We start from the raw sequence: 43886 nt of genomic DNA, 5'->3' as shown, positions 1-43886 counted from the left end.
GGTCGTTTGACAGACCCCCCATGGCCGCGAGTCCCTCACGATCTCCGTCCGGCCCAACGCTCCGCACCGTACTCGGAGCCACTGACAACGCCGTTCCTCGTGGTGGCAGGGCGCTCCGTACCGCTCGCCGCCTGGCCAAGAGTTCTGCTCAACGGCGACCCCGAGCACTCACGAAGCTCAGCCGTCCGTCCACTTGAGAACAAGCAGGTCAGGGTTGAACGGGCGCCTTCCCCCTCCCCCAACCGGGAGGACGATCACCGCATGAAGCGCCTCCCGGATGAGTGCCCGTTTCTGAGCCATGTCGAGGTCACCTGAGGACCACCGCTCCCGGACATCCGCGGTCACCTTAGACGCACGCTGAACGCGCAGCGCGTGCTCTGTGCGCTCCTTGCGCAGCTCCTTGATCCGGACCTCCATCTTGTGGTTCTCAGGGAAGAAGAGCTCATCCGAGATGAGGTCCTCCTGCCACTTCTGGAGCATGGTCCGCTGCTTTTTGGTGAGACGCTCCAACTCTTCCGCCCCATCCCACTCGCGGTCGCCCTCCTGCTTGACGACGGCGCGCTCCTCCAGCTTCGCTAGGACGGCTTCAGTGACGTACTCGTCGACCTTCACGCCGTTTCTTCCGCTGCCGCCGCACCCGCCCATGGATCGAGTAGGGCACTGATAGACGAACCCACCTGACAGGTCCGGCCGCGTGCTCACTCGCATCGGCGCATTGCAGATCTCGCCGTCCGCCACGGGCTTCCCGCATCGGAGGATGCCAGTTAGCAGATGGGAGGGCGTGCGGTAGTCCGTCACGGTCCCGTCAGCTTTGACGTTGGGCTTGATCCTCGCCGAGAAGAGGGCGTCGATGGCCATCCATTCCTTTGGCGTGATGATGGGCTCCCACTGACCGACCACGGGGATGCCGTCGGCGTCCCTTACCAACTCCCCGTTGTGGCGCCGCCATCCGCACAGTCGAGGGTTCCAGAGCGCGAGCTTGAGCGAGCGCGCGGCCCAGGGATTCCCGTGAACCGTCCGAACTTCCTCCTCGCGCCACTTCAGGAGGATCGAGTGCAGCGACTTTCCTGCGATCACGTCGCGTGCCGCCTGGGCGAGCCGCTCTGCCTCCTCAGGGCAGAGGGTCCGCTTGTCGTCGTTCCAGCCGAAGGGGCGTGTGCCTCCAACGGGGATCCCCTGCTCTGCGCGACGGCGGTGCGAACGGCGCGTGCGTCGCCGGATCTTGCGTACCTCCGCCTTAGAGATAACGACGCCGAACAAACCCATGGACTCAACGTCTTCGTTGTAGAGATCCTTGATGCCTTTGGCGTCCGCGTACACCCGCCCGTCTTCGAACGTCAGGGCGTCCACAAATCGTTCGTAGTCGCCCACCCGCCTCACAAGGCGGTCGTCCGCCACGACGATCGCTCCCCGTACCGCCTGGCCGTCAGGCATGCGGCCGGCCTTGAGAACCTTCAGCATCGCTTCGAAGTCCGGCCGGACAAGGCCGACCTTCGCCGCAGAAAGGTCGTTGTCCGTGTAGTAGTGCACGATCCTGCACCCCACCGCGGCCGCCGTCTCGTCGTTGACCTTGTGCTGGTCGTCCACCCCGTGGGCGTCCCTGGCCAGGTCGGCCGAGATCCTCGCGTACGCCACCACCGGAACTAAGTGATCGTTGCTGCTCACGGTAACTCCCCCTAGCCATCGAGGAGTTCTAATGATGCACGAAGTGCAGAGCTATCGCCAGCAGTACCTGGACAAGAACCCGGCGGGCTACTGCGGCATCGGCGGCACCGGCGTGTCCTGCCCGATCGGCGTCGCGAAGTTCACCGGCGAGTGAGCGACCCGGTTCGGGAGATCGGCGACTGCGCCCCGGTCTCCCGGGCCGTCCGCGGACCCGGGTGACCCCGCGGAGCCGACGGATCCGGGGAGGGAAAACGAGGTGCGGGAAAGCGGCCTCGGTTGCCAAGCTGCGCCGGTGAATCGTGAACAGCTCTCCCGGCTCGCCCACACCGATCACCCGATCAAGGCTCCGCTCGACGACGAGGCGGTGCGCCGACTCCTGGGACACTCCCTTCCGCGTGGCGACGCGCGTGTGCTCGACCTCGGTTGCGGCGGCGCGGAGTGGCTGTTGCGCGCCCTGACCCTGTACCCGGAGCTGCACGCCGAGGGCGTCGACATCTCCGGGGACGACCTGGAACAGGCCCGCCGGACCGCTCTCGGCCTGGGCGTCCAGGACCGCCTCGTACTCCATCAGCAGGAGGCCGCGGGCTTCTCCTCCCCCCACCTGTTCGACCTGGTGCTCTGTGTCGGCGCCACCCACGCCTTCGGCGGCCTGCTGCCCACCCTGGCGGCCGCCCGCAAGCACCTGGCGCCCGACGGACGCGTCCTGATCGGCGAGGGCTTCTGGGCCGGGGAGCACTCCCGCGAGGCCGTCGAGATGCTCGGGGACCTCTCCGACCTGGCGACCACGGTGGACCGCGTCGTCGCCGAGGGATGGACTCCCGTCCACGGCCATGTCAGCACCCGTCGCGAGCTGGACGACTACGAGTGGGCCTGCTGGGGCTCGCTGGCCTCATGGGCTCTTGATCACCCTGCCCACCCGGACACCGCGCAGGTGCTCGGGACGGCCGACACACGGCGTTCCGAATGGCTGCACGTCTACCGGGACACCTTCGGCTTCGTCTGTCTGGTCCTGCGACAGACATCCGGCTGACGCGGGCCGCCCCCGCGCACGACCTCGGCGTGACTCGTCGGCCGACGCTCCGGCGGGGGACAATGGGGATACCCGGCGGGCGAGGTGGTGGCGATGCCCGCATGGCATCTGCGCGACTATCACGACGACGACGTCGACCAGGCGATCCAGATCTGGGACCAGAGCCGCCGGTCCGAGGAGGACCCGGTCTTCCCGGTCTCCGAGGTGATGGCGGCGGCAGAGGCCGGTCAGACGGCCGTGGTCGCGGTGGTCGGCGATGAACTGGTGGGTGTGGCGGTGGCCCAGGCGCACGGCAAGCGAGCCTGGGTGCTGCTCGTGGCGCTGGCCTCCCGCTGGCGCGATCGCGGGATCGGCAGCGCCCTCCTGGCCGAGCTGGAACGACGGCTGCGGGCGCTGGGCGTGCGCCGCATCAGCACCCTGCTGCCCGCCCACGCCGCCGGGACGAAGGCCCTGGAGCACTCCGGCTACCTGTCCCGTGCCGACCTGACCTACTACGAGAAGCTCGAACCGCGTGAGACCGCCAACAACGAGGTGCTCACCGCGCTGGGCGGCCGCATGCTGCCCGAGGGGCTCTGGGAGACCATGGCCGGCATGGAGCGGGAGAAGCAGGTCGTGGAGCGCCGTGTCGTGCTGCCGCTGACGGAGCCGGCGCTGGCCGAGCGCTACGGTGTGGTCCCGCCGAAGGCGGTGGTCCTGTTCGGGCCGCCCGGTACCGGCAAGACCAGCTTCGCCAAGGCGGTGGCCTCGCGGCTCGGCTGGCCGTTCGTGGAGCTCTTCCCGTCCCGGCTCGCGGCCGACACGAGTGAGGGTCTGGCCACGGCGCTGCGGGAGGCCTTCGCGGATCTGGCGGAGCTGGACTCGGTGCTGCTCTTCATCGACGAGGTGGAGGAGATCGCCGCTGTCCGGTCCGGGCAGGCGGTCGACCCCGGGCACGGGGTCACCAACGAGCTGCTCAAACTCATCCCCAGCTTCCGTGAGCACGACGCCCGGCTGCTGGTCTGCGCCACCAACTCGGTCCGCTCCCTGGATCCCGCCTTCCTGCGGCCGGGCCGGTTCGACTACGTCATCCCGATCGGCCCCCCGAATCGCACCGCCCGTGCCGCGATCTGGACCCGCTATCTGAGGGGAGCCGCCGACTCCGTGGACCTCGCCCAACTGGTCGACGCCACCGAGCTGTTCACCCCGGCGGACATCGAGTTCGCCGCCCGCAAGGGAGCCCAGGCGGCATTCGAACGCGAAGTCACGGCCCGGCAGGGCGGACCGGCCACCACCGAGGACTACATGACCGCCATCGCCGACACTCGTCCCACGCTCACCGCACGGGCCATCGGGGAGTTCACCGAGGACATCGAGAAGTACAGCCGGCTCTGAGACCGGCGCAGCGCCCCCAGACAAGGGCGGTCCCCGGAAAATCCCGATCAACACATCACATGTCTCACAGAAGTCACCGGGGACCTGGCCGGTGCCCGACAGGCGCTCAAAGAGCCCTGCCGTGGTTGACCGGTCCTATTTGCCAGGATTGCTCTGATTTGCTATGGGGTCAAGAGGGTCGGCCGACTACAAGGCCTGCGACCCTTGGGACCCTTAAGAGCCTTGGGACCCTTGGGGCCCTTAAGAGCCTTGAGAGCCTTCAGGCCCTTCAGCCCCCTGCGACCCTTGAGACCCCTGCGACTCTTGTGACCCCTGCGACCCCTCGGTCGGCTGCGGCGGGAGTGCGAACCGCAGCAGGGCGCCGACCTGGTGCGGACGCAGGTCCGTCTCCACCTCGATGTGCCGCACCTCGCCACCGTCGTCGATCACGGTCTCGGTCAGCTCGTCGACCACGTCGGGCACCTCCCGCAGCGGCTCCCCGCAGAGCGGACACGTCTTCCCGGAGCGCGCGAGCAGCCCGTCCCGGTCGCAGACGACCCCGGGAACGACGGCCTCGTCGTCGACCGTCAGCGTCTGGATCGCGGCCAGCGAGGCCGCCCACAGGGTCTCGTCGAGTCCGACGGCGGCGCGCTTGCGGGCCGCCTTGGCCTCCAGGATCTCGCCGACGAGCCGCCGCTGCTCCTGGTGGTCGTACTCGGAGACGACCTCCTGCACCTTCTGCCTGACGTCCGCGGGCGTCGCGGACTCGCGGTCGATGGCGAATGTGCCGACGAGCCGGTCCTTGAGATCACGCGTCAGGAAGTCGACGAAGACCGGTACCTCGTGGGCGACACCGCCGACGGCGAGGAGATCGTAGCCCCCGCCGGCGAACAGCTGCTTGAGCTCCGCGACCAGCCGCCTGTAGTGCCTCTTGCTCAGCTCGTCGGCCTTGTTGCGGACCCGGTACTCGGCGTACCCGTCGGCGTAGTCGTGCTTGCGCAGCACTCGGTCGCGGATGACCTCCAGCTCCCGCACCTGGTCGAGGTAGCACTCCCAGACCTGCCCGACGCCCTTGTGCACGACGACCGCGCAGGTGCGGTAGTACTCGTCGAGCACGCCCAGCAGCGGCCGGACGTAGGGATCGGCGTCCACCACGACCCGTTCGCGCGTACGCCGGGGCAGCCACACCTCTTCGTAGATGTCGCGGCCGCTGCAGCAGAAGACGGCGGCGGCGCCGGGCCGCTGGGGCTCCTCCTCCAGGAACTTCTCGATCCTGGCGATGTCCTCGCGCAGCGAGAGCCGTGCGGCACGGTCGAGCGAGCCGTTCTCGGCGAGCGGCCGGATACGGTCCAGCAGGCTGGCCACGCGGGTGCTGAACGCACGGCGTCCGGTTCCCTGCGGCGGGTCCGCCGGAACGTAGAGGGAGACGAGGGGGAGCCCGTTGCCGTTCAGCCGCAGGATTCGATCGACCTGCTCTTGCGTGATCATCGCCGCTCCTCGCCGCTCCATGAGCCTCGGCCCCCGTTCCAGCTAACGAGGTGGGGGAGGGAGCGGCAACCGCAGCGGAGCGCTCGTCCGGGCAGCCGGCGCGGCGCATGTTCGGATCAGGCGGCCCGCGCAGGCCTCAGAAACGGAAATGCTATTCACGGAAATACGGTTGCGCGCATCGTCTGAATTACATTCCGCTCGGTACTGTCATCACACAGCCGAAACGATTCTTCAGGGATTCATTCCCCCGAATGCCGGATACCTCGCGCCATGTGGCGCTCGTTAGGTGATCGTGACTTGGAACGAACCGGAAGATCAGATCCCCGTCGGGGGCGGCACCCTCTGGCACGAGTCGATCAGCGGCGACGCGCTTCTCAAGGGTTGTTCGGACCTTCTTGAAGACTTCCTCGAGAAGATCGGCGACATGCAAAGTGAATACTTGCGGGCTCTGGATGGAGCTTCCTGAGCCAGGGCGCGGAGGAGCTGAGAATGGACAGGCTTCACGGCGAGCCAAGCCTCTACGACATTCAGTTCGCCCTGAGAAGCGACTATGACGCGCTGGGGCAACATTCGTACGATATCGATCCCCTCATCGACCCCCTTGAGGCACACCACGTCTGGAACAACCCGGGTCCGGACATCGCACCGAGCGGCTGGGATCCGGACGAAGAGCTGGCCCAGATGCTGTCCACCGTGTCCAGCGTGGACCCCGCTCCGCCCGTCCTGGACGGGCAGCACCGCCACCGGAGCGAACGACGGCGTCCCCGGCCGGGGGCCCATACGCTCGACAATGGCCAGAGCATCACCCCTGTCACGGTCCTGGTCGCGACCATCGCCGCGTGCGCGGTGGCCATGCTGGGCTGGTCCGTCGCCTATTCGTACAGCCAACTGCGGTCCATCGCCTCGACGGTTCTGCCGGCACCGCTGGCGCTGTGGTGGCCGCTGACGGTGTACGGGCCGTGGTTCGTGGCCGCGCTGTCGATTCTGCGCGCGGCGGTTCAGCACCGGACCGCCCGGCGATCCTGGGGTGTCGTCCTGATCGCCTCCGCCACGGCGGTGGCCCTGTGCATCAGCCACTCGTCGCATTCCCTGCTCTCGATGGTGATCGTCGGAATCCCGCCGATCACCGCCCTGGTGTGCTTCCGCGAGCTCGTCGGTCAGGTCTCGTGCAAATACCGTCCCCGGCATGCCGCTCCGCACAGCAAGGAGCAGCCCGGCGACGACTGACGTCCGGCATCAGGACTTGGCAGGACTCCCCCGACCGGTCGACCCCGACCGGTCGACCCCGACCAGCTCACCGGCCCGCCCCGCACCGGGACGGGCCGGTCGCGTACGGGGCGGCGTCAGTCCCGGCCGCTCCCGTACGGCCTCGTCAGGATCTCCAGACGGTGGCCGTTCGGGTCGTCGAAGTACGCCCCGCGGCCCCCGTCGTTGTGGTTGATCTCTTGGGGGCGGTCGTGGTATGGGTCCGCCCAGTACGGCAGGCCCGCCGTGCGGATACGGCTGAAGATCGCGTCGAAGTCGTCCTCCGAGACCAGGAACGCGTAGTGCTGGGGAGTGATCGACTCCGTCGCCTCCATGTAGTCCAGCGTCACCCCGTTCGGGATCTGCACCGGGATGAACGGGCCGTACTGAGGCGCCACCTCCAGGCCCAGCAGATCCGCGAGGAAGCGCGCGGACGCTTCCTTGTCGCGGGCGGCCACGATCGTGTGGTTGAGCTCGACAGACATCGTTCGGCCTCCTGTCTTCCGGGTGCCGCAACCACTTCCCACGCTAGGCCCCTGTGCCGGATCTCCGCGGCGTCGCGGCGCAGGCAGCCACGACCGGCTCGCACCATCCCGCTCCCGCTGTGGCTGCCGGGCCGGGAACCCGCCAGGGCGGTCCGCGCGTCTGGGTGACCGTGATCGCGTACGGGGAGGGGGACGGAGATGGCCATGACCGGTACCGACGCCGGGGTCTCGGCGCCCGCGGGGCGTCCATGGGGGGCGCCCCTGCTCTCGGCCCTTCCGTTCGGGCTGGGACTGCTCGGTTCCTTCGGCTACGCCGCCGCCGAGCGCGCCCGTCGGGCCGCCGAGTCGGCCAGGTGCGGCCATGTCCTGCCGATCAGTTGGCAGATGTACGTGACCGTGTACGCGGGGCCGTTGTGCACCCTGGCCGCGGTCGTTCTCGCCGTCCGCGCCCTGCGCCGGTCCACCGGGGCCCGTCTGGCGGTGGCGGTCCTCGTCCTCGCCATCTCCGTCCTGCTGCTTCTCCTCCAGGGGCTCGTGCTGTGGGACCTGTACGACGACCCCGCCGTCACCGATCCGATCAGCTGCGCGTAGGACCCGTCCGGCGACGGCGTGAGGCGGCCGCGGGGCCGCCTCACGCCGTCTCACCGGACCCTCAGATGGTCGCCGTGTCGATCACGAACCGGTACCGCACATCACTGCTCAGCACCCGCTCGTACGCCTCGTTGATCTCGGAGGCGCTGATCAGCTCGATCTCGGCGCCGATGCCGTGTTCGGCGCAGAAGTCCAGCATCTCCTGGGTCTCGCGGATACCGCCGATGCCGGAGCCCGCGAGGGTCTTGCGACCGGCGATCACCGAGAACAGGTTGAGCGAGATGGGCTCCTCGGGCGCGCCCACGTTCACCAGCGCGCCGTCCGTCTTGAGCAGCGACAGGAACGCGCCGAAGTCCAGCGGCGCCGACACGGTCGACACGATCAGGTCGAAGGTGCCGCGCAGTTCCTCGAAGGTCTTCGGGTCGCTGGTGGCGTGGTAGTGGTCGGCGCCCAGCTTCAGCCCGTCCTCCTTCTTGCGCAGGGACTGCGAGAGCACGGTCACCTCGGCGCCCATCGCGTGCGCGATCTTGACGCCCATGTGGCCGAGGCCGCCCAGGCCGACGATCGCGACCTTCTTGCCGGGGCCCGCGTTCCAGTGCCTCAGCGGGGAGTAGGTGGTGATGCCGGCGCACAGCAGCGGGGCGGCCGCGTCGAGGGACAGGCCGTCCGGGATGCGCACGGTGAAGTTCTCGTCGACGACGATCTTCTGCGAGTAGCCGCCGTAGGTCGGCTCGCCGTTCTTGTCGAGCGCGTTGTACGTGCCGACGTTGCCCTTGAGGCAGTACTGCTCCAGCCCCGCCTGGCAGTTCTCGCACTCTCGGCAGGAGTCGACCATGCAGCCGACGCCCACGCGGTCGCCGACCTCGAACTTGGTGACACCGGCTCCGACCTCGGAGACGACGCCCGCGATCTCGTGGCCCGGAACCATCGGGAAGATCGCCTCGCCCCAGCCCTCACGGGCCTGGTGGATGTCCGAGTGGCAGATGCCGGCGAACCTGATGTCGATCAGAACGTCGAACTCGCCGACCTCACGGCGCTCGATCGTGGTGCGCTCCAGCGGAGCCTTCGCGGCGGGTGCGGCGTACGCAGCAACGGTGGTCATGCCGGGTATCTCCTAAGGGGTAGCGCGCCCGGCTGCCTTCCACCGGGCACGGCGTCCAGCCTGCCCGCTCCCGCGCTTCCCACCCAGGTCACGGCTCTGCCTACGTCCAGCGGTCCTACCACTGGCGGGGTCAGGTTCACAGTCCTACGACCAGGAATACTGGACGCATGGACGCACAGCCCGACTCCGTACAGGAACCCGAATCCGCAGGAGCCGGTCAGGCCCTGGACCGGCGCGCCGAGCTCAGCGAGTTCCTGCGCACCCGGCGGGCCCGCCTCAAGCCCGAGGACGTGGGCCTGCCCGAGTTCGGACGGCACCGCCGGGTGCCGGGCCTGCGGCGCGAGGAGCTGGCGCAGCTGGCCGGGGTGTCCGTGGCGTACTACACACGCCTGGAGCAGGGCAACGGACGGAACGTGTCCGCCGAGGTGCTCGACGCGATCGCCAGGGCGCTGCGGCTGAGCAACGCGGAGCACGCGCATCTGACGCACCTGGCCAAGCCGAAGGCCCACAAGAAGAAGCCGTCCACGCGGCCGCAGCAGGTGCGTTCCTCGCTGCGCCAGCTGCTCGACTCCTTCGACAGCGTCCCGGCGTACCTCGTGGGGCGGCGCGCGGAGATCCTGGCGTGGAACCGGATGGCCGCGGCCGTCTTCGGGGACTGGTCACAACTGCCGCAGCAGGAGCGGAACTGGGCACGGATGGTGTTCCTGCGGCCCGAGTACCACGACCTGTTCGTGGACTGGGAGCAGAAGGCGATCGACATCGTGTGCCAGCTGCGGTACGAGGCGGGGTGCCACCCCGACGATCAGCGGCTGTCGTCCCTGGTCGGTCAGCTGTCGGTGAAGAGCCAGGAGTTCCGGCGGCTGTGGGCGACGCACGACGTCAAGGAGAAGAGCCACGGGCTGAAGCAGCTGCGGCATGCGCTGGTGGGTGATCTCTCGCTGCAGTTCGAGTCGTTCCGGGTGCCGGACGACGGTGAGCAGGCGCTGGTGACGTACCACGCCGAGCCGGGGTCCCCGTCCGCGGAGGCGCTGCGGCTGCTGGCGAGCTGGGGCACGGACGCGATCCGCGCGGGGACGACGACGCCCCGGCCCTGACCGCTGCTCTCCGCGCCCGGCCGGGCCGCCACGGCCGCTACGGCATCTCCGTCCGGTAGGGCGGCGCCGCGCCCCATGTCCACTTCGGGACCGGCTGCTGGACCGGGGGCCTGGCGTCCGGGCCGGAGAAGTACAGCGCCAGCCGCGAGCCCCACTCCACGTACGCCAGGAACGCCGAGCGAAACTCCGCGTCCGTCGGCAGGCCCGCCTCGCCCGCCGCGTCCTGGATGAGGTCGACCCAGCGGCGGCGCTGGGCCATCTGGCCGACTGCTGCTCCGGAACGCGGTACCGGATGTACTCGACGGTTTGCGCGGCCATGGGCTCACGGAAACACGGACGGCCCGCCGGAAGGAGTACTTCCGGCGGGCCGTTCGCTATCGGCTCACTTCCCGTAGAACGCGTTGTAGATCGAGATCGTCGACTTGTTGCCCTGCTTGTCGGCGATCTTGGCGTGGAACGAGAGGCCCTGGCCCTTCGCCGGGTTCCGGTAGGTGATCGTGCCGTTCTTGACCGTCAGCCCGGTCCACGTCCTGCCGTAGTCGTACGACACCCACACGGACAGGGAGCCCAGGTTGCGGCCCGCGGCCGAACCCTGGACGGTGACCGGGATCGTGACCTTCCGGCCGGCCGCGACGCGGCTGTCCAGGCCGGTGGTCGCGCCGAAGCGGACCGTCGAGGCGGGCAGCTTGGCCCTGCTCACCTTCTTGGACGTGAAGGTCCAGCTCGCGTCGATCCGGGTGGAGGCCGCGGCGACGTTCACACTGCGGATGACGGAGGTCGTCAGCCGGTACGAGGCCTCGCCCGACGGGACCTTGAAGGGGCCGGCGCCGAACAGCGGGTCGTTGTTCGAGCCGACCTCGGTGCCGTTGCGGTACAGCGTCGTCCTGACCGACATGAAGTCCGAGGACCCGGCGTGCGTCTGGCCGTCGGCGAACAGCGGCAGATAGCCGTAGATCTGGTCGCCCTCACGGAAGATGCCGTAGTCGGAGTCGATCAGCGGACCGAACACGGCCGTGTTGAAGGTCTTCGAGTAGCTCTTGCCCGCATCGACGGCCTGCGCCGCGCCGAGCGTGTAGTACGCCTCCGGGACGGCGAAGCCCTGCGCGTCCCTCTTGCCGCCGTACTGCGAGAAGTCGAGCGACCACTGGACCCGGTCGCCGGTCGACACGTACAGCGTGCGCGTGCCGGGCAGCCTCTGCTCGACCGGGATGCCGGAGCCGAAGTCGGTCGGCAGGAGACCGTAGACGCCGACGGCGCCGGTCTTGCCGCCCGCCGGCGACCCCAGGTTCACCTTCAGCGTGGCCAGGTCGGCCGCCCTGTAGTGGTGGACGTGCGCGCCCTCCAGCTTCTTGACGGCGCCCCCGGTGAACACGTCGTACTCGGCCGAGCCGCCCTTGGTCCACTGCCCGAACCAGCTCTGGGAGAGGCCGGAGGGCACCGCCGGGCCGACGTGCGCCACCCTCAGGTCACGGAAGGACGGCGTGAAGATGCCGCCGCCGATGCCCGTCGGCCCGTACGCGAAGGAGACCGTCGCGGACAGCGGCTTGGCCGCGGCGTCGGGCACGGTGATGTCGGCGGGCTTCGCCGTGTTCAGGTCGAGGGTGACCGTGGTGTTCCGGGTGACGCTCAGCTTGGGCTGGACCAGCCAGTCCACACCGCCCGCGGTGGAGCTCGGGTCCTTCACCGAGACGGAGTTGAGCAGGTACGTGCCCTTGGGCACCCGGACGGTCACGGTGTCCGCCGAGCTCTGGGCGAAGTAGTCCCGGCCCGCGGCCGAGGGGTCCACCAGGTCGGACAGGTGGACGGGCCTGTGCCCGTCACGGTTGACGTACTTCAGGGTGACGTCGTACGACTCCGCCTCGCGCTCCACGGCCGCGGCCGTCCGCACGCTCTGGCCGCCGCCCGTCGCGGTCACGTAGGCCGAGTACGCGCCGTCCGTGCTCCCGCCCAGCCTGGTGTCGACGCCGACGGGGACGGAGGCCGTGCCGCCCGCCGGGACGGTGACCGTGCGCGCGCCGAGCGTGAAGAAGCCGGAAGGTGCCGCCTGGCCCTTGGGGTTGGTGGCCGTCAGCGAGAGCGACAGGGTGACGTCGGTCGTGCCGAGGTTGCGGTACGTCAGCTGCTGGGTGACCGGCTTGTCGTCGGTGTGCGGCCACCGCGCGATGCCGAAGTTCACGGACGACGGGTCGGCGAGCACGGTCTGCCGGATCGCCCTGTCCACGGCGATGCGGCCCGAACCCTGCTGGAAGGGGGTGTAGTTGCCGCCCTTCGCGGACCCCGTCAGCGCGGACTTCAGCCGGTCGAACGTCCAGTCGGGGTGCTCCTGCTTGAGGAGGGCGGCGGCGCCCGCGACATGCGGGGTCGCCATCGACGTGCCCGACAGGGTCAGGTAGCCGGCCGGATTCTCGCCGACCTCCTTGTCGACGAGGCTGCCCGGGGCCGCGGCGGCGGTGATGTTCACACCGGGGGCGGTGACATCGGGCTTGATGGAGCCGTCGGGGCCGGGGCCACGGCTGGAGAAGGACGCGAGCTTGTCGTTGCCGTCGACGGCGCCGACGGTGAGGGCGTCGGCCGCGCTGCCGGGGGAGGCGATGGTCCGGTCGCCCATCTCGCCGTCGTTGCCCGCGGCGATGGCGAAGAGGATGCCCTTCTGCTCGGAGAGCTTGTTCACCTCGGCTTCGAGCGCGTCGATCCCGGGCGTGTCGGTGGCGCCCAGGCTGAGGTTGACGATGTCGGCGCCCTGCTGGGCGGCCCACTCCATGCCCGCCAGGATGCCGGAGTCGTTGCCGTACCCCTCGTCGTCCAGGACCTTGCCGGCCAGGATCTTCGCGCCGGGTGCCACACCCTTGTACTTGCCGTGCGACTTGGCGCCCGTGCCCGCAGCGATGGACGCCACGTGCGTGCCGTGGCCGACCTTGTCGCCGATGCCGGAGGCGGCCGAGAAGTTCTTGGCCTCGATCACCTGGCCCTTGAGGTCCGGGTGGTTCGCGTCGACCCCCGTGTCCAGGACGGCGATCTTGACGCCCTTGCCGTCGTATCCCGCCGCCCAGGCATTGGGGGCGCCTATCTGCGGCACCGACTTGTCGAGGCTCGCCTTGCGGACGCCGTCGAGCCAGACATGTGCGATGCCCGAGGCGGTGCCGTCGCCGTCGGTGACGGCCTTCCACAGCTCGGCCGCGTCCCGCTGCGGCGTCTGGACGGCGTCCGCGTTCAGGGACGTCAGGGTCCGGCGCAGCGTGGCCGCCCCGCGGACGCCGGCCTTCGCGGTGCCCGCCGTGCCCTGGTAGCCGACGATGACCTTCAGGCCGTTCAGCTGGTCCCGGCGGATGAGGGACGCGTTCAGCTCGGTGACGTCGAACAGACGCCGGTCGAGCTTCCCGGAGGCGATCATGGCGGCCGCGTCGGTCGGCACCACATAGGTGTGCCCGGCGACCTTGCGGACCTGCACCGGAACGTTTCCGCGGCCCCTGGCCCGCTCCAGACCGACGACGCGGCCCTTGGCGTCGACCACCACGCGGTCACCGGTGATCAGCGTGATGCGATGCTGGGCCGTGAGACCGGACGCCGCCGCCGGTGCCGCGGTCTCGGGCCTCGCCGACGCCGGGCTGGTCATTCCCGCCGCCAGCGCCACTGCGGCGGCCGTCGCGACGGCCGCCGCGCACGCTCTCTTCACTTGTCTGCGCAAGACTCCCCCTGGAGACGAGGTACCGGGTGAATGCCCCGCCCACCCGGCCGGGGGCAATCCCGCACATGCGCACGTCAACCCCCCGACCACGCAGTATGCCGGGGGGTGATCAAGGCCTCAATACGGCCGTGGGTAACGAGTTGGGACGTCCGGCGGGCGTCGGTGGGCGACCTACGGGGCGGCGTTCTCCCTGACCGTGATCTTGCCCTTGCGGATGGTGGCGACCCGCGGGGCCTTCTTCGCGATCGCGGAGTCGTGCGTGACCATCACGAAGGTGAGTCCGTGCTCCTTCCACAGGGACTCCAGTACGTCCATGATCTCGTCGCGCGTGGACTCGTCGAGGTTCCCGGTGGGTTCGTCGGCGAGCAGCACCTTGGGCCGCTTCACCAGGGCGCGGGCGATGGCGACGCGCTGCTGCTGACCGCCCGACAGCTCCGCGGGCAGATGCCCGAGCCGCTCCCCGAGACCGACGGACTCCAGGGCCTCGGCGGCTCGTTGGCGGCGCTCCCCGGCCTTCACGCCGAGGGGGACGAGGGCGGTCTCGACGTTCTCCTGGGCGGTGAGCGTCGGGATGAGGTTGAAGCTCTGGAAGACGAACCCGATGTTCGCGCTGCGCACCGTGGTGAGCTTGGCCTCGGAGAGCCTGGCGAGGTCGGTGCCGTCGAGTTCGACGCTGCCCGCGGTGGGCTTGTCGAGTCCGCCGAGCATCTGCAGCAGGGTGGACTTGCCGCCGCCGGTGGGGCCCTGGATGACGAGCCGGTCGCCGTCGCCGATGGTGAGGTCGACGCCGTCCAGGGCGGTGATGCTCTCCTTGCCCCGCGGGTAGCGCTTGGTGACGCCTCTGAGTTCGTACATGGGTGCAACTCCTGGGGTGCGTAAGGGGGTGGGGCCCGCCGTCACTGCAGGCTCCGGTGCCGCGTGCGGGGTGCAGGGTGCGGTCTGCGAGGTGGGGTCTGCGGTGTGCGAGGTGCGGTCTGCGGTCTGCGGGGCGGGCGCTACTCGACGCGGCGCAGAGCGTCCGCGGGGCGCAGACGGGAGGCGCGCCAGCCGCCGAAGGCACCGGCGACCAGACCGCCCGTGACGGCGAGCACGACCGCGAGGACGATGGTGGAGAGGCTGACAGGCGCGGTGAGCGCGACCTCCAGGGACTTCGCGGCCTGACGGCCGGGTCCGCCGAAGCCACCGCCGCCGCCTCCACCGCCGAAGCCACCGCCGCCTCCACCGCCGAGCTGGGCCTTGAGCGTGGGGCTGATCGCGGTGACGGCGTACGCGCCCGCGAGGCCCAGGGCGATACCGAGGGCGCCGCCCACCAGTCCGTTGACCACGGCCTCGCCGACGACCTGGCGGGTGACGCGGCCGGACCGCCAGCCGAGCGCCTTCAGGGTGCCGAACTCGCGTACGCGGCGGGAGACGGCGGAGGAGGTGAGCAGCCCGGCGACCAGGAACGCGGCCAGGAGCACCGTGATCGAGAGCCACTTGCCGACGGAGGAGGCGAGGTCGGAGGCGGTGGACAGGGAGCCGGAGACGGTGCTCGCCAGGTCGGCGGAGGTGGTGACCGTGGTCCCCGAGATGTTCTTCTGGATGGTCTCCTTGACGCCGGCGATCTGCTGCGAGTCGGTCGCCTTGACGTAGATCGTGGTGACCTTGTCCTTCGCGTCGGCGAGCGTCTGGGCCTGCTGCAGCGGGATGTACAGGTTGGCGGCCGAGTCGCCGCTGTCGGCGGTGGCGATCCCGATGACCTCGAACTTGACGCTCTTGACGGTGACGGTGCTGCCGACCTTGAGGTTCTTCTCCTTGGCGTAGGACGAGTCGGCGACGGCGACCTTGCCGTTCGTCTCCGACGTCTTGAAGCCGCGGCCGCTGGTGATCCTCGATGAGGTCAGCGGGCCGAGGGCGGGCTTGGTGACGTCGGTGCCGTAGACGGAGTAGTTGTTGACGTCGAAGTTGGCGCCGCCGCCCTCGACGCGGCCTTCGGGCTGACCGCCGGCGGCGGCGCCGGGGCCGCCCTGCCGACCGCTGCTCTGGTTCTGTTGGAACTGGCCCTGCCGGAACTGGCCGCTGACCTTGATGACCCGCAGGCTCAGCCCCCCGACGGCGTCCGACACCCCCTTCTGCGCACCGACCTCGGAGACCGTGCCGATCGCGAGGGTCGTGAAGCCCTGGACCATGACGCGGTCGCTGCTCTGTGTCTCGCTGGAGTCGTTGCTGCGGGCGTCGAAGTTGAAGCGCGGCCCCTGCGAGCTGCCCGACGTGGGGGTGGCCGCCTTGGTGACGGTCATGTCGGTGCCGAGGCCGTACAGCGACTGCAGAACCTTGTCCTGCGCCTTCCCCATCCCGGAGGACACGGAGTTGACCACGATGACCAGGGCGATGCCCAGGGCGAGCCCGGAGGCGACGACGAGGGCCGCCTTTCTCCGGCGGCGCAGTTCGCGCCTCAGGTAGGTGAAGAACATGGCCGCAAGCTAGGGAGGCACCGTGATGAACCCATAAGCCGGACATAAGAGAAGGATGAGAAGCCCGTGCCGGGGCGGGAGTTGAACTGTGCGGAGCCCCGGGCCGAGCGAGGGTCCCAACGACGGCACGCGGCACCGCGACGCCGGCCGTGCGCAACTGGGCGGCGGTTGCGCCTCTGGCGGCGGCAATGAGCGTCTGGGCGGCGGCTCGCGCCTCTGGCGGCGGCAATGAGCGTCTGGGCGGGGGCCGTACGGCATCCCCGCGGTGCCCGTGGCCCCTCCGGGCGACGGTCGGGAGGCCCCGCCACGCGTCCTCGCGAGGCGTGCGAAGCGCCGCGGCGCCCCTGGGGACGCCGATGCCGCCGGTGCCCGTGAGGGCGGTCGGCGGCATCGGGACGAGACTGCGGCGTCAGGTGGGTCAGACGGCCGAACCGGCCTTCCACTCGGCCCAGCTCATGTTCCAGCCGTTGAGGCCGTTGTCCGGGGAGACCGTCCTGTCGCCGGTGTTGGAGACCACCACGACATCACCGACGATCGAGTTGTTGTAGAACCAGGCGGCCGGCGTGCTCGGGTCGTTCGCGCCCTTCTTGTCCTGCAGGCCGACACAGCCGTGGCTGGTGTTGACGTTGCCGAAGACCGACGGACCGCCCCAGTAGTTGCCGTGGATGAAGGTGCCGGACGTGGTCAGGCGCATGGCGTGCGGCACGTCCTTGATGTCGTACTCGCCCTTGCCGTCGGAGTCCTTGAAGCCGACCGTCGCGCCGTTCATCCGGGTCTGGGTGAACTTCTCGGAGATCACCATCTGGCCCTGGTACGTGGTGTGCGCGGGCGCGCCGGCGGAGATCGGGATGGTCTTGACGGTCTTGCCGTCCTGCGTGACCTTCATCTGCTTGGTCTTCGCGTCGACGTACGAGACCTGGTTGCGGCCGATCTTGAAGGTGACCGTCTTCTGCTGCACGCCGTACAGGCCGCTCGCGCCCTGGACACCGTCCAGGTTGAGCTTCATCGTGACGGTGGAGCCCTCCTTCCAGTACTGCTCGGGCCGGAAGTCGAGCCGATTGGCACCGAACCAGTGCCCGACGACCTCCTGGCCGCTGCTGGAGGTGACGGTGATCCCCTTCTGCACGGCGGCCTTGTTGGTTATCGCCTTGTCGAAGTTGACCGACACCGGCATGCCGACGCCGACGGTCGAGCCGCCCTCCGGCGTGAAGCTGCCTATGAAGGAGTGGGCCGGGGCGACGGTCGTGAACGAGGCGTTCTCGTGGGCCTCGCGGCCCTTGGAGTCCTTGGCGGTCACGGCGACCTTGTAGGTCGTGGCCCGGTCCAGCTGGCCGCTGGGCGACCAGCTCGTCTTGTCCGCGGATATCTGGCCGGCGACGGCGGTGCCGGACGCGGTGGTCATGGTGACGTTGGTGAGTGTGCCCTTGGTGACCGACACCTTGGCGGCGTTGTTGATGGACGCGTTGTTGGAGCCGTCCGTCGGCGTGATCTTGATCTGCGCCTCGGAGGTCTTCTGGGCGGCCGCCTCGTCGGCCTTGGCCTGCGAGGTGGAGTCGTTGCCGCCGCCACCGGCCGCCGAGCTGCCCCCGCTGCACGCGGTGAGCACCAGCATTCCGCCGAGCAGTGCGGACGCGGCCGTCAGACCCTTGCGCCGCTTACTGTCCGTCATCACACGCTTCTCCATCGTTGCCGAATCCCCAAGTACCCCGTCGAGTCCCCGTTAAAAGCCTTCAACGCTACGGCCGGTTCGCCCCGTTCCACATTCCAGGGAGGTGTGGGCCACACCACGTCGGTGCGACGGGTGCGCAGGCGGCCTCCGCGCCGCGCGGGCGTCGGGGAACGCCCCTTGAGACGACGGAACCCCGGGCGCCGGTTGCCCGCCCGGGGTCACCAATTTCCCAAGGCACGTCAGCGGAGTCCGACTTCCTCGTCGTCCTCCTCGTCATCGGCCTCATCATCCTCACCCAGTGCCCACTCAGGCGAATCCGGGTCGTAGTCGATCTGCTCGCTGCTCCAGGAGGCCTGGACGAGTTCGACCCCCGGCAGCCCGCCGGCCAGGTCGGACGGATCGATGAGATACGCGATGGCCTCGGCCGTGTCCTCGGTCACCGCGCTCTCGGTGTAGGTGCGCTCGCCTTCGGGCATGTCCGGGTCGTCCCCGATACGGCCCAGTGCGGCCTTGGTGACGGCGTCGGCGTCGATGACCTCGACGACCAGCTCCGCCCGAATACGGACAAACCGTGATGTCTCAGAAGTGCTCATGGCGGGCAGCGTACGGCCCGGAGGGGGCGCGACTTTCCCACGACCCGCGCCTTTCACTAGCATCGCCCCACACGGCCAATTCGCAAGCGCCACAGGGGGATCGGTATTTCGTGTCCGCCGCACGTCGATCGTCGTCCACCACACGCCGCACATTGCTGACCGCCACCGCCGCCGGGACCCTGCTGGGAGCCCTGTGGTTCGTGCCGTCCGCGAACGCGACACCGGAGATGCCAGGGCAGCAGACGTCGTCGTCCACCCGGACGTCCGCGGAGTCGGACAGCACCGGGACGGACACCCAACTGGCCGACACGGGAAGCGTGGACACCACGCCGTACGTGGTGGGCGGGATGCTCTTCCTGGGCCTGGGCGCGGGATTCGTGACGTACTCGGTGCGCAGGGAGCGCATGGGGGCGTACTGAGGGCCGCCGCCGCGACGGCGACGGCGGCCCGCGCTGCCTGCCGGGCGGTCACCCCAGCGGGCCGGTGACTCCTTCCACGGCCGTGACCAACTGTCCCGTCCGTACGAAGTCGTCGGCCGCCGCGAGATCCGGGGCCAGGAAGCGGTCCGGGCCGGGGCCCTCGACGCCCGCCTTGCGCAGGGCCGTGATCGCCGCCTGGGTCGCGGGGGCCGGGGTCAGCCCCTCGCGCAGTTCGACGGCCCGGCTCGCCGCGTACAGCTCGATCGCCAGGACCCGGGTCAGGTTGTCCACCGCAGTGCGCAGCTTGCGCGCCGCCGACCAGCCCATCGAGACATGGTCCTCCTGCATCGCGGAGGACGGGATCGAGTCGGCGGAGGCCGGCACGGCCAGCCGCTTCATCTCGCTCACCAGCGCGGCCTGCGTGTACTGAGCGATCATCAGGCCCGAGTCGACGCCCGCGTCGTCCGCCAGGAACGGCGGCAGGCCGTGCGAGCGGTTCTTGTCGAGCAGACGGTCGGTGCGGCGCTCGGCGATCGACGCCAGGTCCGCCGCCGCGATCGCCAGGAAGTCCAGGACGTACGCCACCGGCGCGCCGTGGAAGTTGCCGTTCGACTCGACGCGGCCGTCGGGCAGGACCACCGGGTTGTCGACGGCCGACGCCAACTCGCGCTCGGCGACCAGACGGGCATGCGCCAGCGTGTCCCGGCCGGCGCCCGCGACCTGCGGGGCGCACCGCACCGAGTAGGCGTCCTGGACGCGCGGCGCATCGTCCTGGTGGTGGCCCGTCAGACCGGAATCCTTCAGTACGGCCAGCATGTTGGCGGCCGACGCGCCCTGCCCGGGGTGGGGGCGGATGGCGTGCAGTTCCGGCGCCAGCACCTTGTCCGTGCCGAGCAGCGCCTCCAGCGAGAGGGCCGCCGTGACGTCGGCCGACTTGTAGAGCGTCTCCAGATCCGCCAGGGCCATGATCAGCATGCCGAGCATGCCGTCGGTGCCGTTGAGGAGCGCGAGGCCCTCCTTCTCGCGCAGTTCGACGGGCGCGATGCCGTGCTCGGCGAGGAGTTCGGCGGCGGGCCGTACGACGCCGTCGGGGCCCTCGGCCTCTCCCTCGCCCATGAGCGTGAGCGCGCAGTGGGACAGCGGCGCCAGGTCGCCGGAGCAGCCGAGCGAGCCGTACTCGTGCACGACCGGGGTGATGCCGGCGTTGAGGATGGCGGCCATGGTGAGCGCCACCTCGGGGCGGACACCGGTGTGCCCCGAGCAGACGGTCTTCAGCCGCAGGAACATCAGGGCGCGGACGACCTCGCGTTCGACCCGGGGGCCCATGCCGGCCGCGTGCGAGCGCACGATGTTGCGCTGCAGCCGGGCGCGCAGCTCCTGGCTGATGTGCCGGGTCGCCAGCGCGCCGAACCCGGTGCTGACCCCGTAGACGGGCTCCGGCTTCGCCGCCAGCGCGTCGACGACCTGACGGGCCGCCGCGAGGGCCGCCAGGGCCTCCGGGGAGATCTCGATCCGGGCGCCTGTGCGCGCCACCGCGAGAACGTCGGACGCGGTCACCCCGGACGTCCCCACCACCACAGTGTGCATATCCATATTCAGGAGCGTACGCAGTGAATTCGATGATGTCACTAGTGGGTGGCCGGTTGACCCCTTACCACGGCCTGTCTCAGTGACGGCCTCGGAAGCGGCGGCGCTCCCGGGCGGCCGGTGGCGGCGCGTCGGCCAGCCGTACGACCGGATCGTCCGGCCCCTCGCGGCCCGCGACCACCGGCTTCCCGGCACGCAGGGCCTTGGCCCGGTACTGGGCGGCGTCCGCGAGCCGGAACAGCCGACGGGCCGAGTGGACCGGGCCGATCGGGTCCTGGGTCGAGGCGACCCCGCAGGCGACGCCGTCACCCAGCTCCAACTCGGCCGCCCGGCGGCAGACCTCGTCGGCGACCCGGACGACCTCGTCGCCCGGGGGCCCGACCGCGAGGAGGCAGAACTCGTCGCCGCCGAGACGGGCGACGAGAGCACCCGGGAGCATCGCACCGCACAGCGAGAGGACCGAGCCGAAACGTTCCAGCAGCCGGTCCCCCACCGCATGCCCCCGTGTGTCGTTGACCCGCTTGAGCCCGTTGAGATCACAGACCACGAGCGAGACGACGGCTCCGTCGCCGCGGTGCCGTTCGATCGCCTCGTCGAGGCGCACGTCGACGGCGCGCCGGTTGGCGAGACCGGTGAGGGCGTCGGTGAAGGCGAGGCGGCGGGCCTCCTCCAAGCGCTCGGTCTGGGCGAGGCCCGCGGCGACGACGGAGGCGAGGACGATGGCGAAGTCGGCGTCCGCACCGTCGAAGAGGGGGGCGTCGGCCGGGCGGGCGACATACAGCTCGCCCCAGGCCCGGCCGTGCAGCACGACCGGCGCGACCACACAGCAGCCGCGCCCGCGCCTTCGCAGGGCGGCCACGCGCTGGTGGCTGTACCCGGCGTGCTCCGCCGCCGGACCCTCGGCGGTCTCCACCCAGGCGCTCGGCCCGCCGCCACCCGCCCAGCGCTCGTGCAGGAACTCGGTGATCTCCGGGAACTGGTGCACGGGGTACGCCTCGTGCTCCGGGAACTCCTCCTCCTCGGGGGCGAGCTCCCCCACGTTGACGAGGACCTTCAGCCGCCCGCGTTCGCGCTCCCAGACGGAGAGCGCGGCGAAGCTCCCGGCGAGCGCACGGCACGCGCCGAGCGCGGCGGCCCGCCAGGACTCCCGTGGGGCGTGCGCCGCCGCCATCCCCTGGGCCAGCGCCACCACGGCCCTGAGCCGACTGTCCTCCTCACCCATCACTCCAGGCTAGGGACGATCGGGACGACATGAGACATTGGTGCGGCGATCAGGGGTGCGAGTGACGCGGCGTGCCTACTCGCCCGGCCACTGGGGGGTGCGCTTCTCGTTGAAGGCGGCCACCCCCTCGGCCCGGTCGCCCGAGAACGCCACCGAGCGCCAGGCCGCGTCCTCGACCTCCAGACCGGCCCGCAGATCGAGGCCGTGCCCCAGGCGCAGGGCGCGTTTGGCGGCGCGCAGGCCCACCGGGGAGTTCGCGGCAACACGGGACGCGAGGGCGAGCGCCTCCTCACGGTCCCGGCCCTCCGGAACGAGCTCGTCGACCAGACCCAACTCCCGTGCCTCGGCCGCCTCCAGACGCCGTGCCGTGAAGATCAGCTCCGCGGCGCGCGCGGCGCCCACCCGGCGGGGCAGCAGCTGGGTGCCACCACCTCCGGGGATCACCCCGACGGACACCTCGGGCAACCCGACCACCGCCGTGCGGTCGGCCACGATCAGGTCGCAGGACAGCGCCAGCTCGAAGCCGCCACCCAGCGCGAAGCCGTGCACGGCGGCGACGGTCGGCATCGGCAGCTCCAGGACACCGGTGTACGCGGCGCGTGCCACCGGCCGTTGGCGCACCAGGTCGGCGTCCGTGAAGGAGTTGCGCTCCTTGAGGTCGGCGCCCACACAGAACGCCCGCTCGTGCGTCGACGTCAGCACCGTCACCCGGGCGTCCCGGTCGGCGGCGAGGTGCTCGCACGCCGCGGCGATCGAGCGCGCCATCTCGGTGGACACCGCGTTCATCGCCTTGGGCCGGTCGAGCGCCAGCTCCGCGACGTATCCGTGCCGCCGTACGACGACGTGCTCGCCGAACCGCCGCTCGTCCCCCTGCTCCGCCATGACACCCTCCCGGTTAACGCAGGTTAACTACCGACGCTCCGATCATCGCAGCCGAAGCGGCCCTGCGGAAGCCGCCGCGAGTCTCCGCCGGATGCGGGCCACTTAGGGTCCCAGGCGCCGCGAGCCGGGCGCCCGTTCTGTTCGGAGCTCTTACGGTCACCCCTCCCCTTTCGGGTGACATCCGGGCCATCTCCGCATCACCCACACCCAACGGGCACATAGTCTGCGCACCGCTACGGCGTATCGGGGGAGTGCGGTCACGCCGGGGAGGGACGAGCATGACGACGGACACGGCCACCGGCGAGACCACGACGGCGCACAGCGCCTCCGGCCCCCTCCGCTGCCGTCCCTCGGGCCGGCACCGCAAGCCCCGCCCCCGGCGCATGGTCCTCGCCGCCGGCGGGCTGGCGCTCGCCGCCGGGGCCCTGAGCCTGCTACACCTCGCACCCGAGTCGGTGACGGGCGGGGGCGGCACGGCGGAGGCCGAGCCCCGGATCGACGCCAGCGACACGGCGGCCACGACCGTGACGGCGCCGGCCGCGGGTGCCATGAGCCACCACCCCGCGGCCGACGTCAGGACGGCAGCGAGCGCGAGCCCCGCCGCACCGCACGGCGTGAGCCCGTCCGCGTTCCCGTCCTCGTCGGCGCCTCGCGCCAGCGACCCCGCCACCGGCATCCCCGAGGCGCCCTGGACCCCCACGGCCTCCCGCACCCCCGAGCCCCCGGCGGCCACGACGCCCGCCACGTCAGAGCCCGTCCCGTCCCCGACCGCGCCCACGACCACCCAGCCACCGGCTCCCCGGCCGAACCCCCCGGGCCTGTGCGTCCCGCTCGTGGGCCTGTGCGTCAACGGCTTGTCGGCACCTGGCGGTTGACCGGGACCGTACGGGGGCTTCCCATGTCCGTGTGGGCGTGTCAGTCCTGAGCCTGGGCCCGCGCTCTGCCCGCGTTGCCGGGCGTCCCCATGTCTGGGCGTCTCGGTCCGGGGCGCTGACTCGACCCGCCACCCGCGCACCGGACCGGCACGGGCAGTCGCCGTCCGGCGGGTGAGCCGAGCCGTGGCAGGGGATCAGGTCGCGCCGCCGGAGCCAGGCACGGCGCTCCTCGGGCGGGCTACGCGGACGCCGCTTCCCGGCGCGCCAGGAGCCACGGCTCGATCACGCCGAGGCCGCGCACCGGGCGCTGCCACATCGGCTGGAGCGCGAAGCGGTACGAGGGCGGCTCCTTGCCCTCCTTCTCCGCCGTGGCCGCGGCCTCGGCGGCCGCCGACTCGGACGCGGGCGCGTCGCCGGTGCGGGTGAGCTCCTCCGCGAAGGCGCCGTCCACCAGGACCGAGTCCCGGGGAGCTATCGAGGTCAGCCTGCTCGCCAGGTTCACCGTCGTACCGAAGACATCGCCCATCCGGGTGGTCACCGTGCCGAAGGCGATACCCACGCGCAGCTCCGGCATGGTCGCGTCGTTCGCCATCGTCTCGATCAGGCGCAGCGCGATCTCCGCGGCGACACCCGCGTCGTCCGCCGCGTACAGCACCTCGTCACCCAGCGTCTTGATGAGCCGTCCGCCGTGCGCGGCCACCAGGTCGGCCGCGGTCGTCTCGAACGCCTCGACGAGTTCGCCGAGTTCCTCCTCCTCCATGCGGCGCGTCAGCCGCGTGAAGCCGACGAGGTCCGCGAAGCCCACCGCGAGGCGGCGGTCGACCATCTCCTCGTCGTCGGCGGCCTGGACGACCCGGCCGGTCGCGGCGGCGAGCTGACGGCGCCAGACGTAGACGAGGAACTCCTCCAGCTCCGGCAGGAGCAGCTCGACCAGGGGGTAGGTCACCTCGGTGCGGGTCATGCCGGGCTCGGGAGGCTCGGTGAGACCCTCCAGGAAGGAGTCGATCTGCCACTCGGCCAGACGGGCCGTGGTCTGGCCGGTCGAACGGGCCACCTGCACCGCCATCGCCTCGCTGAGCAGGCCCGCCTCGACCAGACCGGCGAGGCGGCGCAGGGCCAGGACGTCGGCCTCCGTGAGCGCCTTGGCCTGGCCGATGTCCGCGAAGCCCATCGCCCGCCAGAAGCGGGACGCCAGTTCCATGGAGACGCCGGCGCTGCGGGCCGCCTGGAAGGGGGTGTAGCGGCGCTCCGCGCCCAGGATGAGCTGCTCCAGGCGGAGCGCGAGGGGGTTCTCCTCGGACTCGGCGTGTGCGTCCCGCCCCGGTTCACCGTCGGGGGCGGGGTCCACGCCCGTGCCCGAGCCCGTGTCGTCGACGGTCACGCGTGCTGCCCTTCCGATCTGCCGCGGTCAGGTATCGACCGCGGTCAACTCTACGGCAGGTGTGCGGTAGCTCACTCCTCAGCGGCGTCGTCGCGCACCCGGCGTCACGGTGACCGTCACCGGGGCTCCGCCCCCGGACGCGGTGCCGGCCTGCGGCCTCGTCCTCGTCGAACGCCGGACCGACCGCATCGTCACGCGGGCCGCAGATGCACCACGTCCCCCGCCCCCACCGGCTCCTGTACGCCCTCCTCCGTCGCGAGGACGAGGCGGCCGTCGCCGTCGATCGCCACCGCCTCGCCGGTGATGGACCGGTCGCCCGGCAGCTCGGCGCGTACCAGGCGGCCCAGCGTCGCGCTGCCCGCCGCGTACGTCTGCTGGAGGCCGCTCGCCGCGGGGTCGCCGCCGGCGGCGCGCCAGCGGCCGTACCAGTCCTCCAGGGACCTCAGCACCGCCCGCAGCAGCGGGTCGCGGTCCGTGGTACGGGCGCCCGCCAGGGCCAGGGAACCCGCCGTGGGTACCGGCAGCTCGTCCTCTCGGAGCGTGACGTTGATGCCGATGCCGATCACCACCGCGCCCTCGCCCGCGCGCTCCGCGAGGATCCCGCCGGCCTTGCGTTCATCGTCACCCACGGTGACCAGCACGTCGTTGGGCCACTTGAGTGCGGTGTCCACGCCCGCGGCCCGGGTGAGCCCGGTCGCGACGGCCACCCCGGCGAGCAGCGGCAGCCAGCCCCAGCGGGCGAGAGGCACCCCGGCCGGTTCGAGCAGTACCGAGAAGAACAGGCCGGAGCGGGCCGGGGCCGTCCAGGTGCGGTCCAGTCGCCCGCGTGCCGCGTTCTGCTCCTCGGCGACCAGGACGGTGCCCTCGGCGGCCCGGCCGGCCGCGGCGAGGGCGACGAGGTCGCTGTTGGTGGACCCGGTGCGCTCCACCACCTCGATCCCGGACCACAGCCCGCCCTCCCGCAGCAGTCCCCGGCGCAGCGCGACGGCGTTCAGGGGCGGGCGGTCCAGGTCGGACCACCGGCTGCCGCCGCCCGCGGCGTCGTTCGACCGGTCGTTCCCGTCTGAGGCATCTCGCGGAATCATGCAAGCCACCCTAGGTGTGGTAAACGCCGCACTGCCGATCGGTAGGCCCGCCACTACGCTACGGATGAGTAACCGTTCGTTCTTCTGAGCATTCTCGTAGCACCTCATCCTCACGTCCCCACTGAGCAGGCAGGGAGCCGCATCCCGATGTCCGAGCCGGAAGAGATCGACATTCACACCACCGCGGGCAAGCTCGCGGACCTCCAGCGCCGCGTCCAGGAGGCGACGCACGCCGGCTCGGAGCGTGCTGTCGAGAAGCAGCACGCCAAGGGCAAGCTGACGGCCCGTGAGCGGATCGAACTGCTGCTGGACGAGGGCTCGTTCGTGGAGCTCGACGAGTTCGCCCGGCACCGCTCGACCAACTTCGGCCTGGAGAAGAACCGGCCGTACGGGGACGGGGTCGTCACCGGGTACGGGACCGTCGACGGGCGTCCGGTCGCCGTCTTCTCCCAGGACTTCACGGTCTTCGGCGGCGCCCTCGGCGAGGTCTACGGCCAGAAGATCGTCAAGGTGATGGACTTCGCCCTGAAGACGGGCTGTCCGGTCATCGGCATCAACGACTCAGGCGGCGCCCGTATCCAGGAAGGTGTCGCCTCGCTGGGCGCGTACGGCGAGATCTTCCGCCGCAACACCCATGCCTCCGGTGTTGTCCCGCAGATCAGCCTGGTCGTCGGCCCGTGCGCGGGCGGCGCGGTGTACTCCCCGGCGATCACCGACTTCACGGTGATGGTCGACCAGACCTCGCACATGTTCATCACCGGCCCGGACGTCATCAAGACGGTCACCGGGGAGGACGTCGGCTTCGAGGAGCTGGGCGGCGCCCGCACCCACAACACCGCCTCCGGCGTGGCCCACCACATGGCCGGGGACGAGAAGGACGCCGTCGAGTACGTCAAGCAGCTGCTGTCGTACCTGCCGTCCAACAACCTCAGTGAGCCCCCGGCCTTCCCGGAGGAGGCGGACCTGTCCGTCACCGAGGAGGACCGCGAGCTGGACACGCTGGTCCCGGACAGCGCGAACCAGCCGTACGACATGCACACGGTGATCGAGCACATCCTGGACGACGCCGAGTTCTTCGAGACGCAGCCGCTGTTCGCGCCGAACATCCTCACCGGCTTCGGCCGGGTCGAGGGCCGCCCGGTGGGCATCGTCGCCAACCAGCCGATGCAGTTCGCGGGGTGCCTGGACATCGACGCGAGCGAGAAGGCCGCGCGCTTCGTGCGCACCTGCGACGCCTTCAACGTCCCCGTCATCACCTTCGTCGACGTGCCCGGCTTCCTGCCGGGGGTCGACCAGGAGCACACGGGCATCATCCGCCGCGGCGCCAAACTCATCTACGCGTACGCGGAGGCGACGGTCCCGCTGATCACGGTGATCACCCGCAAGGCCTTCGGCGGCGCCTACGACGTCATGGGCTCCAAGCACCTGGGCGCGGACCTCAACCTGGCCTGGCCGACCGCCCAGATCGCCGTCATGGGCGCGCAGGGCGCGGTCAACATCCTGCACCGCCGCACGATCGGCGAGGCGGACGAGCCGGAGGCGACGCGCGCCCGGCTCATCCAGGAGTACGAGGACACCCTCCTCAACCCCTACATCGCGGCCGAGCGCGGCTACATCGACGCGGTGATCATGCCGTCCGACACCCGCGGGCACGTCGTGCGCGGTCTGCGCCAGCTGCGCACCAAGCGGGAGTCCCTGCCCCCGAAGAAGCACGGCAACATCCCCCTGTAGACCCCCGGACCCTTGGGAGCGGACATGACGATCAAGGTCGTACGGGGCAATCCGACCCCGGAGGAGCTGGCCGCCGCACTGGCGGTGGTCCGGGCCCGCGCCGCGGCGGCGGCCGCCATACCGCCGGGCGCGGCGCGGGAGCGGGACTCCTGGGCCGACCCGGCCCGTATCGCCGCCCACCGACTGCCCCAGCCGGGCGCGACGGCGTGGAGCCGCACGTACTGGCCCGGCTGACCTACGGCACCTCGGCGACGACTTCGGCCATCACCGCGTACCCCCCGTCATTCGGGTGCAGGTGGTCGCCGAAGTCGTACGCCGGGTGCAGCCGGTCCGGTGACGGCGCCGAAGTACAGGGTGACGGTGAGCGACTCCCGCCGAACAAGTTGAGTACGCGTACTCAGGCGCCGGGCCACACCGACAGCGCACGATCGATGACATGCTGTGGTCCGACCCCGAGAACGAGCCGCCGAAGGAACTCCGCGACGTGCAGGAGATGTTGCGGCGGCTGGGGGTCCTCATGGCGCTGGCCATGCTGCTGACCATGATCGTCATCGGCGTCAGATGAGGGGCACCGATACGCTGTCCGCATGACCGTTCAGCCCCGTCGCCGCCTTGTGCTCGCATCCCAGTCCCCCGCCCGGCTCGGACTGCTCCGGCAGGCCGGACTCGACCCCGAGGTCATCGTGAGCGGGGTCGACGAGGACGCCGTCACCGCGCCCACCCCCGCGGAACTCGCGCTCGCGCTGGCCGAGGCCAAGGCGTCCGTGGTGGCCGCGAAGCCCGAGGTCATGGGCGCGCTGGTGATCGGCTGCGACTCGGTGCTCGACCTGGACGGCCAGGCCCTCGGCAAGCCCGCGGACGCGGAGGAGGCGACGGCCCGCTGGAAGGCGATGCGCGGCCGGGCGGGCACGCTGCAGACCGGCCACTGCGTCTACGACACGATCAGCGGCCGGTACGCCTCCGCCACCGCGTCCACCGTGGTCCGCTTCGGCGAGCCCTCGGACGAGGAGATCGCCGCGTACGTGGCCTCCGGCGAACCCCTCTACGTGGCCGGAGCCTTCACGCTCGACGGCCGCTCGGCGCCCTTCATCGACGGCATCGACGGCGACCACGGCAATGTCATCGGGATCTCGCTGCCCCTGGTCCGCCGACTGCTGGCCGAACTGGGCGTCGGGATCACGGAGTTGTGGACGCCGCAGGAGAAGTGACCGGCGGTGCGGCCGGGGCGGCGGACCGGCCGGACGCCCGGCACGCAGCACCGGACGACCGGCGCTGAACGGTGTTCAGGGGGTGGCCGGTGCGGGCCCGCCGCTCTCCGGCCCCTCCGCACGCTCCGGAACCCGCTGCGCCGTCCGCGGAGCCCCGTCCGCGCCCGCGGGACCACCGTCCGCCGACGGCGCGTCAGCCGGGCCCACCCGGCGGTCGTACGTCATCAGAGTGAGAACGATCAGCCCGAGCACCACCATCATGTACGCGAACGCGCCCCAGCCGGCCAGGCCCACCGCGAAGGCGCCGAGCAGACCGTGCACCACGGCGGCGCTGATCAGGACGATGCGCCAGAAGCCGGACGGGGAACGGTCACGCACGGCGACGAGCAGGGCGGCGAGCGCGCACAGCACGAAGTAGAGCCCGAAGACGACACCGCCCGCCTTCGACGACACCGACATCACGTTCGGGTCGAGGCCCGCCAGGGACATCTTCTGCCGGTGGACCACCACACCGAGGAGCCAGTTCAGCAGCGCGATGCCGATCGCCTCCACGAGGAGGACGATCGTCAGGACCCCTGCCACCGGTCTGCGGACCACCACCGGCCCCCACCCACCTTCGACCACGCCGAGTGTTACTGCCAGTACCTTGGAGACATCGCGAACGCTACTAACGGGTAAACCCGGGGACAAGAGGTCTGGCGACGGCAAAGAATCGTTGGGCCATTAGTAGGGACTCCACAAAGAAACACGACCGGCGGCAGGACTAGTTCATAGAGACCTTGACCACACCGGAGGGCTAGGGTTTTCCGGTGGATTCCCCTGTGCGGCGGTGCGACAAGGGGTTTCGCAGGTTGAGTGAGCCTGGTTTCACGCTCCGTGTGGGCAAGCTCACCACTGGGGACGGGTCGAAACGTCGTGTCGGCAGTCCCTAAACTCGGCTTGTTTCAAGGAGAGGGAGCCATCGTGCGCAAGGTGTTGATCGCCAACCGTGGCGAAATCGCTGTCCGTGTCGCCCGGGCCTGCCGTGACGCCGGGATCGCGAGTGTGGCCGTGTACGCCGACCCGGACCGGGACGCCCTGCACGTCCGCGTGGCGGACGAGGCGTTCGCACTGGGCGGTGACACCCCAGCCACCAGCTACCTGGACATCGAGAAGGTGTTGCAGGCGGCGAAGGACTCCGGTGCGGATGCCATTCACCCCGGTTACGGCTTCCTCTCCGAGAACGCCCACTTCGCCCAGGCCGTCCTGGACGCGGGCCTGATCTGGATCGGCCCGCCGCCGCAGGCCATCCGGGACCTCGGCGACAAGGTCGCCGCCCGGCACATCGCCCAGCGCGCCGGCGCGCCGCTGGTGGCCGGTACCCCCGACCCCGTCTCCGGCGCCGACGAGGTGGTCACCTTCGCGCAGGAGCACGGCCTGCCCATCGCGATCAAGGCCGCCTTCGGTGGCGGCGGGCGCGGTCTGAAGGTCGCCCGCACCCTCGAAGAGGTCCCGGAGCTGTACGAGTCGGCGGTGCGCGAGGCCGTGGCCGCGTTCGGCCGCGGGGAGTGCTTCGTCGAGCGCTACCTGGACAAGCCGCGTCACGTCGAGACCCAGTGCCTGGCCGACCAGCACGGCAATGTGGTCGTGGTCTCCACCCGGGACTGCTCGCTGCAGCGCCGCCACCAGAAGCTGGTCGAGGAGGCCCCGGCCCCCTTCCTGAACGAGGAGCAGCTCGCCGAGCTGTACCGCGCGTCGAAGGCCATCCTGAAGGAGGCCGGGTACGTGGGTGCAGGCACGGTGGAGTTCCTGGTCGGCAACGACGGCACGATCTCCTTCCTGGAGGTCAACACCCGTCTGCAGGTGGAGCACCCGGTCACCGAGGAGGTCGCCGGCATCGACCTGGTGCGGGAGATGTTCCGGATCGCCGACGGTGAGGAGCTGGGCTACGACGACCCGCAACTGCGCGGTCACTCCTTCGAGTTCCGCATCAACGGCGAGGACCCGGGCCGCAACTTCCTCCCGGCGCCCGGCACGGTGACGCGGTTCGACCCGCCGTCGGGCCCGGGTGTGCGCCTGGACGCGGGCGTGGAGTCGGGTTCGGTCATCGGCCCGGCGTGGGACTCGCTGCTGGCCAAGCTGATCGTCACGGGCCGTACCCGCAAGGAGGCGCTGGAGCGCGCCGCCCGCGCCCTGGACGAGTTCCAGGTCGAGGGCATGGCCACGGCGATCCCGTTCCACCGGGCGGTCGTCCGGGACCCGGCGTTCGCACCCGAACTGACCGGTTCCGCTGACCCGTTCACGATCCACACCCGCTGGATCGAGACCGAGTTCGTCAACGAGATCAAGCCCTTCACGGCGCCCGCGGAGGCGGAGGCCGATGAGGAGCCGGGCCGCGAGACGGTCGTCGTCGAGGTCGGCGGCAAGCGCCTTGAGGTGTCGCTGCCGGCGTCCCTGGGGATGTCGCTGGCCCGTACGGGTCTGGCGGCCGGCGCCAAGCCGAAGCGGCGCGCGGCCAAGAAGTCCGGGCCGGTGGCCTCCGGTGACACGCTGGCCTCCCCGATGCAGGGCACGATCGTGAAGGTCGCGGTCGAGGAGGGCCAGGAGGTCAAGGAAGGCGACCTGGTCGTCGTCCTGGAGGCCATGAAGATGGAGCAGCCGCTGAACGCGCACAAGGCCGGCACCATCAAGGGCCTGACCGCGGAGGTCGGCGCGTCCATCACCTCCGGCGCCGCCATCTGCGAGATCAAGGACTGACCCAGCCGCACGGCGAGCCGCCCCGTGGACCGATGCCTCGGTCCACGGGGCGGCTTGCCCGCACGCCGGGGCGCAGCATCACTCGCACGGGGCGACGGCGATACGGCGGGGATACGGCGACGCGACAGACGGCACACGCCGCGGGCAGCACGAAGCCGCTGAGGCTGTGCGGGGGCGGGGCCGCACGGGCGTGATCCGGGTGGCGGTGTTCGTATGACCGAGGACGCACTGCGCCGAACGGAGGCCCCGGCGACCGGCGGCACACGTGTGCCCGGCGAGGCCACCATGGGCCCTGCGGCACGACGCCCCCCGCGGAGCCGGGGGCGCGCCCCTCGACTGACGTGGCACCGGACGGCGTACGGCCTGACACGCCACCGCGCACGGCGTCGTCGGGGCACAGGCGTGGAGCGGGGCGCGGTCGGAGCCAGGGCCCTTCCGGCGGATCTCCGCGGCGTCGCGACGCCCGTCCCGCGCCCCCAGCCTTCGGCCGGGAGGTGCCCCCGCTCGGCGCACGCCGAGAGCACGCACCGGACGCCGCTCCTTGTCCGACGGAGATCCGTCAGAAGTGCCCTAGCGGCGGCGCAGGTCCGCGACCCGGGCGCGTTCTCCCGTGGGCGGATCCCCGAGGACCGTCGCACTGCGCAACTGCGGACCACCGCCGGGGACCTGGCCGCGGCGTGGCCCCGGGAGGGGCACGTCCCGGCGCGGCTGACGCCCCGGCGGGACCGCATCGCCTCCCGTGGCCCCGCCGCCCGACGCTCCCGCGACCCCGATCTGCACGCCCTGATCGGCCAGAGCCTGCAGCTCGGTGGCGGCGCGGTCGTCGTGCGCGGGCGGTTCGTCCGTCACCAGCCGGGTGATCACGTCCGTCGGCACCGTCTGGAACATCGTGTCCGTGCCGAGCTTCGTGTGGTCGGCGAGGACGACGACCTCCGCGGCCGCCTGCACCAACGCACGGTCGACGGACGCCGACAGCATGTTGGACGTGGACAGCCCGCGCTCGGCGGTCAGCCCGCTGCCGGACAGGAAGGCCTTGGAGACCCTCAGGCCCTGGAGCGACTGTTCGGCACCGCTGCCGACCAGGGCGTAGTTGGAGCCGCGCAGGGTGCCGCCGGTCATCACGACCTCCACGCGATTGGCATGGGCCAACGCCTGGGCCACCAGCAGCGAGTTGGTGACGACGGTCAGTCCGGGCACCCGCGCGAGCCGGCGCGCCAGCTCCTGCGTGGTGGTCCCCGCCCCGACCACGATGGCCTCGCCCTCTTCGACGAGCCCCGCCGCGAGGTCGGCGATGGCCGTCTTCTCGGCGGTCGCGAGATGTGACTTCTGCGGAAAGCCGGACTCCCGCGTGAACCCGCCCGGCAATACCGCACCGCCGTGCCGGCGGTCGAGGAGTCCTTCTGCCTCCAGCGCGCGCACGTCCCGCCGTACGGTCACTTCGGAGGTCTGGACGACGCGGGCGAGCTCACGGAGCGACACGGCCCCGTTCGCTCGCACCATTTCGAGGATCAACTGGCGACGTTCTGCAGCGAACACGAAACTGACAGTAACCCCAACGACCGTCTGGTTTCAGCAGTTTGCGCCGAATAACAGAAGTTGTTCGCATGGCAGGGCGGAGAGTGGTATAGGCGCCCACTCCCGGCGCCCATGCCGTACGCATCGTCGGCGAGTCCCCGCGACCAGCCCTGTGACCTGCGGCTGTCCGCGACGGGCCGTCAGGCCTCGACGCCGGTCTTCCGGGTGTGCAACTGCCGTGCCACCTCGGCGATCGAGCCCGAAAGGGAGGGGTACACGGTGAACGCGTTCGCGATCTGTTCGACCGTCAGATTGTTGTCGACCGCGATCGAGATGGGATGGATGAGTTCGGACGCGCGCGGTGCGACGACCACGCCCCCGACGACGATCCCGGTGCCGGGCCGGCAGAAGATCTTGACGAAGCCGTCGCGGATGCCCTGCATCTTGGCGCGCGGGTTGCGCAGCAGCGGCAGCTTGACGACCCGGGCGTCGATGTTGCCGGCGTCGACGTCGGCCTGGGTGTAGCCGACGGTGGCGATCTCGGGGTCGGTGAAGACGTTCGAGGAGACGGTCTTCAGGTTGAGCGGGGCCACCGCGTCGCCCAGGAAGTGGTACATGGCGATGCGTCCCTGCATGGCGGCGACGGAGGCGAGGGCGAAGACGCCGGTCACGTCACCGGCGGCGTACACACCCGGAGCCGTCGTCCGGGAGACCTTGTCCGTCCAGATGTGACCGGACTCCCGGAGCTTGACCCCGGCCTCCTCGAGCCCCATCCCGCTGGTGTTGGGGACGGCGCCGACGGCCATGAGGCAGTGCGAGCCCGTGATCACTCGTCCGTCGGCGAGGGTGACCTCGACGCGGTCGCCCACACGCTTGGCGGACTGCGCGCGCGAGCGGGCCATCACGTTCATGCCGCGGCGCCGGAAGACGTCCTCCAGGACGGCGGCGGCGTCGGGGTCCTCGCCGGGCAGCACACGGTCGCGCGAGGAGACGAGGGTGACCTTGGACCCGAGGGCCTGATAGGCGCCGGCGAACTCGGCACCGGTGACACCGGAACCGACGACGATGAGTTCCTCGGGCAGCTCGTCGAGGTCGTAGACCTGGGTCCAGTTGAGGATCCGCTCGCCGTCCGGCTGGGCGTCGGGCAGCTCGCGCGGGTGACCGCCGGTGGCGATGAGCACGGCGTCGGCGGTGAGGGTCTCCTCGCTCCCGTCCGCCGCCCGTACGACGACCTTGCGGGACCCGTCCAGCCCCTGCATGCCCTCCAGCCGGCCGCGGCCGCGCATGACCCGGGCGCCGGCGCGCGTGACGGACGCGGTGATGTCGTGGGACTGGGCGAGCGCGAGCCGCTTCACCCGGCGGTTGACCTTCCCGAGGTCGACCCCGACGACGCGGGCGGCCTGCTCCAGGGGAGGGGTGTCGTCGGCCACGATGATGCCGAGCTCCTCGTACGAGGAATCGAAGGTCGTCATCACTTCGGCCGTCGCGATGAGCGTCTTCGACGGCACGCAGTCGGTGAGCACCGACGCCCCGCCCAGACCGTCGCAGTCGACGACGGTCACCTCCGCGCCGAGCTGCGCGGCCACCAGCGCCGCTTCATATCCGCCGGGTCCGCCACCGATGATCACGATCCGAGTCACGTACTCCATTGTCCCGCACGCTTCAGGCGGTTCTCCTCCGGGGGCGGACCGATGTACTTCTGTTACAGGAGAGGCTGACGTGGTGCTGACGTACTCTCGACTCCATGTCGCTCTACGCCGCGTACGCCGGCAACCTCGACGCGCGGCTGATGACCCGCCGCGCACCCCACTCGCCGCTGCGCGCCACCGGCTGGCTCAACGGCTGGCGGCTGACCTTCGGGGGCGAGCACATGGGCTGGGAGGGCGCCCTCGCGACGATCGTGGAGGACCCGATCTCACAGGTCTTCGTCGCGCTGTACGACATCGCGCCCATGGACGAGGAGTCCATGGACCGCTGGGAGGGCGTGGGTCTCGACGTCTACCGCCGGCTGCGCGTGCGCGTCCACACGCTGGACGGCGAGGAGTCGGCCTGGACCTTCGTGCTGAACGGCTACGAGGGCGGCCTGCCCTCGGCACGCTACCTGGGCGAGATCGCGGACGCGGCGGAGTCGGCCGGGGCACCGCACGACTACGTGATGGAGTTGCGCAAGCGGCCGTGCTGAGCGGCGCCCGGTCGGCCGGTCCGGACCGCGCGGCCATCTTCCGATCAAAGGTCGTCGGAAACGACAAGACAACGATCGCATTGTCGTGACCTCCGTCATCTACGCGCGTAGGCCCAAACCGGCTACCCTCATGCGCGTGAACGCATCTCTTCTTCCGGACGACATCCAGGGCGACCCCTACGCCGCCGCCGACGCCGCCGCCGCGCGCCTGCGCGAGCTGACCGGTGCCGAGACCCACGACGTGGCCCTCGTGATGGGCTCCGGCTGGGCTCCGGCCGTCGACGCCCTCGGCGAGGCCGAGCCCGAGTTCCACGTCACCGAGCTGCCCGGCTTCCCGCCGCCGGCGGTCGAGGGACACGGCGGCAGGATCCGCTCGTACCGGATCGGCGACAAGCGGGCCCTGGTCTTCCTGGGCCGTACGCACTACTACGAGGGCCGCGGCGTCGCCGCCGTCGCGCACGGCGTCCGCACCGCCGTCGCCGCCGGCGCCAAGACGATCGTCCTGACCAACGGCTGCGGCGGCCTGCGCGAGACCATGCGCCCCGGCCAGCCCGTGCTGATCAGCGACCACATCAACCTGACGGCGACCTCCCCGATCGTCGGCGCCAACTTCGTCGACCTGACGGACCTGTACTCCCCGCGCCTGCGCGCCCTGTGCAAGGAGATCGACCCCACCCTGGAGGAGGGCGTCTACGCGCAGTTCACGGGCCCGCACTACGAGACCCCGGCCGAGATCCGCATGGCCCGCGTCATCGGTGCCGACCTGGTGGGCATGTCCACGGTCCTGGAGGCCATCGCCGCACGCGAGGCGGGAGCCGAGGTCCTGGGCATCTCCCTGGTCACGAACCTGGCCGCGGGTATGACGGGCGAGCCTCTGAACCACGAGGAGGTCCTCCAGGCGGGCCGCGACAGCGCGACCCGGATGGGGACGCTGCTGACCCAGGTGCTGAACCGCCTGTAAGAGCTCCGGAGGCCAGGCGCCGCGAGCCGGGCGCCCATTCTGTTCGGAGCTCTAGGGAACCGCCCGCCGGGGTATCCGTCAGTGGGGCCCCGCGCCCCCGGATCCCGATCACGCCGAACGCCCCCGGGCCCACGCCGGACGGGACCGCGGTGCCTGCCCGAGGCGCCACCCCACCGGTCCCCTGGCGGACGCCCGCGTGCCGGACCGAGGCGGTCACCATCGCCCCACCCACGGCAGGCGGGACGCCGGTCCCGTACGACCGGCCGCCCGGCACCGGACCCACCACCGGCCGAGGGCGCCCGACAAGCAGACAACGAGAGGTTGACCCGACGTGCACGACGAACTCATCGCACGGGCCAAGGCGTGGCTGGCCGAGGACCCCGACGCGGAAACCCGCGAGGAACTCGCGAAGCTCATCGACGCCGAGGACCACGCCGAGCTCGCCGCGCGCTTCAGCGGCACCCTCCAGTTCGGCACGGCCGGTCTGCGCGGCGAACTCGGCGCCGGGCCCATGCGCATGAACCGCGCCGTGGTCATTCGCGCCGCCGCGGGCCTCGCCGCGTACCTCAGGTCCAAGGGCCAGGGCGACGGCCTCGTGGTCATCGGCTACGACGCCCGTCACAAGTCGGCCGACTTCGCCCGGGACACCGCGGCCGTCATGACGGGCGCGGGCCTGCGCGCTGCCGTTCTCCCCCGGCCCCTGCCCACCCCCGTCCTGGCCTTCGCCGTCAGGCACCTCGGCGCGGTCGCCGGTGTCGAGGTCACCGCCAGCCACAACCCGCCCCGGGACAACGGCTACAAGGTCTATCTCGGCGACGGCTCCCAGATCGTGCCCCCGGCCGACGCGGAGATCGCGGCGGAGATCGACGCGATCACCACCCTCGCCGCCGTCCCCCGCCCGGACTCCGGCTGGGACACCCTCGACGACAGCGTCCTGAACGCCTACCTCACCCGCACGGACGCGGTCCTCGCCCCGGACTTCCCCCGCACCGCCCGCACCGTCTACACGGCGATGCACGGCGTCGGCAGGGACGTCGTCCTGGCCGCCTTCGAGCGCGCCGGCTTCCCCGCCCCGGCCCTCGTCACCGAGCAGGCCGACCTCGACCCGGACTTCCCGACCGTCGCCTTCCCCAACCCGGAAGAGCCCGGCGCCATGGACCTCGCGTTCGCGAAGGCCCGCGAGACGGAGCCCGACCTCGTCATCGCCAACGACCCCGACGCCGACCGCTGCGCGGTGGCGGTCAAGGACGGCGGGGACTGGCGCATGCTGCGGGGCGACGAGGTGGGCGCCCTGCTGGGCACGCACCTGGTCCGCCGCGGGGCCACCGGCACCTTCGCCGAGTCGATCGTCTCGTCCTCCCTGCTCGGCCGCATCGCCGAGAAGGTGGGCCTGCCGTACGAGGAGACCCTCACCGGCTTCAAGTGGATCGCCCGCGTCGAGGGGCTGCGCTACGGCTACGAGGAGGCGCTCGGCTACTGCGTCGACCCCGAGGGCGTCCGCGACAAGGACGGCATCACGGCGGCCCTGCTCGTCACCGAGCTGGCCTCCGAGCTGAAGGAGCAGGGCCGCACCCTGCTCGACCTGCTCGACGACCTCGCCGTGGAGCACGGCCTGCACGCCACGGACCAGCTGTCGGTCCGGGTGCAGGACCTCACGGTCATCGCGGACGCGATGCGCCGGCTGCGCGAGCAGCCCCCGACCGAGCTGGGGGGCCTCGCGATCACCAAGGCCGAGGACCTGACGCAGGGCACGGACCGGCTCCCGCCGACCGACGGTCTGCGCTACACCCTCGACGGCGCCCGCGTCATCGTCCGCCCCAGCGGCACCGAGCCCAAGCTCAAGTGCTACCTGGAGGTCGTGGTCCCGGTCGGCTCGCACGCCGGCCTGCCCGCGGCGCGCGCCCAAGCGGCCGACCGGCTCGCGGCGATCAAGCGGGACCTGTCGGCGGCGGCCGGCATCTGACCCACCGGGTGCCCCTGTCGGGAGACATGGCAGGGGCACCCCGTCGGGGAACTTCCCCGCGACAGCTGAGGCACCTTCGGCGCGCTGGTCGCCGGTGCGGGAACCGGTGTTCCGGTACCGTCCGCCGAGCGCCGCAGCCGCCACCGTGTCCTGCGCGGCTCAGCCCGCCGGGGTGAGCGTGGCCGTGGGGGTTCCCGTCCCCTCGGGGGCCGGCGCGGTGGTGTGCGAGGGGGTGGGCCGGGGAGTCTCGGTGGGGGACCCCGTGGGCGTGGGGCTTCCCGGGGTGTCGGTCGGCGGCGCGGAGGCAGGGGTGGTCCCCGCAGGGGTGGGCGCTGCTCGGCCGCCGGAGGGCGTCCCGGTGGGGGTGGGCCCCGGGGTCGGTCCCGGGCCCGGGGTCGGGGTCGCCCTCGCGGACGGTCCCTTGGCTACCTCTAGTGCTGCGACCGGAAAGGTTCACCGGCTCGCGACGCCCGGCACGGCACCTCGCCGCGTTGTCGCATCGCCCGAGTACATCCAGTACGCGGGCGACGCTCCGCCTTGCGATGCACCGCACCGGACGCCGCGAGCTTCCCGGCAAACCTTTCCGGCCACAGCACTAGGCAAGGAAGGGGAGCGCGGTCCGCCGGAGGCGGGCCGGGTGCGGAGTACTGACCGTCCGGTCAGCCCATCGCCAGCAGGATCGCCAGGAGTGCCGCGCCCGCCGCCGCCGGGCCCAGGACCTCGTACGCCCAGCGGACCGTCGGCTCGCCCTGGGGCTGGTCGGACTTCTCGTGCGCCTCGGCCAGGGTGCGCAGGTCGTCCATGATCTGGTCGGTCGGGGCGCGGACGGGCCCGTCCGGCATCGGCGGCAGCGCCAGGGAGGCCAGGGGGCCCCGGCCACCCGCGCCATCGGCCTGCGCCGCGCGGCTCTGCTGCCGGGCCGCCCTCTTGCGGGCGCGCAGCGAGACGGGCAGTGCCCACAGCTGGTACTTCGCGCCGGACGTGGTGACGACCTCGTTCGAATACCCGGAGCGGAGCAGGGCGACCGACCCCCAGGGCAGCACGATCACCCGGAACGGGTTGCGGATGCGCAGCCGCTCCTCGTTCGCGTACACGGCCGGGCGGAGGGTGAAGGCGGTGAGCAGCGGGACGACCAGGATCATCCCGGCGAGCGCCAGCCAGGGGAGGCGGCCGTGCCCCGAGACCAGCGCGTCGATGCCGAGCCAGAGCGCGAGGGCGAGCAGCAGCACTCCGGACGCGATACCGGCGGGCGACCGGTAGATCCGGTCCCGGGACTCGGGTGCCGAGCGGCCGGCAGCGGGTGGCTGGTGATCGGGGGTCGTCATGGACCCGATTCTGCCCGACCGGCGCGAGGGGGCCCGTAACAGATACGCAACCGTGGCCCGCGCGGCCCACCCGTGGTCCGGCCCGCATCCGGAGCCTCCCGGGGCTGTACAGCCGCTACGCGCGTAGATATGCTCGGCTGGTGACCATGCCCACCTCTGCACCCGCTGCACACGCACTCACGGACGTCACCGCGTCCGACAGCACGCTGCGCCGCTTCCTCCACGGGCTGCCCGGCGTCGACGCGGTCGGCCTGGAGGCGCGCGCCGCCTCGCTCGGCACCCGTTCCATCAAGACCACCGCGAAGGCGTACGCCATCGACCTCGCCATCTCGATGGTCGACCTGACGACGCTGGAAGGCGCGGACACCCCGGGCAAGGTCCGGGCGCTCGGCGCGAAGGCGGTCCATCCCGACCCGACGGACCCTGCGACCCCCACGACGGCGGCCGTCTGTGTCTATCCGGACATGGTGGCCGTCGCGAAGGAGGCCGTCGCGGGCTCCGGCGTGAAGGTCGCGTCCGTTGCCACCGCCTTCCCCGCGGGCCGTGCCGCGCTCGACGTCAAGCTGGCGGACGTGCGCGAGGCCGTGACCGCGGGCGCCGACGAGATCGACATGGTCATCGACCGCGGGGCGTTCCTCGCGGGCAGGTACCTGAAGGTGTACGACGAGATCGTCGCCGTGAAGGAGGCCTGTGGGACGAACGCCCGCCTCAAGGTCATCTTCGAGACGGGCGAGCTCTCGACGTACGACAACATCCGCCGCGCCAGCTGGCTCGGCATGCTGGCGGGTGCCGACTTCATCAAGACCTCGACCGGAAAGGTCGCCGTCAACGCGACCCCGGCCAACACCCTCCTCATGCTGGAGGCCGTACGAGACTTCAGGGCGCAGACCGGCGTCCAGATCGGCGTGAAACCGGCCGGCGGCATCCGCACCAGCAAGGACGCGATCAAGTTCCTCGTGCTGGTCAACGAGACCGCCGGCGCGGACTGGCTGGACAACCACTGGTTCCGCTTCGGCGCCTCCTCGCTCCTGAACGATCTGCTGATGCAGCGTCAGAAGCTGGCCACCGGCCGCTACTCCGGCCCCGACTACGTGACGGTGGACTGAGACCCCATGAACATGGAAAACACGCCTTCCGCATTCGAGTACGCACCGGCGCCCGAGTCCCGCTCCGTCGTCGACATCGCCCCGTCGTACGGCCTGTTCGTCGACGGCGAGTTCACCGACGCGGCCGACGGCAAGGTCTTCAAGACGATCAGCCCGGCCACCGAGGAGGTCCTCTCCGAGGTCGCCCAGGCAGGGGAGGCGGACGTCGACCGCGCGGTGCAGGCCGCCCGCAGGGCCTTCGAGAAGTGGTCGGCGCTGCCCGGCTCGGAGCGCGCCAAGTACCTGTTCCGTATCGCTCGCATCATCCAGGAGCGCAGCCGCGAACTGGCGGTCCTGGAGACGCTGGACAACGGCAAGCCCATCAAGGAGACCCGCGACGCCGACCTGCCGCTGGTCGCCGCGCACTTCTTCTACTACGCGGGCTGGGCCGACAAGCTCGACCACGCGGGCTTCGGGCCGAACCCGCGGCCGCTGGGCGTGGCCGGCCAGGTCATCCCCTGGAACTTCCCCCTCCTGATGCTGGCGTGGAAGATCGCCCCGGCGCTCGCGACCGGCAACACGGTCGTCCTCAAGCCCGCGGAGACCACCCCGCTCTCGGCACTCTTCTTCGCCGACATCTGCCGTCAGGCGGGCCTGCCCAAGGGCGTCGTCAACATCCTTCCGGGATACGGCGACACGGGCGCCGCCCTGGTCGCGCACCCGGACGTCGACAAGGTCGCCTTCACCGGCTCCACGGCCGTCGGCAAGGAGATCGCCCGCACGGTCGCGGGCACCCGCAAGAAGCTCACCCTCGAACTGGGCGGCAAGGGCGCCAACATCGTCTTCGACGACGCCCCGATCGACCAGGCCGTCGAGGGCATCGTGGGCGGCATCTTCTTCAACCAGGGCCAGGTCTGCTGCGCGGGCTCCCGCCTTCTGGTCCAGGAGTCGATCCAGGACGAGCTCCTGGAGTCCCTCAAGAGGAGGCTCTCGACCCTCCGCCTGGGCGACCCCCTCGACAAGAACACCGACATCGGCGCGATCAACTCCGCCGAGCAGCTGGCCCGGATCACCGCGCTCGCCGAGCAGGGCGAGGCGGAGGGCGCCGAGCGCTGGTCGCCCGCCTGCGAACTCCCGTCCTCCGGCTACTGGTTCGCGCCGACGCTCTTCACCAACGTCACCCAGGCGCACACCATCGCCCGCGACGAGATCTTCGGCCCGGTGCTGTCGGTCCTCACCTTCCGCACCCCGGAGGAGGCCGTCGCCAAGGCCAACAACACCCAGTACGGCCTCTCCGCCGGCATCTGGACGGAGAAGGGCTCCCGCATCCTGGCGGTGGCGAACAAGCTCCGCGCGGGTGTCGTCTGGTCCAACACGTTCAACAAGTTCGACCCCACCTCGCCCTTCGGCGGCTACAAGGAGTCGGGCTTCGGCCGCGAGGGCGGTCGCCACGGCCTGGAGGCATACCTCGATGTCCGATAAGCCCGAGAGGTTCGGGAAGCTGGAAGAGCGACTCTCTGTCTTCAAGACCTACAAGCTGTACGTGGGCGGCAAGTTCCCGCGTTCCGAGAGCGGCCGGGTGTACGAGGTGACGGACTCCAAGGGCACATGGCTGGCCAACGCCCCGCAGGCCTCCCGCAAGGACGCCCGGGACGCGGTCGTGGCCGCCCGCAAGGCGTTCGGCGCCTGGTCGGGCGCGACGGCGTACAACCGGGGACAGATCCTCTACCGCATCGCGGAGATCCTGGAGGGCCGCCGAGACCAGTTCGTGCGCGAGGTGGCCGAGGCCGAGGGGCTGTCGAAGTCCAAGGCCGCCGCCCAGGTCGACGCGGCGATCGACCGCTGGGTCTGGTACGCGGGCTGGACCGACAAGATCGCCCAGGTGGTCGGCGGCGGCAACCCGGTCGCGGGCCCGTTCTTCAACCTGTCGACGCCCGAGCCGACGGGCGTGGTCGCGGTCCTCGCCCCCCAGGATTCGTCCTTCCTGGGCCTGATCTCGGTGATCGCCCCGGTGATCGCGACCGGCAACACGGCCGTCGTGATCGCCGCCGAGAGGTGTCCTCTGCCGGCCCTCTCCCTCGGCGAGGTCCTGGCCACCTCCGATCTGCCGGGCGGTGTGGTGAACGTCCTCTCGGGCCGAACGGCGGAGATCGCGGCCCCGCTGGCCGCCCACCAGGACGTCAACGCGATCGACCTGGCCGGCGCCGACGACGTACTGGCGAAGGAGCTGGAGGTCGCCGCGGCGGACAACCTGAAGCGCGTACTGCGTCCACAGCCTGTGGATTACTTCGCGGCACCGGGCATCGAGCGCCTGACGGCCTTCCTGGAGACGAAGACGGTCTGGCACCCGACGGGCTCGCTGGGCGCCTCCGGCTCGTCCTACTGAGGCCTCCCCGGGACAGGAGAGCCGCGCTTCCCCGCCGTCCGGGGGAAGCGCGGCTCTTCGTCGTGGAGGCCGTCAGAGCCACCCGTTCGGGCGACGGTCAGCGGGTCGCCCGAAGTACCCGCCCGACCACCGGCACGCTGCCGAGCGACTGCGCCTGGGCCACCGGCCGGGTCAGGGTCTGCGACGACAGGGGCTTGAAGTCGGCGATCTGGGTGGCGACGCCGTTGTCGAGCGGATCGGCTCCCGTGCCCGCCAGCGGGTTGGGCTTGAGGCCCGCGAGCGGGCCCGTGACATGTCCCACGGCCCCCGTCAGCGCCGGCAGCCCCGCCTGCGGGTCCGCGTCGCCCAGCGACGCGGGCCGGGTGCGCATCACGTCGAGGACCGGGGCGCTGTCCGCCGAGGCCGTGGCCGCGCCCGCCCCCAGTGCGGCACCCGCGGTCGCGAGCGCGACAACGGTGCGCCGGGCGGTGGGGGACTTGGGGTAGGCGTGTCGTGCCATGGCTGCTGCCACCTCTTCACTGCTGAGCGTAATCATGTCGACACGCACAGTAGTTGAGGTGTGATGTCTGCTCCAACGCCGACCCGCGGGGTCCGCACAGTGCCCGGGATGCGTCAGACTGGTGTCTCGTGAGTCTCCATCCTCCGGCCCCCGCCCGCGTCGTGCTGCTCTGCGGCCCCTCCGGATCCGGCAAGTCCCTCGTCGCCGCCCTGTCGGGCCTGCCCGTGCTGCGGCTCGACGACTTCTACAAGGAGGGCGACGACCCCACCCTGCCGCTGGTGGAGGGGAGTTCGGACATCGACTGGGACGATCCGCGGTCGTGGGACGCGGACGCCGCGGTCGCGGCCATCGCCGAACTGTGCGCCACGGGCCGCACGACGGTGCCCGTGTACGA

The 43886-nt window shown here is 71.1% G+C and carries 39 protein-coding genes and 2 pseudogenes (1 of these 41 only partly in view); 21 read left to right on the top strand and 20 right to left on the bottom strand.

The features are described from left to right. Window positions 1-177 precede the first annotated feature (177 nt). Window positions 178-1665 carry a recombinase family protein gene (locus ASC56_RS22890; RefSeq protein ID WP_079102648.1) on the bottom strand — a complete coding sequence of 496 codons (1488 nt, stop codon included), beginning with the start codon at window positions 1663-1665 and terminating at the stop codon, window positions 178-180. A gap of 52 nt (window positions 1666-1717) precedes the next feature. Between ASC56_RS22890 and ASC56_RS39880 the strand changes: the two are divergent. The 3 genes and pseudogenes from ASC56_RS39880 to ASC56_RS22880 all read left to right on the top strand — a co-directional run. Continuing rightward, window positions 1718-1819 (top strand): annotated as a pseudogene (locus tag ASC56_RS39880) (peptide-methionine (S)-S-oxide reductase); the annotation flags it as partial. A 138-nt stretch (window positions 1820-1957) separates the two neighbouring features. Beyond that, a complete protein-coding gene (locus ASC56_RS22885) occupies window positions 1958-2695 on the top strand; it encodes a cyclopropane-fatty-acyl-phospholipid synthase family protein (RefSeq protein WP_055493362.1) in 738 nt (245 codons plus the stop codon). 84 nt (window positions 2696-2779) lie between these two features. Further along, the gene (locus ASC56_RS22880; RefSeq protein WP_199836046.1) at window positions 2780-4066 is read left to right on the top strand and encodes an ATP-binding protein; all 1287 of its coding nucleotides are present in this window, start codon (window positions 2780-2782) and stop codon (window positions 4064-4066) included. 240 nt (window positions 4067-4306) lie between these two features. Here ASC56_RS22880 and ASC56_RS22875 read toward each other — a convergent pair whose 3' ends face one another. After that, the gene (locus ASC56_RS22875; RefSeq protein WP_159039686.1) at window positions 4307-5533 is read right to left on the bottom strand and encodes a hypothetical protein; all 1227 of its coding nucleotides are present in this window, start codon (window positions 5531-5533) and stop codon (window positions 4307-4309) included. A gap of 292 nt (window positions 5534-5825) precedes the next feature. Here ASC56_RS22875 and ASC56_RS22870 point away from each other — a divergent pair, with 292 nt between their 5' ends. Next, window positions 5826-5999: a hypothetical protein gene (locus tag ASC56_RS22870; RefSeq protein ID WP_159039685.1), complete on the top strand. Its 174-nt coding sequence runs from the start codon at window positions 5826-5828 to the stop codon at window positions 5997-5999. A 23-nt stretch (window positions 6000-6022) separates the two neighbouring features. Continuing rightward, on the top strand, window positions 6023-6760 hold the full coding sequence (locus ASC56_RS22865) for a DUF2637 domain-containing protein (protein WP_079102647.1): 738 nt from the start codon (window positions 6023-6025) through the stop codon (window positions 6758-6760). Window positions 6761-6876: 116 nt separating this feature from the next. Here ASC56_RS22865 and ASC56_RS22860 read toward each other — a convergent pair whose 3' ends face one another. Beyond that, a complete protein-coding gene (locus tag ASC56_RS22860) occupies window positions 6877-7263 on the bottom strand; it encodes a VOC family protein (protein WP_055493359.1) in 387 nt (128 codons plus the stop codon). A 204-nt stretch (window positions 7264-7467) separates the two neighbouring features. On the opposite strand from ASC56_RS22860, the gene ASC56_RS22855 reads away from it, so the two are divergent. Then, window positions 7468-7854, top strand: coding sequence for a hypothetical protein (locus ASC56_RS22855; RefSeq protein ID WP_055493358.1), 387 nt, complete (start codon window positions 7468-7470; stop codon window positions 7852-7854). Between the two features lie 61 nt (window positions 7855-7915). Here ASC56_RS22855 and ASC56_RS22850 read toward each other — a convergent pair whose 3' ends face one another. Beyond that, the gene (locus ASC56_RS22850; RefSeq protein ID WP_055493357.1) at window positions 7916-8956 is read right to left on the bottom strand and encodes an NAD(P)-dependent alcohol dehydrogenase; all 1041 of its coding nucleotides are present in this window, start codon (window positions 8954-8956) and stop codon (window positions 7916-7918) included. A 167-nt stretch (window positions 8957-9123) separates the two neighbouring features. Between ASC56_RS22850 and ASC56_RS22845 the strand changes: the two genes are divergently transcribed. Continuing rightward, window positions 9124-10050 carry a helix-turn-helix transcriptional regulator gene (locus ASC56_RS22845; RefSeq protein ID WP_055493356.1) on the top strand — a complete coding sequence of 309 codons (927 nt, stop codon included), beginning with the start codon at window positions 9124-9126 and terminating at the stop codon, window positions 10048-10050. A 37-nt stretch (window positions 10051-10087) separates the two neighbouring features. On the opposite strand, the pseudogene ASC56_RS22840 reads toward ASC56_RS22845, so the two are convergent. From ASC56_RS22840 to ASC56_RS22815, 6 genes and pseudogenes are all read right to left on the bottom strand, one after another. Continuing rightward, window positions 10088-10303: pseudogene (locus tag ASC56_RS22840) on the bottom strand (antibiotic biosynthesis monooxygenase); the annotation flags it as partial. Between the two features lie 129 nt (window positions 10304-10432). After that, a complete protein-coding gene (locus tag ASC56_RS22835; protein ID WP_055493354.1) occupies window positions 10433-13723 on the bottom strand; it encodes a S8 family peptidase in 3291 nt (1096 codons plus the stop codon). Between the two features lie 183 nt (window positions 13724-13906). Continuing rightward, a complete protein-coding gene (locus ASC56_RS22830) occupies window positions 13907-14590 on the bottom strand; it encodes an ABC transporter ATP-binding protein (RefSeq protein ID WP_055493353.1) in 684 nt (227 codons plus the stop codon). Window positions 14591-14730: 140 nt separating this feature from the next. After that, window positions 14731-16188 (bottom strand): ABC transporter permease, encoded by a 1458-nt coding sequence (locus ASC56_RS22825; RefSeq protein ID WP_055493352.1) that lies wholly within the window; start codon window positions 16186-16188, stop codon window positions 14731-14733. Between the two features lie 418 nt (window positions 16189-16606). Continuing rightward, complete coding sequence (locus ASC56_RS22820; protein WP_234377021.1) at window positions 16607-17857, bottom strand: Ig-like domain-containing protein; 1251 nt, start codon at window positions 17855-17857, stop codon at window positions 16607-16609. 239 nt (window positions 17858-18096) lie between these two features. Continuing rightward, complete coding sequence (locus tag ASC56_RS22815) at window positions 18097-18450, bottom strand: hypothetical protein (protein ID WP_055493351.1); 354 nt, start codon at window positions 18448-18450, stop codon at window positions 18097-18099. A gap of 110 nt (window positions 18451-18560) precedes the next feature. Between ASC56_RS22815 and ASC56_RS22810 the strand changes: the two genes are divergently transcribed. Further along, on the top strand, window positions 18561-18869 hold the full coding sequence (locus tag ASC56_RS22810; RefSeq protein WP_199836044.1) for an LPXTG cell wall anchor domain-containing protein: 309 nt from the start codon (window positions 18561-18563) through the stop codon (window positions 18867-18869). A gap of 48 nt (window positions 18870-18917) precedes the next feature. On the opposite strand, the gene hutH is transcribed toward ASC56_RS22810, so the two are convergent. From hutH to ASC56_RS22795, 3 genes are all read right to left on the bottom strand, one after another. Next, the gene (hutH, locus tag ASC56_RS22805) at window positions 18918-20456 is read right to left on the bottom strand and encodes a histidine ammonia-lyase (RefSeq protein WP_055493349.1); all 1539 of its coding nucleotides are present in this window, start codon (window positions 20454-20456) and stop codon (window positions 18918-18920) included. Window positions 20457-20535: 79 nt separating this feature from the next. Next, entirely contained in the window at window positions 20536-21678 is a 1143-nt protein-coding gene (locus tag ASC56_RS22800) for a sensor domain-containing diguanylate cyclase (RefSeq protein ID WP_055493348.1), read from the bottom strand. Between the two features lie 75 nt (window positions 21679-21753). Continuing rightward, complete coding sequence (locus ASC56_RS22795) at window positions 21754-22560, bottom strand: enoyl-CoA hydratase/isomerase family protein (RefSeq protein WP_055493347.1); 807 nt, start codon at window positions 22558-22560, stop codon at window positions 21754-21756. 278 nt (window positions 22561-22838) lie between these two features. On the opposite strand from ASC56_RS22795, the gene ASC56_RS22790 reads away from it, so the two are divergent. After that, window positions 22839-23435, top strand: a complete 597-nt coding sequence (locus ASC56_RS22790) for a hypothetical protein (RefSeq protein WP_055493346.1) — start codon at window positions 22839-22841, stop codon at window positions 23433-23435. A 238-nt stretch (window positions 23436-23673) separates the two neighbouring features. On the opposite strand, the gene ASC56_RS22785 is transcribed toward ASC56_RS22790, so the two are convergent. Together ASC56_RS22785 and ASC56_RS22780 are read right to left on the bottom strand one after the other, a co-directional pair. Further along, entirely contained in the window at window positions 23674-24816 is a 1143-nt protein-coding gene (locus ASC56_RS22785; protein ID WP_055493345.1) for an adenylate/guanylate cyclase domain-containing protein, read from the bottom strand. A 191-nt stretch (window positions 24817-25007) separates the two neighbouring features. After that, window positions 25008-25901, bottom strand: coding sequence for a biotin--[acetyl-CoA-carboxylase] ligase (locus tag ASC56_RS22780; protein ID WP_055493344.1), 894 nt, complete (start codon window positions 25899-25901; stop codon window positions 25008-25010). 147 nt (window positions 25902-26048) lie between these two features. Between ASC56_RS22780 and ASC56_RS22775 the strand changes: the two genes are divergently transcribed. The 4 genes from ASC56_RS22775 to ASC56_RS22765 all read left to right on the top strand — a co-directional run bounded on the left by ASC56_RS22775 (window position 26049) and on the right by ASC56_RS22765 (window position 28840). Continuing rightward, window positions 26049-27632 (top strand): acyl-CoA carboxylase subunit beta, encoded by a 1584-nt coding sequence (locus ASC56_RS22775; protein ID WP_055493343.1) that lies wholly within the window; start codon window positions 26049-26051, stop codon window positions 27630-27632. 24 nt (window positions 27633-27656) lie between these two features. After that, a complete protein-coding gene (locus ASC56_RS22770) occupies window positions 27657-27866 on the top strand; it encodes an acyl-CoA carboxylase epsilon subunit (RefSeq protein WP_055493342.1) in 210 nt (69 codons plus the stop codon). A 202-nt stretch (window positions 27867-28068) separates the two neighbouring features. Next, a complete protein-coding gene (mmpB, locus tag ASC56_RS42835) occupies window positions 28069-28197 on the top strand; it encodes a morphogenic membrane protein MmpB (protein ID WP_267887631.1) in 129 nt (42 codons plus the stop codon). 22 nt (window positions 28198-28219) lie between these two features. Beyond that, entirely contained in the window at window positions 28220-28840 is a 621-nt protein-coding gene (locus ASC56_RS22765; protein ID WP_055493341.1) for a nucleoside triphosphate pyrophosphatase, read from the top strand. A gap of 75 nt (window positions 28841-28915) precedes the next feature. Here the strand turns inward: ASC56_RS22765 and ASC56_RS22760 are convergent, their stop codons facing one another. After that, on the bottom strand, window positions 28916-29437 hold the full coding sequence (locus ASC56_RS22760) for a hypothetical protein (protein WP_063784994.1): 522 nt from the start codon (window positions 29435-29437) through the stop codon (window positions 28916-28918). Between the two features lie 366 nt (window positions 29438-29803). On the opposite strand from ASC56_RS22760, the gene ASC56_RS22755 reads away from it, so the two are divergent. Beyond that, the gene (locus ASC56_RS22755; protein ID WP_055493339.1) at window positions 29804-31576 is read left to right on the top strand and encodes a biotin carboxylase N-terminal domain-containing protein; all 1773 of its coding nucleotides are present in this window, start codon (window positions 29804-29806) and stop codon (window positions 31574-31576) included. 570 nt (window positions 31577-32146) lie between these two features. On the opposite strand, the gene ASC56_RS22750 is transcribed toward ASC56_RS22755, so the two are convergent. Together ASC56_RS22750 and ASC56_RS22745 are read right to left on the bottom strand one after the other, a co-directional pair. Beyond that, window positions 32147-33112, bottom strand: coding sequence for a DeoR/GlpR family DNA-binding transcription regulator (locus ASC56_RS22750; RefSeq protein ID WP_079102646.1), 966 nt, complete (start codon window positions 33110-33112; stop codon window positions 32147-32149). A gap of 179 nt (window positions 33113-33291) precedes the next feature. Next, on the bottom strand, window positions 33292-34740 hold the full coding sequence (locus ASC56_RS22745) for an NAD(P)H-quinone dehydrogenase (protein WP_055493337.1): 1449 nt from the start codon (window positions 34738-34740) through the stop codon (window positions 33292-33294). Window positions 34741-34835: 95 nt separating this feature from the next. Here ASC56_RS22745 and ASC56_RS22740 point away from each other — a divergent pair, with 95 nt between their 5' ends. The 3 genes from ASC56_RS22740 (at window position 34836) to ASC56_RS22730 (ending at window position 38197) form a co-directional block, all read left to right on the top strand. Beyond that, entirely contained in the window at window positions 34836-35273 is a 438-nt protein-coding gene (locus ASC56_RS22740) for a gamma-glutamylcyclotransferase (protein WP_055493336.1), read from the top strand. A 136-nt stretch (window positions 35274-35409) separates the two neighbouring features. After that, on the top strand, window positions 35410-36234 hold the full coding sequence (locus tag ASC56_RS22735) for a purine-nucleoside phosphorylase (protein ID WP_055493396.1): 825 nt from the start codon (window positions 35410-35412) through the stop codon (window positions 36232-36234). Window positions 36235-36565: 331 nt separating this feature from the next. Beyond that, window positions 36566-38197 carry a phospho-sugar mutase gene (locus tag ASC56_RS22730; RefSeq protein ID WP_055493335.1) on the top strand — a complete coding sequence of 544 codons (1632 nt, stop codon included), beginning with the start codon at window positions 36566-36568 and terminating at the stop codon, window positions 38195-38197. Between the two features lie 659 nt (window positions 38198-38856). Here ASC56_RS22730 and ASC56_RS22725 read toward each other — a convergent pair. Continuing rightward, window positions 38857-39522: a PH domain-containing protein gene (locus ASC56_RS22725; RefSeq protein ID WP_055493334.1), complete on the bottom strand. Its 666-nt coding sequence runs from the start codon at window positions 39520-39522 to the stop codon at window positions 38857-38859. Window positions 39523-39668: 146 nt separating this feature from the next. Between ASC56_RS22725 and deoC the strand changes: the two genes are divergently transcribed. The 3 genes from deoC to ASC56_RS22710 are packed head-to-tail and all read left to right on the top strand — an operon-like array spanning window position 39669 to window position 42993. Continuing rightward, the gene (gene deoC / locus ASC56_RS22720; RefSeq protein ID WP_055493333.1) at window positions 39669-40628 is read left to right on the top strand and encodes a deoxyribose-phosphate aldolase; all 960 of its coding nucleotides are present in this window, start codon (window positions 39669-39671) and stop codon (window positions 40626-40628) included. A 12-nt stretch (window positions 40629-40640) separates the two neighbouring features. Then, a complete protein-coding gene (locus ASC56_RS22715; RefSeq protein ID WP_055493395.1) occupies window positions 40641-42089 on the top strand; it encodes an aldehyde dehydrogenase family protein in 1449 nt (482 codons plus the stop codon). After that, window positions 42079-42993 carry an aldehyde dehydrogenase gene (locus ASC56_RS22710; protein ID WP_055493332.1) on the top strand — a complete coding sequence of 305 codons (915 nt, stop codon included), beginning with the start codon at window positions 42079-42081 and terminating at the stop codon, window positions 42991-42993. Before ASC56_RS22715 ends, ASC56_RS22710 begins: the two co-directional genes overlap by 11 nt. A gap of 97 nt (window positions 42994-43090) precedes the next feature. Here the strand turns inward: ASC56_RS22710 and ASC56_RS22705 are convergent, their stop codons facing one another. After that, window positions 43091-43492, bottom strand: a complete 402-nt coding sequence (locus tag ASC56_RS22705) for a hypothetical protein (protein WP_055493331.1) — start codon at window positions 43490-43492, stop codon at window positions 43091-43093. 128 nt (window positions 43493-43620) lie between these two features. Between ASC56_RS22705 and ASC56_RS22700 the strand changes: the two genes are divergently transcribed. Further along, a protein-coding gene (locus ASC56_RS22700; protein ID WP_234377020.1) for a uridine kinase crosses the window boundary here: on the top strand, window positions 43621-43886 show its 5' end (the start). 370 nt of this gene lie beyond the right edge of the window; only the first 266 of its 636 coding nucleotides appear in the window; the start codon lies at window positions 43621-43623; its stop codon lies beyond the right edge, outside the window.

It is taken from the genome of Streptomyces sp. TP-A0356 (assembly GCF_001417775.1).
In the GTDB taxonomy this organism is placed as follows: Bacteria; Actinomycetota; Actinomycetes; order Streptomycetales; family Streptomycetaceae; genus Streptomyces.
This window is presented reverse-complemented; position numbering and strand designations above follow the sequence as displayed.

What these genes read in the sequence shown, in the direction of transcription:
- ASC56_RS22875 (WP_159039686.1), bottom strand. Translation starts at nt 5,533, where the DNA reads ATGATCACGCAAGAGCAGGTCGATCGAATCCTGCGGCTGAACGGCAAC.
- ASC56_RS22865 (WP_079102647.1), top strand. Translation starts at nt 6,023, where the DNA reads ATGGACAGGCTTCACGGCGAGCCAAGCCTCTACGACATTCAGTTCGCC.
- ASC56_RS22860 (WP_055493359.1), bottom strand. Translation starts at nt 7,263, where the DNA reads ATGTCTGTCGAGCTCAACCACACGATCGTGGCCGCCCGCGACAAGGAA.
- ASC56_RS22855 (WP_055493358.1), top strand. Translation starts at nt 7,468, where the DNA reads ATGACCGGTACCGACGCCGGGGTCTCGGCGCCCGCGGGGCGTCCATGG.
- ASC56_RS22850 (WP_055493357.1), bottom strand. Translation starts at nt 8,956, where the DNA reads ATGACCACCGTTGCTGCGTACGCCGCACCCGCCGCGAAGGCTCCGCTG.
- ASC56_RS22845 (WP_055493356.1), top strand. Translation starts at nt 9,124, where the DNA reads ATGGACGCACAGCCCGACTCCGTACAGGAACCCGAATCCGCAGGAGCC.
- ASC56_RS22830 (WP_055493353.1), bottom strand. Translation starts at nt 14,590, where the DNA reads ATGTACGAACTCAGAGGCGTCACCAAGCGCTACCCGCGGGGCAAGGAG.
- ASC56_RS22825 (WP_055493352.1), bottom strand. Translation starts at nt 16,188, where the DNA reads ATGTTCTTCACCTACCTGAGGCGCGAACTGCGCCGCCGGAGAAAGGCG.
- ASC56_RS22820 (WP_234377021.1), bottom strand. Translation starts at nt 17,857, where the DNA reads ATGACGGACAGTAAGCGGCGCAAGGGTCTGACGGCCGCGTCCGCACTG.
- ASC56_RS22815 (WP_055493351.1), bottom strand. Translation starts at nt 18,450, where the DNA reads ATGAGCACTTCTGAGACATCACGGTTTGTCCGTATTCGGGCGGAGCTG.
- hutH (WP_055493349.1), bottom strand. Translation starts at nt 20,456, where the DNA reads ATGCACACTGTGGTGGTGGGGACGTCCGGGGTGACCGCGTCCGACGTT.
- ASC56_RS22800 (WP_055493348.1), bottom strand. Translation starts at nt 21,678, where the DNA reads ATGGGTGAGGAGGACAGTCGGCTCAGGGCCGTGGTGGCGCTGGCCCAG.
- ASC56_RS22795 (WP_055493347.1), bottom strand. Translation starts at nt 22,560, where the DNA reads ATGGCGGAGCAGGGGGACGAGCGGCGGTTCGGCGAGCACGTCGTCGTA.
- ASC56_RS22790 (WP_055493346.1), top strand. Translation starts at nt 22,839, where the DNA reads ATGACGACGGACACGGCCACCGGCGAGACCACGACGGCGCACAGCGCC.
- ASC56_RS22780 (WP_055493344.1), bottom strand. Translation starts at nt 25,901, where the DNA reads ATGATTCCGCGAGATGCCTCAGACGGGAACGACCGGTCGAACGACGCC.
- ASC56_RS22775 (WP_055493343.1), top strand. Translation starts at nt 26,049, where the DNA reads ATGTCCGAGCCGGAAGAGATCGACATTCACACCACCGCGGGCAAGCTC.
- ASC56_RS22770 (WP_055493342.1), top strand. Translation starts at nt 27,657, where the DNA reads ATGACGATCAAGGTCGTACGGGGCAATCCGACCCCGGAGGAGCTGGCC.
- mmpB (WP_267887631.1), top strand. Translation starts at nt 28,069, where the DNA reads ATGCTGTGGTCCGACCCCGAGAACGAGCCGCCGAAGGAACTCCGCGAC.
- ASC56_RS22765 (WP_055493341.1), top strand. Translation starts at nt 28,220, where the DNA reads ATGACCGTTCAGCCCCGTCGCCGCCTTGTGCTCGCATCCCAGTCCCCC.
- ASC56_RS22745 (WP_055493337.1), bottom strand. Translation starts at nt 34,740, where the DNA reads ATGGAGTACGTGACTCGGATCGTGATCATCGGTGGCGGACCCGGCGGA.
- ASC56_RS22740 (WP_055493336.1), top strand. Translation starts at nt 34,836, where the DNA reads ATGTCGCTCTACGCCGCGTACGCCGGCAACCTCGACGCGCGGCTGATG.
- ASC56_RS22725 (WP_055493334.1), bottom strand. Translation starts at nt 39,522, where the DNA reads ATGACGACCCCCGATCACCAGCCACCCGCTGCCGGCCGCTCGGCACCC.
- deoC (WP_055493333.1), top strand. Translation starts at nt 39,669, where the DNA reads ATGCCCACCTCTGCACCCGCTGCACACGCACTCACGGACGTCACCGCG.
- ASC56_RS22715 (WP_055493395.1), top strand. Translation starts at nt 40,641, where the DNA reads ATGGAAAACACGCCTTCCGCATTCGAGTACGCACCGGCGCCCGAGTCC.
- ASC56_RS22710 (WP_055493332.1), top strand. Translation starts at nt 42,079, where the DNA reads ATGTCCGATAAGCCCGAGAGGTTCGGGAAGCTGGAAGAGCGACTCTCT.
- ASC56_RS22705 (WP_055493331.1), bottom strand. Translation starts at nt 43,492, where the DNA reads ATGGCACGACACGCCTACCCCAAGTCCCCCACCGCCCGGCGCACCGTT.